This window comes from Aeromonas sp. CA23 (genome assembly GCF_002587065.1).
Lineage (GTDB): Bacteria > Pseudomonadota > Gammaproteobacteria > Enterobacterales > Aeromonadaceae > Aeromonas > Aeromonas bestiarum.
This window is the reverse complement of record NZ_CP023818.1, coordinates 865,001-912,500: the sequence shown is the minus strand read 5'-3', so window position 1 is coordinate 912,500 and position 47,500 is coordinate 865,001. Positions and strand designations below refer to the sequence as shown.

At 61.8% G+C, this 47,500-nt stretch carries 47 protein-coding genes and 2 rRNA genes (2 of these 49 cut by a window edge); 29 read left to right on the top strand and 20 right to left on the bottom strand.

What is annotated here, in order from left to right:
• Both CK910_RS04300 and rrf read left to right on the top strand, forming a co-directional pair.
• A 23S ribosomal RNA gene (locus CK910_RS04300) occupies nucleotides 1-1,966 on the top strand (it extends 924 nt beyond the left edge of the window).
• Nucleotides 1,967-2,089: 123 nt separating this feature from the next.
• Nucleotides 2,090-2,204 (top strand): 5S ribosomal RNA (gene rrf / locus CK910_RS04295).
• A gap of 89 nt (nucleotides 2,205-2,293) precedes the next feature.
• Here the strand turns inward: rrf and CK910_RS04290 are convergent.
• A complete protein-coding gene (locus CK910_RS04290; protein WP_098981109.1) occupies nucleotides 2,294-4,867 on the bottom strand; it encodes a bifunctional acetate--CoA ligase family protein/GNAT family N-acetyltransferase in 2,574 nt (857 codons plus the stop codon).
• Between the two features lie 72 nt (nucleotides 4,868-4,939).
• Nucleotides 4,940-5,131 carry a hypothetical protein gene (locus CK910_RS04285; RefSeq protein ID WP_098981107.1) on the bottom strand — a complete coding sequence of 64 codons (192 nt, stop codon included), beginning with the start codon at nucleotides 5,129-5,131 and terminating at the stop codon, nucleotides 4,940-4,942.
• A 170-nt stretch (nucleotides 5,132-5,301) separates the two neighbouring features.
• On the opposite strand from CK910_RS04285, the gene CK910_RS04280 reads away from it, so the two are divergent.
• The gene (locus CK910_RS04280) at nucleotides 5,302-6,174 is read left to right on the top strand and encodes a hypothetical protein (protein WP_098981104.1); all 873 of its coding nucleotides are present in this window, start codon (nucleotides 5,302-5,304) and stop codon (nucleotides 6,172-6,174) included.
• Here CK910_RS04280 and ilvY read toward each other — a convergent pair.
• Nucleotides 6,163-7,056, bottom strand: a complete 894-nt coding sequence (gene ilvY, locus CK910_RS04275) for an HTH-type transcriptional activator IlvY (protein ID WP_098981102.1) — start codon at nucleotides 7,054-7,056, stop codon at nucleotides 6,163-6,165. The genes CK910_RS04280 and ilvY overlap by 12 nt on opposite strands.
• A 187-nt stretch (nucleotides 7,057-7,243) precedes the next feature.
• Here ilvY and ilvC point away from each other — a divergent pair, with 187 nt between their 5' ends.
• A complete protein-coding gene (gene ilvC / locus CK910_RS04270) occupies nucleotides 7,244-8,725 on the top strand; it encodes a ketol-acid reductoisomerase (RefSeq protein ID WP_098981101.1) in 1,482 nt (493 codons plus the stop codon).
• 253 nt (nucleotides 8,726-8,978) lie between these two features.
• Here ilvC and pgi read toward each other — a convergent pair whose 3' ends face one another.
• Nucleotides 8,979-10,628, bottom strand: a complete 1,650-nt coding sequence (pgi, locus tag CK910_RS04265) for a glucose-6-phosphate isomerase (RefSeq protein WP_098981100.1) — start codon at nucleotides 10,626-10,628, stop codon at nucleotides 8,979-8,981.
• A 423-nt stretch (nucleotides 10,629-11,051) separates the two neighbouring features.
• Between pgi and CK910_RS04260 the strand changes: the two genes are divergently transcribed.
• Entirely contained in the window at nucleotides 11,052-11,240 is a 189-nt protein-coding gene (locus CK910_RS04260; protein ID WP_043139637.1) for a hypothetical protein, read from the top strand.
• Nucleotides 11,241-11,400: 160 nt separating this feature from the next.
• Here CK910_RS04260 and CK910_RS04255 read toward each other — a convergent pair whose 3' ends face one another.
• The 4 genes from CK910_RS04255 to coaBC form a co-directional block, all read right to left on the bottom strand.
• Nucleotides 11,401-12,237, bottom strand: coding sequence for a mechanosensitive ion channel domain-containing protein (locus tag CK910_RS04255; protein ID WP_042873341.1), 837 nt, complete (start codon nucleotides 12,235-12,237; stop codon nucleotides 11,401-11,403).
• Between the two features lie 199 nt (nucleotides 12,238-12,436).
• Nucleotides 12,437-13,033, bottom strand: coding sequence for a nucleoid occlusion factor SlmA (slmA, locus tag CK910_RS04250; protein WP_005321293.1), 597 nt, complete (start codon nucleotides 13,031-13,033; stop codon nucleotides 12,437-12,439).
• 68 nt (nucleotides 13,034-13,101) lie between these two features.
• Nucleotides 13,102-13,560, bottom strand: a complete 459-nt coding sequence (gene dut / locus CK910_RS04245) for a dUTP diphosphatase (RefSeq protein WP_043139630.1) — start codon at nucleotides 13,558-13,560, stop codon at nucleotides 13,102-13,104.
• 110 nt (nucleotides 13,561-13,670) lie between these two features.
• Nucleotides 13,671-14,873 carry a bifunctional phosphopantothenoylcysteine decarboxylase/phosphopantothenate--cysteine ligase CoaBC gene (gene coaBC, locus CK910_RS04240; protein WP_098981099.1) on the bottom strand — a complete coding sequence of 401 codons (1,203 nt, stop codon included), beginning with the start codon at nucleotides 14,871-14,873 and terminating at the stop codon, nucleotides 13,671-13,673.
• 147 nt (nucleotides 14,874-15,020) lie between these two features.
• Here coaBC and radC point away from each other — a divergent pair, with 147 nt between their 5' ends.
• The 6 genes from radC (at nucleotide 15,021) to CK910_RS04210 (ending at nucleotide 18,693) form a co-directional block, all read left to right on the top strand.
• Entirely contained in the window at nucleotides 15,021-15,695 is a 675-nt protein-coding gene (gene radC / locus CK910_RS04235; protein ID WP_043139626.1) for a RadC family protein, read from the top strand.
• Nucleotides 15,696-15,830: 135 nt separating this feature from the next.
• Nucleotides 15,831-16,067, top strand: a complete 237-nt coding sequence (rpmB, locus tag CK910_RS04230) for a 50S ribosomal protein L28 (RefSeq protein WP_005321271.1) — start codon at nucleotides 15,831-15,833, stop codon at nucleotides 16,065-16,067.
• Between the two features lie 11 nt (nucleotides 16,068-16,078).
• Entirely contained in the window at nucleotides 16,079-16,246 is a 168-nt protein-coding gene (gene rpmG, locus CK910_RS04225) for a 50S ribosomal protein L33 (RefSeq protein WP_005307500.1), read from the top strand.
• A gap of 94 nt (nucleotides 16,247-16,340) precedes the next feature.
• Complete coding sequence (locus tag CK910_RS04220) at nucleotides 16,341-16,796, top strand: hypothetical protein (protein ID WP_043139624.1); 456 nt, start codon at nucleotides 16,341-16,343, stop codon at nucleotides 16,794-16,796.
• Between the two features lie 24 nt (nucleotides 16,797-16,820).
• The gene (gene mutM / locus CK910_RS04215) at nucleotides 16,821-17,633 is read left to right on the top strand and encodes a bifunctional DNA-formamidopyrimidine glycosylase/DNA-(apurinic or apyrimidinic site) lyase (protein WP_098981098.1); all 813 of its coding nucleotides are present in this window, start codon (nucleotides 16,821-16,823) and stop codon (nucleotides 17,631-17,633) included.
• 178 nt (nucleotides 17,634-17,811) lie between these two features.
• Entirely contained in the window at nucleotides 17,812-18,693 is an 882-nt protein-coding gene (locus CK910_RS04210) for a VirK/YbjX family protein (RefSeq protein ID WP_043139617.1), read from the top strand.
• 52 nt (nucleotides 18,694-18,745) lie between these two features.
• Here CK910_RS04210 and coaD read toward each other — a convergent pair whose 3' ends face one another.
• Complete coding sequence (coaD, locus tag CK910_RS04205) at nucleotides 18,746-19,228, bottom strand: pantetheine-phosphate adenylyltransferase (protein WP_043555919.1); 483 nt, start codon at nucleotides 19,226-19,228, stop codon at nucleotides 18,746-18,748.
• Nucleotides 19,229-19,450: 222 nt separating this feature from the next.
• On the opposite strand from coaD, the gene CK910_RS04200 reads away from it, so the two are divergent.
• Nucleotides 19,451-20,494 (top strand): glycosyltransferase family 9 protein, encoded by a 1,044-nt coding sequence (locus tag CK910_RS04200; RefSeq protein ID WP_098981097.1) that lies wholly within the window; start codon nucleotides 19,451-19,453, stop codon nucleotides 20,492-20,494.
• A 61-nt stretch (nucleotides 20,495-20,555) separates the two neighbouring features.
• On the opposite strand, the gene CK910_RS04195 is transcribed toward CK910_RS04200, so the two are convergent.
• Nucleotides 20,556-21,344 (bottom strand): glycosyltransferase family 2 protein, encoded by a 789-nt coding sequence (locus CK910_RS04195; RefSeq protein WP_043139609.1) that lies wholly within the window; start codon nucleotides 21,342-21,344, stop codon nucleotides 20,556-20,558.
• A 241-nt stretch (nucleotides 21,345-21,585) separates the two neighbouring features.
• On the opposite strand from CK910_RS04195, the gene waaF reads away from it, so the two are divergent.
• Nucleotides 21,586-22,701, top strand: a complete 1,116-nt coding sequence (gene waaF, locus CK910_RS04190; RefSeq protein WP_098981096.1) for a lipopolysaccharide heptosyltransferase II — start codon at nucleotides 21,586-21,588, stop codon at nucleotides 22,699-22,701.
• A gap of 1 nt (nucleotide 22,702) precedes the next feature.
• A complete protein-coding gene (gene waaA, locus CK910_RS04185) occupies nucleotides 22,703-23,968 on the top strand; it encodes a lipid IV(A) 3-deoxy-D-manno-octulosonic acid transferase (RefSeq protein ID WP_098981095.1) in 1,266 nt (421 codons plus the stop codon).
• Nucleotides 23,969-24,037: 69 nt separating this feature from the next.
• Here waaA and CK910_RS04180 read toward each other — a convergent pair whose 3' ends face one another.
• Genes CK910_RS04180 through CK910_RS04170 form a run of 3 tightly spaced genes read right to left on the bottom strand, consistent with a single transcriptional unit; the run spans nucleotide 24,038 to nucleotide 26,118 of the window.
• Entirely contained in the window at nucleotides 24,038-25,294 is a 1,257-nt protein-coding gene (locus CK910_RS04180; RefSeq protein WP_043555924.1) for a PTS ascorbate transporter subunit IIC, read from the bottom strand.
• Nucleotides 25,295-25,354: 60 nt separating this feature from the next.
• Nucleotides 25,355-25,642, bottom strand: coding sequence for a PTS sugar transporter subunit IIB (locus tag CK910_RS04175; protein ID WP_043139596.1), 288 nt, complete (start codon nucleotides 25,640-25,642; stop codon nucleotides 25,355-25,357).
• A gap of 32 nt (nucleotides 25,643-25,674) precedes the next feature.
• The gene (locus CK910_RS04170) at nucleotides 25,675-26,118 is read right to left on the bottom strand and encodes a PTS sugar transporter subunit IIA (RefSeq protein WP_098981093.1); all 444 of its coding nucleotides are present in this window, start codon (nucleotides 26,116-26,118) and stop codon (nucleotides 25,675-25,677) included.
• A gap of 252 nt (nucleotides 26,119-26,370) precedes the next feature.
• Here CK910_RS04170 and CK910_RS04165 point away from each other — a divergent pair, with 252 nt between their 5' ends.
• From CK910_RS04165 to CK910_RS04150, 4 genes are all read left to right on the top strand, one after another.
• The gene (locus CK910_RS04165; RefSeq protein WP_098981092.1) at nucleotides 26,371-27,393 is read left to right on the top strand and encodes a LacI family DNA-binding transcriptional regulator; all 1,023 of its coding nucleotides are present in this window, start codon (nucleotides 26,371-26,373) and stop codon (nucleotides 27,391-27,393) included.
• A gap of 31 nt (nucleotides 27,394-27,424) precedes the next feature.
• Nucleotides 27,425-28,393: an acrylyl-CoA reductase (NADPH) gene (gene acuI, locus CK910_RS04160; RefSeq protein ID WP_098981091.1), complete on the top strand. Its 969-nt coding sequence runs from the start codon at nucleotides 27,425-27,427 to the stop codon at nucleotides 28,391-28,393.
• 74 nt (nucleotides 28,394-28,467) lie between these two features.
• Nucleotides 28,468-28,590, top strand: coding sequence for a hypothetical protein (locus CK910_RS24485; RefSeq protein WP_111589670.1), 123 nt, complete (start codon nucleotides 28,468-28,470; stop codon nucleotides 28,588-28,590).
• Nucleotides 28,591-28,726: 136 nt separating this feature from the next.
• The gene (locus CK910_RS04150; RefSeq protein ID WP_042873408.1) at nucleotides 28,727-29,062 is read left to right on the top strand and encodes a DUF2799 domain-containing protein; all 336 of its coding nucleotides are present in this window, start codon (nucleotides 28,727-28,729) and stop codon (nucleotides 29,060-29,062) included.
• Nucleotides 29,063-29,084: 22 nt separating this feature from the next.
• Here CK910_RS04150 and CK910_RS04145 read toward each other — a convergent pair whose 3' ends face one another.
• Entirely contained in the window at nucleotides 29,085-29,249 is a 165-nt protein-coding gene (locus CK910_RS04145) for a hypothetical protein (protein WP_021140706.1), read from the bottom strand.
• A gap of 103 nt (nucleotides 29,250-29,352) precedes the next feature.
• The gene (locus CK910_RS04140) at nucleotides 29,353-29,784 is read right to left on the bottom strand and encodes a flagellar basal body-associated FliL family protein (protein ID WP_098981088.1); all 432 of its coding nucleotides are present in this window, start codon (nucleotides 29,782-29,784) and stop codon (nucleotides 29,353-29,355) included.
• A 145-nt stretch (nucleotides 29,785-29,929) separates the two neighbouring features.
• On the opposite strand from CK910_RS04140, the gene CK910_RS04135 reads away from it, so the two are divergent.
• Nucleotides 29,930-30,466, top strand: coding sequence for a chorismate--pyruvate lyase family protein (locus CK910_RS04135; RefSeq protein ID WP_098981087.1), 537 nt, complete (start codon nucleotides 29,930-29,932; stop codon nucleotides 30,464-30,466).
• Entirely contained in the window at nucleotides 30,463-31,326 is an 864-nt protein-coding gene (ubiA, locus tag CK910_RS04130; protein WP_098981086.1) for a 4-hydroxybenzoate octaprenyltransferase, read from the top strand. The genes CK910_RS04135 and ubiA overlap by 4 nt, the downstream gene beginning before the upstream one ends.
• A 125-nt stretch (nucleotides 31,327-31,451) precedes the next feature.
• Here ubiA and plsB read toward each other — a convergent pair whose 3' ends face one another.
• Nucleotides 31,452-33,875 (bottom strand): glycerol-3-phosphate 1-O-acyltransferase PlsB, encoded by a 2,424-nt coding sequence (gene plsB / locus CK910_RS04125; RefSeq protein WP_098981085.1) that lies wholly within the window; start codon nucleotides 33,873-33,875, stop codon nucleotides 31,452-31,454.
• A gap of 204 nt (nucleotides 33,876-34,079) precedes the next feature.
• Here plsB and lexA point away from each other — a divergent pair, with 204 nt between their 5' ends.
• The 4 genes from lexA (at nucleotide 34,080) to CK910_RS04100 (ending at nucleotide 37,712) form a co-directional block, all read left to right on the top strand.
• Nucleotides 34,080-34,703 (top strand): transcriptional repressor LexA, encoded by a 624-nt coding sequence (lexA, locus tag CK910_RS04120; protein WP_042873420.1) that lies wholly within the window; start codon nucleotides 34,080-34,082, stop codon nucleotides 34,701-34,703.
• Nucleotides 34,704-35,168: 465 nt separating this feature from the next.
• Nucleotides 35,169-35,456, top strand: coding sequence for a hypothetical protein (locus CK910_RS04110; RefSeq protein WP_098981084.1), 288 nt, complete (start codon nucleotides 35,169-35,171; stop codon nucleotides 35,454-35,456).
• 221 nt (nucleotides 35,457-35,677) lie between these two features.
• On the top strand, nucleotides 35,678-36,304 hold the full coding sequence (locus tag CK910_RS04105) for an SCO family protein (protein WP_043139555.1): 627 nt from the start codon (nucleotides 35,678-35,680) through the stop codon (nucleotides 36,302-36,304).
• 22 nt (nucleotides 36,305-36,326) lie between these two features.
• Nucleotides 36,327-37,712, top strand: a complete 1,386-nt coding sequence (locus tag CK910_RS04100) for an MATE family efflux transporter (protein ID WP_098981083.1) — start codon at nucleotides 36,327-36,329, stop codon at nucleotides 37,710-37,712.
• 72 nt (nucleotides 37,713-37,784) lie between these two features.
• On the opposite strand, the gene trmL is transcribed toward CK910_RS04100, so the two are convergent.
• The 3 genes from trmL to CK910_RS04085 all read right to left on the bottom strand — a co-directional run bounded on the left by trmL (nucleotide 37,785) and on the right by CK910_RS04085 (nucleotide 40,378).
• Entirely contained in the window at nucleotides 37,785-38,249 is a 465-nt protein-coding gene (gene trmL / locus CK910_RS04095; RefSeq protein WP_098981082.1) for a tRNA (uridine(34)/cytosine(34)/5-carboxymethylaminomethyluridine(34)-2'-O)-methyltransferase TrmL, read from the bottom strand.
• Between the two features lie 81 nt (nucleotides 38,250-38,330).
• Nucleotides 38,331-39,686, bottom strand: coding sequence for an ATP-binding protein (locus tag CK910_RS04090; RefSeq protein ID WP_098981081.1), 1,356 nt, complete (start codon nucleotides 39,684-39,686; stop codon nucleotides 38,331-38,333).
• Entirely contained in the window at nucleotides 39,683-40,378 is a 696-nt protein-coding gene (locus CK910_RS04085; RefSeq protein ID WP_043139547.1) for a response regulator, read from the bottom strand. Before CK910_RS04085 ends, CK910_RS04090 begins: the two co-directional genes overlap by 4 nt.
• An 86-nt stretch (nucleotides 40,379-40,464) precedes the next feature.
• Between CK910_RS04085 and fieF the strand changes: the two genes are divergently transcribed.
• From fieF to CK910_RS24030, 4 genes are all read left to right on the top strand, one after another.
• Nucleotides 40,465-41,376, top strand: coding sequence for a cation efflux pump FieF (gene fieF / locus CK910_RS04080; protein WP_043139544.1), 912 nt, complete (start codon nucleotides 40,465-40,467; stop codon nucleotides 41,374-41,376).
• A gap of 8 nt (nucleotides 41,377-41,384) precedes the next feature.
• On the top strand, nucleotides 41,385-42,164 hold the full coding sequence (gene cysE, locus CK910_RS04075) for a serine O-acetyltransferase (RefSeq protein WP_042868480.1): 780 nt from the start codon (nucleotides 41,385-41,387) through the stop codon (nucleotides 42,162-42,164).
• 21 nt (nucleotides 42,165-42,185) lie between these two features.
• Nucleotides 42,186-43,466 carry a hypothetical protein gene (locus CK910_RS04070; protein WP_043555937.1) on the top strand — a complete coding sequence of 427 codons (1,281 nt, stop codon included), beginning with the start codon at nucleotides 42,186-42,188 and terminating at the stop codon, nucleotides 43,464-43,466.
• 337 nt (nucleotides 43,467-43,803) lie between these two features.
• Nucleotides 43,804-44,013, top strand: a complete 210-nt coding sequence (locus tag CK910_RS24030; protein ID WP_042037447.1) for a cell division protein ZapB — start codon at nucleotides 43,804-43,806, stop codon at nucleotides 44,011-44,013.
• Nucleotides 44,014-44,085: 72 nt separating this feature from the next.
• On the opposite strand, the gene elbB is transcribed toward CK910_RS24030, so the two are convergent.
• Nucleotides 44,086-44,736: an isoprenoid biosynthesis glyoxalase ElbB gene (gene elbB, locus CK910_RS04060; protein ID WP_098981079.1), complete on the bottom strand. Its 651-nt coding sequence runs from the start codon at nucleotides 44,734-44,736 to the stop codon at nucleotides 44,086-44,088.
• A 400-nt stretch (nucleotides 44,737-45,136) separates the two neighbouring features.
• Between elbB and polA the strand changes: the two genes are divergently transcribed.
• Nucleotides 45,137-47,500, top strand: the 5' portion of a protein-coding gene (gene polA, locus CK910_RS04050) for a DNA polymerase I (protein ID WP_098981077.1). It continues 393 nt past the right edge of the window; 2,364 of the gene's 2,757 nt are visible here — the first part of the coding sequence; the start codon lies at nucleotides 45,137-45,139; the stop codon falls past the right edge of the window.

The following is a 47,500-nucleotide window of genomic DNA, read 5'->3' as shown; positions in this document are numbered from 1 at the left end:
CGGGAGACACACGGCGGGTGCTAACGTCCGTCGTGAAGAGGGAAACAACCCAGACCGCCGGCTAAGGTCCCAAAGTTCTGGTTAAGTGGGAAACGATGTGGGAAGGCTCAGACAGCTAGGATGTTGGCTTAGAAGCAGCCATCATTTAAAGAAAGCGTAATAGCTCACTAGTCGAGTCGGCCTGCGCGGAAGATGTAACGGGGCTCAAACCAGGCACCGAAGCCGCGGATTCACACTTATGTGTGAGTGGTAGGGGAGCGTTCTGTAAGTCTGCGAAGGTGTATCGAGAGGTATGCTGGAGATATCAGAAGTGCGAATGCTGACGTAAGTAACGATAAAGGGGGTGAAAAGCCTCCTCGCCGGAAGACCAAGGGTTCCTGTCCAACGTTAATCGGGGCAGGGTGAGTCGACCCCTAAGGTGAGGCCGAAAGGCGTAATCGATGGGAAGCAGGTTAATATTCCTGCACGACTTGTAATTGCGATGGGGGGACGGAGAAGGCTAGGTGGGCCAGGCGACGGTTGTCCTGGTGAAAGTGCGTAGGTGGTGTTTCTAGGCAAATCCGGAGACACAACACTGAGACACGAGACGAAGCCACTACGGTGGTGAAGCCATTGATGCCCTGCTTCCAGGAAAAGCCTCTAAGCTTCAGATTACAAGTCATCGTACCCCAAACCGACACAGGTGGTCGGGTAGAGAATACCAAGGCGCTTGAGAGAACTCGGGTGAAGGAACTAGGCAAAATAGAACCGTAACTTCGGGAGAAGGTTCGCTCTTGACAGTGAAGTCCCTCGCGGATGGAGCAGTTGGGAGTCGCAGTGACCAGATGGCTGGGACTGTTTATCAAAAACACAGCACTCTGCAAACACGAAAGTGGACGTATAGGGTGTGACACCTGCCCGGTGCCGGAAGGTTAATTGATGGGGTTAGCGCAAGCGAAGCTCTTGATCGAAGCCCCGGTAAACGGCGGCCGTAACTATAACGGTCCTAAGGTAGCGAAATTCCTTGTCGGGTAAGTTCCGACCTGCACGAATGGTGTAACCATGGCCATGCTGTCTCCACCCGAGACTCAGTGAAATCGAATTCGCCGTGAAGATGCGGTGTACCCGCGGCTAGACGGAAAGACCCCGTGAACCTTTACTACAGCTTGGCACTGAACATTGAACCTACATGTGTAGGATAGGTGGGAGGCTTTGAAGGCGTGACGCCAGTTGCGCTGGAGCCGTCCTTGAAATACCACCCTTGTATGTTTGATGTTCTAACGCAGGTCCCTGAATCGGGATCGCGGACAGTGCCTGGTGGGTAGTTTGACTGGGGCGGTCTCCTCCCAAAGAGTAACGGAGGAGCACGAAGGTTGGCTAATCCTGGTCGGACATCAGGAGGTTAGTGCAATGGCATAAGCCAGCTTAACTGCGAGACGGACAGGTCGAGCAGGTACGAAAGTAGGTCATAGTGATCCGGTGGTTCTGAATGGAAGGGCCATCGCTCAACGGATAAAAGGTACTCCGGGGATAACAGGCTGATACCGCCCAAGAGTTCATATCGACGGCGGTGTTTGGCACCTCGATGTCGGCTCATCACATCCTGGGGCTGAAGTCGGTCCCAAGGGTATGGCTGTTCGCCATTTAAAGTGGTACGCGAGCTGGGTTCAGAACGTCGTGAGACAGTTCGGTCCCTATCTGCCGTGGGCGTTGGATGATTGAAGGGAGTTGCTCCTAGTACGAGAGGACCGGAGTGAACGAACCTCTGGTGTTCGGGTTGTCACGCCAGTGGCACTGCCCGGTAGCTAAGTTCGGAATCGATAACCGCTGAAAGCATCTAAGCGGGAAGCGAGCCCTGAGATGAGTCATCCCTGACCCCTTGAGGGTCCTAAAGGGCCGTTGGAGACCACAACGTTGATAGGTGGGGTGTGTAAGCGCGGCGACGTGTTGAGCTAACCCATACTAATTACCCGTGAGGCTTAACCATACAACACCCAAGAAGTGTTCTGGGCCTTGTAGCAAATCGAAGAACTACTTACAAATTCAGTGATAGCGACGAAGCCCAAGGCATCAGTCGTTACTCACGTCAGCTTTCTAGATTAAGATTTTGCCTGGCGGCCATAGCGCCGTGGAACCACCTGATCCCATGCCGAACTCAGAAGTGAAACGCGGTAGCGCCGATGGTAGTGTGGCATTCGCCATGCGAGAGTAGGACACTGCCAGGCACCCAACATTGAAAGCCCGCTCAGATGAGCGGGCTTTTTTATTGCCAGAAATCAGCCATTTATAAGCGATAAACAGCTGATCCCCTTCTTTATTGGCCCTGATTGGCACAGGGTAGCTCCATGTTGACCACCCCATCTTCCAGCTGGATGTCGATCTTGAAGCCAAGCCGCTTGGCCAGATTGATCATGCCGCGATTGCTGGGCATGGTCATGCCCGATAGCTGACCAATGCCCCGCTCTCTGGCGTAGCGCACTATCTTCTCCATCATCAGCTTGCCGAGCCCGAGTCCTTTCAGGTCGGAACGTACCAGAATGGCAAATTCCGCATCGGATAGGTCCGGGTTGGAAATGGCCCGCACCACCCCGAGGATCTGCTGACTGAAGGCCCCGTCCTGCCCGACGGCAACGAAGGCCATCTCCCGGTCGTAGTCAATCTGGGTCATGCGGGCCAGCTCTTCATGACCCAGCTCCCCTACGTCAGCGAAGAAGCGCTTGTACCTGTCTTCGTCCGATACCTTGAGTACAAACTGCTTGTGGGCGGGCTCATCCTCCGGCCGGATCGGGCGCAGCAGAACATGACTCTGATCCTTGAGCCAGGCCCCCTCTTCCAGCTCGGTGGGATAGGGGCGTATGGCCAGTGTATTGCGTCCCTGCACCACAGGCATCAGCGTCAGGCTGGCATCCAGAATGACCATCTCGGCCCCGCATGCCTGCAGCGGATGCAGGTCCATCTCCTGGATCTCGGGGAAGGCCAGCAGCAGTTCCGACAGCTGGCACAGCACCTGACCGAGAGCATCGATATCGAGTTTTTCGGGGGTGGCCTGCTCGCGGATCTTGCGACTCTTGAGGGCTCCTATGATCTGGTAGCGTGCCAGCGCCTGGTTCAACGGCGGAAGTGCGGCCACCATCTCTTGCGGCTCGGCCCCCGATTCGCCGAGCAGGATGACGGGACCGAAGACAGGATCCTGTTGCAGGCGGATCCTCAGCTCCAGCCCGCCGCTGCGGCGCGCCATCCGTTGTACCAGCAACCCCTCGATCCGTGCCCCCGGATCGTGTTGCCTCACCCTGTCGAGAATGGCATCCGCTGCCTGGGCGACTTCGGCTGAGGTACGCAGGTTCAGCATGACGCCGTGCACCGCAGACTTGTGGGCAATATCCGGTGAGCGCAGTTTGACCGCGACCGGATAGCCGATCTGCTCTGCGGTCAGGGTGGCCTCGATGGCATCGGAGACGATCCAGGTCGGCAACGTAGAGAGCCCGGCGGCCTGCAGTATGGGGTGCACCAGGTGGGTATCGAGCGTGAGCTGTTTGCGCTCCAGCGCTTGGCGGATCAACAGCTGACACAGCTCGGCGTTGAGCTTGTCCCCCTGCAGGGAGGCAGGGGTTTCCATCAGCTGCTTCTGGTTGCGGCGGTATTCCACCATGTGCATGAAGGCGGCGACGGCGCTCTCCGGAGTACGATAGGTCGGAAATCCGGCCTCGCTGAACAGACGACGCCCCTCTTGCGCCGAGTATTCTCCGGCCCAGTTGGTCAGGATATTGAAGCGCCTGGCCCTGGGATGTTGTTTGACGTAGTCGATCAGACTGCGGGCCAGTTCGGCTCCGCGCGCCGTGAGGGAGGGGGCGTGAATGAGCAGGATGGCGTCGGCTTCATCCCCTTGCAGCAAGGTCTCCAGCGCCTGCCGATAGGCGGCAATATCGGCATCACTGCCGATGTCCCGCGGTGGCATGGCCAGTTTGCCACCCCGCTCCAGCAGCACGTCGACCGCCATGTTGGCCAGTCCACGGCCATTGGAGATGATGGCCAATCTTTCCCCCTTGAGGGTCAGGGAGTGGCTCAGGGTCTCGACCGCGGCAAACAGCTCGTGGGTATCTCGCACCCGCAGCATGCCTGCGCGCCGAATGGCGGCATCGTAGACGTTGTCGAGGCCATTGGCCGGATCGTGGCGGCCGCTCTTGAGCACCAGGATCGGCTTGTTGCGTGAGGCTGCCCGTGCTGCCGAGAGGAAGTGGCGGGCGTCGTGCAGCTTGTCCATGTAGAGCAGGATGGCGCGAGTGGTGCCATCGCGGGAGAGTTGATCCAGCAACTGGCCGAAGTCGATGTCACAGTGATCGCCGAGGGAGATGAAGGCGGAGAAACCCAGCTCATGTTGCTTGGCCCAATCCAGGATGGTGGTGCTGACGGCGGCTGACTGGGAGAGAAACGCCACCTGGCCAGGTTTGGCCGCGATGGGGGAAAAGCTGGCGTTGATGCCCTGACCCGGCAACAGCATGCCCATGCTGTTGGGGCCGAGCAGGCGAATGTCGTATTGGCGGCTCAGCTGTTGGAGCTGCGCTCTCTCCGGCATGGAGAAGTCGGCAGCCAGTATGATGGCAGCTCCGGTGCCTTTCTTGCCCAACTCTTCGATGAGTGGCAGTACCCGTTCGCGTTTGGTACATATGATGGCGAGATCGGGGGAGAGCGGCAGGCTGCTGATATCGGAATAGGCCAGTACGCCGGCGATGGCCTTGTTGTGCGGGCTGACCGGCAGTATGGGGCCCTTGAACTGGCCTGCGAGCAGGTGCCTGATCACCACATGACCCGCTTTCTGCGGGTTGGTCGAGGCACCGATGACGGCGATTGACTGGGGTTTGAAGAGCCGATCCAGGCCGCTTGGTTTCATGGGCACTCCCGTGGGTGGCGGATGGTGCCAGTGTAATACGCTTTGACTGCCTGTTCTGTGACCGGTTGCGGATCACTGTTTGGTGAGGGCGCTGACTCGCAGATAAAACTTCATCTTGCCCTGGATCTGACGCACCGCCGCCAGATGGCGTTCCTGCAGATAGATATCCTGCTCCCGATCCAGCGGGGTTTGCGGTACGCCCAGGCTCTGCAGGTACTCTTCAAACAGCTGTGAGCTGTTGATTTCGATCAGATGACGCATCATGGCGAGGCTCCTTCCATTCAGGCTGAACGTAGAGTCTAGTCTGTGACTGCCATCTCGTTATGACCATTGTCAGATTTGACACGAAGCGGCTCACACATCTGCGGGGCCGGGCTCAGTAGCGGGCCCGCACGCATTATAGTGAGTGCATGAAACGCTGAGGGGCGAGGTACATGATCAGAGTCTGGCTGTGGTGCATCGCACTCTTTTCGGGGAGTGCTCTGGCTGCCGAGTCGCACATTCGGGCCTGGAACCTGCTGCTGGATCATCCCAATCCTGCCGTGGCAGGCTTGCTGCGGCTGTCGCTCGATCTGACCGTGCCCGAATACGGTCCCTACCGCCTGAGTGCCAGCCCGCCGATGGAGCAGGGACGAGCCGTCAAGGAGTTGCAGGGTGGCGAGCTGGTGCAGATCGGGGTATTCGCGCCCGATGAGGAGCGGGAACGTACCCTGCTGCCTATCCATATTCCGCTGGCGAAGGGGTTGCTGGGCTGGCGGGTCTGCCTCATCCGGCAGGGGGATGAGGGGCGGTTTGCCAGGATCTACTCCTTGGCTGACTGGCATCACTCCGGGCTCACCATAGGCCAGCACAGATCCTGGCCCGATACCCGTCTGCTCAAGACGAATGGTCTCAGGGTCGTGGTCGGCAGCCTGTATGAGGCCTTGTTCAACATGCTGCGCAAGCAGCGTTTCGACTGCTTCCTGCGCTCCGTCATCGAAATAGAAGATGAGCTCAAGTCACATCCGGATTTGGCCATAGAGCCTCATCTGGTGTTTCGTTATCCGTTGGCGCTGCTGTTTTTTGTCTCGCCAAAATATCCCGAGCTGGCACAACGCATCGAGCTGGGATTGCAGCGGGCGCGCCAGTCGAGTGCCTTCGATCGGGTCTTTGAGGAGGGGTTCGGCAGTACCATTCGTCGGTTGAAGCTGGATGAGCGGGTCATGCTGGAGTTGGATAACCCGGATCTGCCCGCCAGCAGCCGCGCCATGATGGCCGACCCGACCCTCATCTATGCACCGGTCGCTGTCAGCCCGTTAGCGCAGTGATCCCTGGCCGCGTGCCGTATCCCAGAAGGCGCGGATCAGCGGCTCTTCCAGCCGCTTCTTGAGCACGGCGATGCCGACATCGAATGGTTTGAGCGCCGGTCTGGGTTCGACGATGCGCACCTTCTCCCCCATGGGGCTGTGGTCGATCACGGCGGCAGGTACCAGCCCGACGCCAAAACCGAGCGCTACCATGGCGACTATGCCCTCGTTGCCCGCCACCTCGGCATAGATGTTGGGGGCTATGCCCTTGTTGCGAAACCACTGGTCACAGCGCTTTCGCGCCAGCCCCTGCTCGGAGAGGATCAGCGGCAGCCGCTCCCAGTCGGGCTCTCCCTGCAAGAACCACTGGTTGGGTTGAGGCGGGTTGCGTGGGGCGATGAACACCAACGGCACCTGTTGCAGGCTGGCAAACTCCAGCTTGGACGAGAGCGCATCCGGCCGCGCGGCTATGGCGAGATCGGCCTCGTCCGCCAGGATCTTGTCCACCGCCAGCGCCGGGTCGCCGGTCTCCAGCTTGATCTCCAGCTGGGGATAGCGGCGACGAAAGCGCTCCAGCACCTCGGGCAGCAGAAAGTAGCTGGCGGTGACCGAGCAGAACACCCGCAGCCGCCCTTGCAGCGGTTCGTCGCTGCGTTTGAGCTCCTGCTTGAGCTGACGCCACTCCTGCAACAGGCCGCCGCCGAACTCCCGCAGCTTCTCGCCAGCGGGGGTTAAGCGCACCGAGCGGTTGTCCCGATCGAACAGCACGCAGCCGGTCTCCTGCTCCAGTCGCTGGATGGCACGGCTCAGGGTGGAGGGGCTGACCGCCATGGCATCGGCGCTCTTGCCGAAGTGGAGTGAGTCGGCGAGGTGGAGAAACAGCTCGAGATTGCGAAGGTCCATCTTTCAATTCCTGCCGCGGCGCGCTTGCCGACCTGGGATGACACTGGGTGAGATTGCCAAGAATCATCTTTCAATTCTTGCAACATACTGTTTCGAATATATCAGTTCAGGCAATAAGTGTCCCGCGCTATAGTGGTTCAGACAACGCCGTCATCCGGCATGGAATCAATCTAACGGAGCAATCACCATGGCTAACTATTTCAACACCTTGAACCTGCGTCAGCAGTTGGCCCAGCTGGGCAAGTGTCGTTTCATGCAGCGGGCGGAATTCGCCGACGGTTGCGACGTGCTGAAGGGCAAGAAGGTGGTGATTGTGGGCTGTGGTGCCCAGGGTCTGAACCAGGGTCTGAACATGCGCGACTCCGGGCTGGATATCTCCTATGCCCTGCGCAAGGCCGCCATCACCGAGAAGCGTGCCTCCTGGCAGAAGGCCACCGACAACGGCTTTGCGGTCGGCACCTATGAAGAGCTGATCCCGAGCGCCGATCTGGTGCTGAACCTGACCCCGGACAAGCAACACTCCGATGTGGTGAAAACCGTGATGCCGCTGATGAAGCAAGGCGCTGCTCTGGGCTACTCCCACGGCTTCAACGTGGTGGAAGAGGGTCAGCAGATCCGCGCCGACATCACTGTTGTCATGGTAGCGCCCAAATGCCCGGGTACCGAGGTGCGTGAAGAGTACAAGCGTGGTTTCGGTGTGCCGACCCTGCTCGCCGTCCACCCGGAGAACGATCCCCAGGGTGAAGGCATGGCTATCGCCAAGGCGTGGGCTTCTGCCACCGGTGGTGACCGTGCCGGCGTACTGGAATCCTCCTTCGTGGCGGAAGTGAAATCTGACCTGATGGGCGAGCAGACCATCCTCTGCGGCATGCTGCAGGCCGGTTCCCTGCTTTGTTATGACAAGCTGGTTGCCGAAGGGACAGACCCGGCCTACGCCGGCAAGCTGATCCAGTTCGGTTGGGAGACTATCACCGAAGCCCTGAAGCAGGGTGGCATCAGCCTGATGATGGACAGGCTCTCCAACCCGGCCAAGCTGCGCGCCTTCGAGCTCTCCGAGCAACTGCGCACCCTGATGCGCCCGCTGTTCGAGAAGCACATGGATGACATCATCGCCGGTGAGTTCTCCCGCGGCATGATGGCCGACTGGGCCGAAGACGATGCCAAACTGTTCGGTTGGCGCGAAGAGACCGGCAAGTCCGCCTTCGAAAACGCCCCGGCGTTCGCGGGCAAGATTGCCGAGCAGGAGTATTTCGACAATGGCGTTGTGATGGTGGCTATGGTCAAGGCGGGTGTCGAGCTGGCGTTCGAGACCATGGTGGCTTCCGGCATCTACGAGGAGTCCGCCTACTACGAATCCCTGCACGAGCTGCCGCTGATCGCCAACACAGTCGCTCGCAAGCGTCTGTACGAGATGAACGTGGTCATCTCCGACACCGCCGAGTACGGCAACTACCTGTTCGCCAACGCCGCCGTGCCCTTGCTGCGTGAGCACTTCATGCCGACTCTGAAGGCCGGCGATCTGGGTGCCAGCAAGGCGGAAGGGCAGAGCGTCGATAACCTGGCGCTGCTGGCGGCCAATGAGGCGACTCGCAACCACCCCATCGAAGCGATCGGTCAGGTACTGCGCGGCTACATGAAGGACATGAAGCGTATCGCTGTTGGCGGTTAATCAGGCATGACCCGCAACCATGCCTGATGCGAGAAGATCGGTCAGGTGCTGCGCGGCTACATGAAGGATATGAAGCGTATCGCCGTCGGCGGTTAAGCCTGCATCGGGCAGGATGATGAAGGGGCGGGGATGACGATCCCCGTCGCCGGTCGGGCTGGACACCCGACCGGTCAGCCAGAAAAACCAGCCCGACCCGCCATAAAAAAGCCCCGCTCATCGAGCGGGGCTTTTGCATTCAGAAAGGCCGGATAAATCAGGCTTTCCACGCTTTCCAGGTGTTGATGAGGCCGTTGGTGGAGCCGTCGTGGCTGGTGACGGCCGCATCGGTGTTGAGCTCCGGCAGTATCTTGTTGGCCAGCTGTTTGCCCAGTTCCACGCCCCACTGATCGAAGCTGAAGATGTTCAGGATGGCGCCCTGCACGAAGATCTTGTGCTCGTACATGGCGATCAGGGAACCCAGCGTCTTCGGGGTCAGGCTCTTGAACAGTATGCTGTTGGTCGGGCGGTTGCCTTCGAACACCTTGAACGGCACCAGATCCTTGACCTGCTCCAGGGTTTTGCCGGCAGCCAGGAACTCGGCTTCGACCTGTTCCTTGCTCTTGCCGAAGGCCAGGGCCTCGGTCTGGGCGAAGAAGTTGGCCAGCAGTTTCGGATGGTGATCGCCGATCGGGTTGTGGCTGATGGCCGGCGCCAGGAAGTCACAGGGGATCAGCTTGGTGCCCTGGTGGATCAGCTGGTAGAAGGCGTGCTGGCCGTTGGTGCCCGGCTCACCCCAGATGATGGGGCCAGTCTGGTAGTCAACCGGCTTGCCGTTGCGATCCACCTGCTTGCCGTTGGATTCCATGTTGCCCTGCTGGAAATAGGCAGGGAAGCGGTGCATGTACTGATCGTACGGCAGAATGGCTTCGGACTCGGCACCGTGGAAGTTGTTGTACCAGAGGCCGATCAGCGCCAGCAGCACAGGCAGGTTCTGCTCATAGGAGGCAGTGGCGAAGTGCATGTCCATCTCGAAGGCGCCTTGCAGCAGGGCTTCGAAGTGCTCGAAACCGACGGACAGGGCGATGGGCATGCCGATGGCAGACCAGGAGGAGTAGCGGCCGCCAACCCAGTCCCAGAACTCGAACATGTTGTTGGTGTCGATGCCGAACTCGGCCACGGCCTTGCCATTGGTGGAGAGCGCGGCGAAGTGCTTGGCAACATGGGCCTTGTCACCGGCGATCTTGATGAACCAGTCGCGGGCGGTCAGGGCGTTGGTCATTGTCTCCTGAGTGGTGAAGGTCTTGGAGGCCACCAGGAACAGGGTGGTTTCCGGATCGATCTTCTTCAGGGTCTCGGCGATGTGGGTGCCATCGACGTTGGAGACGAAGTGCATCTGCAGGTGGTTTTTGTAGGGACGCAGTGCCTCTGTGATCATCACCGGGCCCAGATCGGAACCACCGATACCTATGTTGACCACGTGCTGGATCGCCTTGCCGGTGTAGCCTTTCCACTCGCCGGAGATGATCTTCTCGCAGAAGCCCTTCATCTTGGCCAGCACGGCGTTCACTTCCGGCATCACGTCCTTGCCGTCGCACTCGATGGGACGGTCGGAACGGTTGCGCAGGGCCACGTGCAGTACGGAGCGGCCTTCGGTCATGTTGATCTTGTCGCCGTTGAACATGGCATCGATTGCGCTGCGAAGATCGGTCTCTTTGGCCAGATCAACCAGCAACTTGAGGGTTTCCTCGGTGATCAGGTTCTTGGAGTAGTCGACCAGAATGTCGCCGCCAAAGGTGAGGGAGAACTTGTCGAAGCGCTTCGGGTCCTGCGCGAACAGATCCTTGAGTCGAGTCTCTTTGTTAGCTGCAAAATGGGCTTCCAGCGCCTGCCAGGCCTGGGTCTGGGTTGGATTGATATTTTTCATAGGATTACCGATCTTCCAAGTTGTGTTTGAACCTTGCAGGCAAGGCTCCCGCCAAACCTTATTATTCGAGCACTCTATCGGGCCCATTATACCGGGCTCATTGCGCGGCCCGTGTAACAGAGCTTTACCAATTGTCTGCCATCGAAGGAGTTTACAACCAAAACGCTGCGATTATGAGTCACTCATGGTCAGGGGATCTTGAGTTTGCTCATACTTCACCCGGCTTGAAAGGGCTTTCATCTATGGCCGGCCGCGGCTTGCTGCCTGGCAAGTTCGTGTTACAGCCAAAGGGGTATCTGACAGTCGCTTCTCGGCTCATTTTATGAGCAAGCGCAAGTTGTCGGGATGAGGCCTTGGCTAGCATATGAACCGAATGGACGAGATCTCCCAGGGATGGCCACTGTCTGGAATGAGGAGATCGATATGAAACACGTTTTATCCCTGTTTGCCCTGAGCCTGATCGCCACCGGCCTCATCGGCCTGTTGACCATGGTGCTGACCAGTGCGGCGCCAACTCTGGAGATACGGGTGCTGGCCGTGATCGGCGCCGTCCTGGGGGGCTATGTGCTGGTGCAGCCGTTGCTCAACCGGGTCGCTCGTCGGCTGGGGTAAGGGGTTCCGCCGCCTGTATGGATGGGCGTGCCGGGCCAGGATGACAGCTGAGCAATTTCCGGCCCCGGTGGCCGGATTTTTTATGCCTGTGGCGCGCACATTAGGCCCAGAAACGACCATGCCAGCACTAAGGCTGGCATGGTGGCACTCAGGTCCGGGTTCAGGCCTGGGGTTTTTGCATGTGCATGACCATCTGCGGGAAGGGGATCTCGACACCTTCGGCGTCGAAAGTCAGCTTCACCTTCTCGTGAAAGTCGAACCAGACACCCCAGTAATCGGCGGTCTTGACCCAGGGGCGTACCACTATATTGACCGAGGAGTCGGCCAGGGCGGCGACGGCGATAGTGGCGGCCGGATCCTTCAGGATGCGCGGCTCTTCATTCACCAGGCGTTCCAGGATCTGTTTGGCCTTGCGCAGGTCTGAGCCGTAGCCGATGCCGAAGGTCATGTCGACGCGACGGGTATCCATGCGCGAGTAGTTGACTATGGTGCCGTTGAGGATGGCGGAGTTGGGTACCACCACCATCTTGTTGTCACCCGAGGTGAGGGTGGTGGTAAACAGCTGAACGGACTGCACCACACCCGCAGTGCCCGCCACTTCGATGAACTCGCCCGCCTTGATGGGGCGGAAGATGATCAGCAGGAAGCCGGCGGCGAAGTTGGAGAGCGAGCCTTGCAGCGCCAGACCAATGGCCAGACCGGCGGCACCTATGATGGCGACGAAGGAGGCGGTCTGTACCCCGACCCGACCCAGGGCGGCGATCACCACGAACACCAAAATGGTGTACTTGAGGATGCTGCCGACGAAATGGGTGACTGTGATGTCCAGCTTGCGGGCCTGCATTACCTTGACCACTGCGCTGCTGAGGAGGTTGGCGGCGATGTAACCGATCAGCAGGGTGATCAGGGAGGCCGCGATGTTGACGGCATACTCGATCAGCAGGCCCTGGTTATTGACCAGCCAGGTCTGCGCTTCGGTAATGATTTCGGGTTCCATAGGATGTCCTGTCAGGCAGTAAAGGTTTATGACGCATGAATCTAACACTGGAATGCGACAATCCGGGTCGCATCTGGTGCTCATCCCCTCTTTTTTGCCACAAAAAACAAGGGAGGCCAAGGCCTCCCTGTTTGCACCAACCCGTCTGGACCAGCGTTGTTGCTGATGATTGCGGCTGAATAGCCGCTGGGCTGAGTGGTCAGCTTTGCAGCAGCTGGCTGCGGATGAACAGCCATTGATCCTCGAAGCCGGCGGTGGGCTTGAGTTTGAACTCGGAGCGAACAAACTGGCTTATCCGTCCCTCGGTATAGGCCAGCAGCAGATTGGCCAGCATGGTTTCGTCGAGCTGGAAGCCCTGGCCTTCCCGCAGCCGCTTTTCCCGCAATACCTGCTTGATCTGGGTCTCCAGCTTGTCGAACAGAATGCTGATGCGATCCCGCAGCCGATCGTGTTCGCCCAGCAGGGCGTCGCCGTTGAGGATACGGGTGATGCCGGGGTTGCGCTCGGCGAACACCAGCAGCAGCTGAAGGATGTGATGGCAGCGAGCCATGGTGTCCTTCTCTTCCGCCATGATCAGGTTGACCCGTGACAGCAGGGAATCCTCGATAAAGTCGATCAGCCCCTCGAACATTCGCGCCTTGCTGGGAAAATGTCGATAGAGGGCTGCCTCAGAGACACCCACCTCGGCCGCCAGACGTGCCGTGGTGATACGCTGGCCAGGACTGGTTTCCAGCATATGGGCGAGTGCTTGCAGGATCTGATCGCGCCGACTCTGTTTCTGATTACTGCTTGCCATGGATTCCCCTAAAAAAACAATGGCTTGATTCTATTATTAGGCACAGGCCCAAGGGCCCGTGTGGTCTGTTATTGGCGACCAGAAGAACCAAAACCGCCTTCACCCCGTTCACTCTGATTGAACTCATCGACCAGTTGGAAGCTGGCCTGAACCACCGGCATGATCACCAGCTGGGCGATGCGTTCGCCGGGCTGCATGGTGAAGCTGTCGTTGCCACGGTTCCAGACCGAGACCATCAGCTGGCCCTGGTAATCGGAATCGATGAGGCCCACCAGGTTGCCCAGCACTATGCCGTGCTTATGGCCGAGGCCGGAGCGGGGCAGAATGGTGGCACACAGGCCGGGATCCTGGATGTGGATGGCCAGACCGGTCGGTACCAGGGTGGTATCGCCCGGTGCCAGCGTGATGGGCGCATCCAGCAGGGCGCGCAGATCCATGCCGGCAGAGCCCGGTGTGGCGTAGGCGGGCAGCGGGTAGTCGGTGCCGATGCGGGCATCCAGAATCTTCAATTCAATTTGTGTTGTCATGGATAGTTCGTTTTTCAATGAGTGCTTGTGTGGACGCCCAGCATGGCCAGTGCAGTCTGTGTCGTCGTGAATCGTTCGCCTGCCGGGCGTACCGGCAGACGGGCCGGGTGTTAGCCCCGGTAGTGACGCGCAATCAGGGCGATGAGGTGACGGGCCAGCGTCAGCTTATCGGCCAGCGGCAGAGGGGCTTGACCCCCTTGCCAGAACACTGTCAGGGCGTTGTCGTCGGCGTTGAAGCCCTGGCCCGCGCGGGACACGTCGTTGGCGGCGATCATGTCCAGGCGCTTACGCTGCAGTTTGTCGAGGGCGTATTGTTCCACATCCACGGTTTCGGCGGCAAATCCGACGGTGAAGGGCTTGTCTGACAGCGCTCCCACGGCGGCTATGATGTCGGGATTCTTGACCAGCTTCACCACCATCTGGTCGTTGTCGACGGTCTTCTTGATCTTCTGGTTGGCGACCTGCTCGGGCCTATAGTCGGCCACAGCGGCGCAGCCAATGAAGAGATCGCAGTCGGCCACCCGGCTCATCACCGCCTGATGCATCTGCTCTGCGCTCTCCACATCGACTCTTACTACCCCACCCGGTGTCGGCAGGGCGACCGGGCCGCTCACCAGCGTCACCTCGGCACCCGCCTCACGGGCGGCGCGGGCGATGGCGTAACCCATCTTGCCGGAGCTGTGGTTGCTGATGTAGCGCACCGGATCCAGCGGCTCGCGGGTCGGCCCTGCGGTGAGCAGCAGCCTGACGCCAGCCAGCAGCGGCTCGGCGGCCAGTTGCTGGCAGCAACGCTCTACCAGTTCGAGGGGATCCAGCATCCGGCCCGGGCCCACGTCGCCGCAGGCCTGGCTGCCGGAATCCGGCCCCCACAGCAGGATGCCGCGACTGGCCAGGGTCTGAAGGTTGGCCTGGGTGGCGGCGTTGAGATACATCTGCTGGTTCATGGCCGGGGCCAGTGCCACCGGTGCCGGTGTCGCCAGACAGAGGGTGGTGAGCAGTTCGTCGGCCATGCCGGCAGCCATGCGGGCCATCAGATTGGCGCTGGCCGGAGCGATCAGCACCAGATCCGCCCACTTGGCCAGTTCAATGTGGCCCATGCCCGCCTCGGCGGCGGGATCCAGCAGGCTGTCTGCCACTGGATGGCCGGAGACGGCCTGCAGGGTCAGCGGGGTGATGAACTCCTTGGCGGAGCGGGTCATCACCACCCGTACCTCGGCTCCCTGATCTTTCAGGCGGCGTACCAGTTCGGCACTCTTGTAGGCGGCGATCCCGCCACTGACACCCAACAGGATGCGTTTATCGGCCAATCTCATCTGCTGCTTCTCTTCCGGCTCACTCTGACTGGTCGGCTAAGATACCACAGGCAAGGGATGACGACAGAGGCTGACATGGGGGACTTGTGGTCGGGCTCCCGCGATTTTTTGCTATGTTTTCTCTCAATAGGCATGAGGGAGAGACAAATGAGCATCAAGGAGTGGCCAGAGGATGAGCGTCCCCGAGAGAAGCTGTTGCGCCAGGGGCCCGGCGCCTTGTCCGATGCCGAATTGCTGGCCATCTTCCTGCGCACCGGTGTCAACGGGCTGAGCGCGGTGGATCTCTCACGCCAGCTGTTGCAGCAGTTCGGATCCTTGCGGGCACTGCTCGGCGCCGAGCAGTCGGCCTTCTGTGATGCTCATGGGCTGGGGCCGGCCAAATACGCCCAGCTACAGGCTGTACTGGAGATGGGCAAGCGTCATCTGGCCGAGCAGTTGCAGCGGGGTGATGCCCTCACCTCGCCCCAGTTGACCCGGGATTATCTGCAGGCCCAGTTGCGGGATCGGCCGCGAGAAGTGTTCGCCTTGTTGCTCCTGGACAACCAGCACAGAGTGATTCAATTCGTTGAACTTTTTTACGGAACCCTCGACTCGGCGAGCGTCTGGCCCAGAGAAATCGTGCAGATCGCGCTCAAACATAATGCAGCCGCCGTGATTCTGGCGCATAATCACCCGTCCGGCGTGGCCGAGCCCAGTCGGGCCGACCGCCAGATCACGGATCGGATCTTGGCCGCCTTGGCCCTGATCGATATCAGAGTGCTGGATCACTTGGTGATCGGTGATGGCATCACGGTTTCTTTTGCAGAGCGTGGTTGGTTGTAACTGGCTCTGGCACTGTATTAGTTGATCTTTGATCACGGATGCTGTATAAAATGCCGCCTTCTGTTTGCCCCGCAATCGAAGGCCAGCGGGGCAGATATTTGCTCGAGCAATGAAGTAAGATTTGGAGAGACTGACATGTCTAGAGTATGCCAAGTAACCGGCAAGCGCCCGGCAGTTGGTAACAACCGTTCGCACGCTAACAACGCTACCAAGCGTCGTTTCCTGCCGAACCTGCACACTCACCGTTTTTGGGTTGAGGGTGAAAAACGCTTCGTAAGTCTGCGCGTATCCGCAAAAGGCATGCGTATCATCGACAAGCGTGGCGTTGAAGTGGTTCTGGCTGAACTGCGCGCCAGCGGTGTTAAGGTATAAGGAATTAGATCATGGCTAAAGGTATTCGCGAGAAAATTCGTCTGAACTCCAGCGCCGGTACTGGTCACTTCTATACCACTACCAAGAACAAGCGCACCATGCCCGAAAAAATGGAGATCAAAAAGTTTGATCCCGTTGTTCGTCAGCATGTGATCTACAAGGAAGGCAAAATCAAGTAATTACTTGATGCTGCATTCCCAAAAAACCCGGCCTCGTGCCGGGTTTTTTTATGGCCGAAATTCAGTACACTGCCGGTTCGAAGGGAGGCTTGCCATGTTCAGATTGAGCCGCAAAGGCTGGAATAACGTGATCATAGTGGCCGTGCTGGCGGTGATCACCCTGCTGCACCGGCTGGAGATAGCCCAGCAGGAGAACAGCGCCCAGCGCGCCCGTCCCCTGTTGCCGGACAGCGCCGTCGTGCTTACCTGGCAGGGACCGAGCTGGCAGATCGAGCGCATCGGTCAGGGCTGGCGCAGCGGGCCGGATCTGGGGCTCAGCAGTGCCCAGCTGGCCGCTCACATAGAAGGCTGGCAGGGCTGGTTGTTGCCACCGGGTAGCGCCGTGCGGGGCACCCCGGTCACCCTCAAGATCTGGGTCGCCGGTCAGAGCGATCCGATTGAAGTGGGGCTCTATCAGGACAGTGGCAAGTTTGCCGCCCTGCTGCCCCCTTCGACCTGGCTCAGCCTGAGTCAGGAGCAGTACCGCAGCCTGCTGCGTCCCACCCCCTAATCCATTTTCGAGCGAGAGGACCCCATGCCTGAATTACCGGAAGTCGAAGTCAGCCGCCAGGGCATCTCTCCCTGGCTCACCGGCATCAAGGTCACTCGCGTCGTGGTGCGGGATGGCCGGCTGCGCTGGCCGGTGCCGGGCGAAATCCAGGAGCTGGTGGATCTCGTCATCCACAGGGTCAGCCGCCGCGCCAAGTACCTGCTGCTGGAGACCGACTTCGGCACCGCCATCCTGCATCTGGGCATGTCCGGCAGCCTGCGGGTGCTGAATATCGGCACCCCGGCCGAGAAACACGACCACGTGGATATAGAGCTCGCCAACGGCAAGCTGCTGCGGCTCAACGATCCGCGCCGCTTCGGTGCCCTGCTGTGGACCCGTGAGCCGGCCGAGGCGCACGCCCTGCTGGCCAAGCTGGGACCGGAGCCGCTCACCGACGCCTTCAGCGCCGACTACCTGCAGGGGCGCGCCAAGGGGCGCAGCACCCCCATCAAGACCTTCCTGATGGACAATCATGTGGTGGTCGGGGTGGGCAACATCTACGCCAACGAGGCGCTCTATGCTGCCGGCATTCATCCCAAGCGGGCGGCGGGCAACGTCAGCGCCGAGCGACTGGCCACCCTGGTAGCCGAGATCAAGCGGGTACTGGCCGAGGCCATCAAGCAGGGTGGCACCACCCTCAAGGATTTCACCAGCGCTGATGGCAAACCTGGCTATTTCGTGCAGCAGTTGCAGGTCTACGGGCGGGGTGGCCAGCCCTGTTTTCATTGCCACACCCTGCTCAGTGAAATCCGGCTGGGGCAGAGAACCACGGTGTTTTGCTCCCACTGCCAGCGCTGATTGGCCGTTATTTTGGCCAAAAACGGCCAAGTTGTAAGAGAGTATTTCCAGTCTGTTGAATATTTGCGCGCCCGTCACTAGTATCTCGACCGTTCAGGCAGTTTGAGAAAATAAAATGACAGCTAAATCAATAGACTGGGATCATTTATCCCGGCAGGGGCACTATTGTGCCCAAAAAATGGCCCGTTTCCTCTATCCCGATGACAGCGCCCGCAAGACCTTCAATCGCGCCAAGTTCGTGCTGCGCAGCCTGCTCTATCGGCAGCAGCTGAGCCGGGTATTCGAGCTGTTTCAGGCCGAACCCCTCAAGGCCCTGCCTGCCCACTATCCCGAGCTGCTCGACAAGCCGATGCGGCCCTACCGCTTTGCCGGCTCCACCGCGACCGAGCGGGCCGAGATGCTGGAGAACCACTACCGGCTGATGCTGGCCCGCTACCCGGATCTGATCGACCCGCTCTATCTGGGCGATGGCATCGAGCTCGGCCGCTATCCCGAGAGCGGCTGCCGCATCATATTGCGTCACGACGGTACCTTCCGCCGCGAGGCCGAGCTGGCCCTCTCCATCGTCGATCCGCAGGGCAAGCGGCTTTACAGCTGTGCCTTCTCGTTGGCCGGTACACCCAAGCGGCTGGCCGTGGTGATCGGCTCGGTACAGGGTCCGGAGCCCTGCATCGAGCAGGCGCAGGACAAGGTGCGTGCGCTGACCAAGGAGGGCCACGGTCTGAGACCCAAGTCGCTGGTGGTTATGCTGGTGATGCAGCTGGCCGAGGCGATGGAGGCCGAGCATATCTCGGCGGTGCGGATGAAGGCGCACATTTATCAGGCCAGGCGCTACAGCAAGAAGAAGAAAGCCTGTCTGCAGGCGGATTATGACGAGCTGTGGCAGGAGTTTGGCGCCATCGATCTGGATGACAACTTCGTGCGGTTGCAGCCTGCCCAGCGCAAGCCGCTGGAGGAGATAGCTTCCAAGAAGCGGGCCATGTACCGGCGCCGCTACGAGTGGCTTGACCAGCTGACCCTGGCGAGTCAGCAACAGCTGGGCCCGCGTCTGGCAGGTTGAGATGCACAGGCTGCAGTGGCAAACAGGCTACCCTCGGGTAGCCTGTTTTTGATCACTTGCCTTGCTTGGCGGCAATTGCCTTGGCGACGATCGGGTCGACAAACTGGCGGATATCGCCACCGTGCAGGGCGACCTCTTTCACCAGGGTCGAGGAGATGAAGGAGTTCTCCTCCGCCGGGGTGAGGAAGACGCTCTCCAGCTCCGGCATCAGGCGGCGGTTCATGTTGGCCAGCTGGAATTCGTACTCGAAGTCGGAGACGGCGCGCAGGCCACGGATCAGCACGTTGGCCTGCTGCTCTTTGGCGAAATCCACCAGCAGGCCGGAGAAGCCCACCACCTTGACGTTGGGCAGGTGGGCGGTCACTTGCTGGGCAAGCAGGACGCGTTCTGCCAGATCGAACAGCGGGCGCTTGCTCGGGCTGTTGGCGACGCCGACCACCACTTCATCAAACAGTCTGGCGGCCCGGCCAATGAGGTCGGTGTGGCCATTGGTGATGGGGTCGAAGGTGCCGGGATAAATTACCTTGTTGGTCATGTTGTTGATTCCTGCAACCTGGGAATTTGGTCGCATTATAGGGTCTGTTGGCGTTTTGTCGCGACCGGGATGGGGTGAGTGCCGGGGTGAGGCGCTAAGTTTGGTCGTTCAAATCGCTGTCGCCTGGCGTCTTCGCTTGAGAATAGCCCTGCATCAGGCAAGAATACCCGCACCGCGCATCAAGCCTCCTTGCATTGGTGACAGGGAGCAAAGGGATTTTTTATGAAACGTATTCTGGTAGTACGCAATGACAAGATTGGTGACTTCATGCTGGCCTGGCCGAGCTTTGCCATGCTCAAGCGCTCCATGGAGTGTCATGTGACTGCCCTGGTTCCTGCCTACACGGCGCCGTTGGCCCGCCTCTGTCCCTGGATCGACGAAATCATCCTGGATCCGGGTTCACGGGCCGACAAGGAACAGCAACGTGCCTTGCAGGCGCGCATCAAGGCCGCCGCCTTCGATGCCTCCATCTGCCTCTTCTCCAACTCTCGCAATGCCATGCTGGTGTGGAAGGCGCACATCCCTTACCGGCTGGCCCCTGCCACCAAGCTGGCCCAGGTGCTCTACAACCAGCGGCTGATCCAGCGTCGCTCCCGTTCCCAGAAGCCGGAGTACGAATACAACCTGGATCTGGTGCGCCGCTTCCTCGCCGACCAGCAGGTGAGCGTGGTCACACCGCAGGCGCCTTACCTCAGCTTCGATCCCCAGAGCCTGCAGCAGGTGCGCGAGCAGGTCGCCACCCGCTTGAAGCTGGATGCCAGCCGCCCCTGGCTGATGGTGCATGCCGGCAGCGGCGGCTCGGCCAACAACCTCTCCATCGAGCAGTACGCCCGCCTCATCATCAAGCTCAATCAGGCCTGCCCCGAGCTGCAGTGCATACTGACGGCGGGGCCGGGGGAGGAGAAGATCGCCGAACAGCTGGCGGCCGAGCTGCTGGCCCACGGCGGCAACGGCTGGATCTACCGCTCCGACGAGGGGCTGCCCAAGTTCTGTCAGGTGATGGCCAACGCCGCCCTGTTCGTGGCGGGCAGCACGGGGCCGCTGCACATTGCGGCGGCGCTGGATGTGCCCACCATAGGCTTCTTCCCGGCGCACCGCTCGGCCACCCCGCTGCGCTGGCGTCCGCTCAACAGCGAGGGGCGCCACCTGGCGTTCAGCCCGCCGGAAGACAGCGATCACCCGGAAGACATGAGCCAGCTCGATCCCAAGACAATGGCGGCGGCGATCGCCCGCTGGGCACCGCCTTTCTGGCGGACAGAGAGCTGATCGATACAAACAGGGCCCTTTCGGGCCCTGTTTCGTCATGCTGGTTTGAGCGGCTACGCAATTAGTGGCCGGTCTGATCCGGCGCCTGCGGCTGCTGGCGGATCCAGAGGTCGGCGTACTTCACGAAGGTGGAGTGGGCCGACAGTATGGCCAGCAGGAGCCCCTGCTTGCCATCGAGGAAGCCCGCCTTGAGCAGGTACATCTTGAGGAAGCAGCCCAGCGCATGCACCAGCCCCTGGCTGAGGGAGCCCTTCTTGCCACGGGCGGTGCGCTGATCGGCCCAGGCCCTGGCATAGCCGGCGGACTTCACCAGATAGTGCTCCAGATCCCGGTAGGTGAAGTGGAGCAGGTCGCCATGGATATTGACGATCTTCATGTTGGCACGCACCTCCACCTTCTCGTGCACCAGCACCTCGTTGTAGCTGGTGAGCGCTTTGGGGTAGAGGCGCAGCACCCGGTCCGGATACCAGCCGCTGTGACGGATGAAGCGGCCAAACACCCAGGAGAGGCGCGGGATCGAGTAGATGGTATCGCTGGCCGGGTTGGCCATGACGGTGGCGATGGCCGCTTTCAGCTCGGGAGTGAGCCGCTCGTCGGCATCCAGCCACAGCACCCACTCTGACTGGACATGGGACTGGGCGAGGCGGCGCTGGCGACCGAAGCCCGGCCATACCGGGTTGACGAAGAAGCGGGCGCCGAATTCGGCGGCGATGGCAGGGGTTTCGTCCTGGCTGCCTGAGTCCATGATGACGATCTCGTCCACCAGGCCATCGAGGGAGGCGAGGCAGGCTCTCAGGTTTTCGGCTTCATTCTTGACGATCAGGACGGCCGCCAGGGTCGGTTTTTTCACGGATTAAGGGCTCTTGTTGGCGCCCGGCTGGCGGGCCATGCTCGAATTGGCGCCCATTCTAGCCTAAAACGGCAGGCGGGGCATGGTTCCGGCGCCTATGGTGCGTCAGTTTCAAATGGCTTCTTTTTTGGCATGAGAGCGGGTGGTACGGGGATCTTCTGTTATTTCTCGGGCCATTCTTGGGGCATAATCTCGGCCAGCAACGATTAACCGCAGGGCTTGGCCCCAAGAGACGCGTGAGATGAAGATATTGGTGATCGGCCCCTCCTGGGTCGGCGACATGGTGATGTCCCAGAGCCTCTACAAGGCGATCAAGGCCAATCACCCCGACAGCGAGCTGCATGTGATGGCGCCCGCCTGGTGTGGCGCCCTGCTGGAGCGGATGCCCGAGGTGGACAAAGCCATCCCCATGCCGCTTGGCCACGGTGACTTCAAGCTGAGCGCCCGTCGTCGGCTCGGCAAGCAGCTGGCTGCGGAGAAGTACGATCAGGCCATCATACAGCCGAACTCCATGAAGTCGGCGCTGATCCCCTGGTTTGCCAGGATCCCGGTACGCACCGGCTGGAAGGGGGAACACCGCTTCGGCCTGCTCAACGACATGCGCAGCAACAAGTCCGCTTTCCCGCTGATGGTGGAAGCCTACCTGGCGCTGGCCTATCCCAAGGCGCAGATGAAGAGCCGGGCCGACATTCCCGTCATTCCCCATCCGTCGCTCAATGTCGATCTCATCAATCAGGGCAAGGCGCTGGACCGGCTCGGTCTGGATCGCGCCCGCCCCGTGCTGGTGCTCTGCCCGGGGGCCGAGTTCGGCCCGGCCAAGCGCTGGCCGGAAGGGCACTACGCCGTGGTGGCGCAGAAGCACCTGGATGAGGGCTGGCAGGTGTGGATCTTCGGCTCCGGCAAGGATGTGCCCGTGGCCAACACCATTCGCGACCGGATCAATCCCCTGTCGCGCCCCAATTGCCACGTACTGGCGGGCAAGACCAGCCTGTATGAGGCGATCGACCTGATGGCGCTGGCCGGGCGGGTCATCTCCAACGATTCCGGCCTGATGCACATAGCCGCCGCCCTCAACCGGCCGCTGATCGGGGTCTATGGCTCCACTTCGCCGCTCTACACGCCGCCGCTGGCGGACAGGGTCGAGATCGTCCACACCGACATAGAGTGCCGCCCCTGCTTCAAGCGCACCTGCAAGTTCGGTCACCTCAAGTGCCTGATCGAGCTGATGCCGGAGCAGGTGATAGAGGCGGGCAGGCGACTGGAGTGCGGCGAGTCGCCGGCTCAGCCGATCGCGCTGCAAGTGGGCGAGCCACCGCGCTTCGTCTCCGACCCAGGCAAGCGATCGGAGCCAAAATAGCATGGGCTATCGGCTGCTCTACAACCTGCTGATCCACCTGGGCTTGCCGCTGGCACTGCTGGCGCTCTACAAGCCGAAGAAGGGCAAGCCCGGCTTTGGCAAGCGCTGGGCCGAGCATCTGGGACGGACGCCCGCCACCGGGCAGGAGGCGCCGCTCTGGATCCATGCGGTGAGTGTCGGCGAGACGCTGGCCATCAGCCCCTTCATTCGCGCCCTCAAGGCCGAGCGGCCGGACCTGCCGATCCTGCTCACCACCACCACCCGCACCGGCGCCGAACAGGCGGCCAAGCTGGGCGATCTGGTGGTGCATCGCTACGCGCCGCTAGACTACCCCTGGGCGGTGGCCGCCTTCCTCAAGCGCATCAAGCCGCGCGCCCTCTGGGTGATGGAGACAGAGCTGTGGCCGAACTGGCTGGCGGCCTGCGAGACGCGCCACCTGCCGGTGACCATCATCAATGCCCGCCTCTCGGAGCGATCCTGCCAGCGCTATGCCCGCTTCCAGGGGGCGTTCGACGCCTTGAGCCGGCCGCTGACCCATCTGCTCTGCCAGCATCAGGACGACGCCGACCGGTTCCATCGACTTGGCATAGGCCGCGAGCGGCTGGCGGTGACCGGTTCCATCAAGTTCGACATCCAGCTGGGGGACGAGGTGCAGGCCAGAGGCCGTGCCCTGCGCCAGCAGCTGGGACAGGACAGGCCTGTCTGGATCGCTGCCAGCACCCATCAGGGTGAGGACGAGCAGGTATTGGCGGCGTTTGACCGGGTGCTGCACAGCCACCCGCAGGCCCTGCTGATCCTGGTGCCGCGCCACCCCGAACGGTTCGATCGGGTGGCCGAGTTGTGCGCCCCTTATGGCTGTGCGCGCCGTACCGGCGACGCCCCACTCCGCGAGACGGACAAGGTCTATCTCGGCGATACCATGGGTGAGCTGCCGCTGATGCTGGCGGCGGCGGATCTGGCCTTCGTTGGCGGCAGTCTGGTGAGGGTGGGCGGGCACAACCTGCTGGAACCGGCGGCGCTGGGCAAGCCTTGTCTGACTGGCCCCGCCTACTTCAACTTCAGCGACATCACCCGCCAGCTGGTGGCTCAGGGGGGGGCCGCTCTGGTGGCCGATGCCGCCGCGCTGGGGGAGACGGTGAGCGAGCTGCTGGCCGACGGGGGCGAGCGCCGCCAGATGGGCGAACAGGCGCGCGCCGTGGTGCTGCGCAATCAGGGGGCGCTGGCACGCACCCTGTCCCACTGCCTCGCCAGCCTGGAAAACGACTGAATCCAGGCGAATGGACATAAAAAAACGGAGCGCATGGCGCTCCGTTTTTGTTTGTCGTGGGGCTCTTGGTCAGCGCACTATCAGGCCAAGCAGTATGCCTACCACGCCGAAGTCGGCATCGCTGAAGGTGGTGTTGGCAAAGCCGAGATCCCCCAGCACCGGCAACAGGAACACCGGCAGGAAGGTGATCAGCAGGCCGTTGGCGAAGGCGCCAAGCAGGGCACCGCGACGACCGCCGGTAGCGTTGCCGAACACCCCGGCCGCCGCGCCGACGAAGAAGTGCGGCACCACGCCCGGGATGATGACGGTCAGTCCCAGCAGGTAGAGCAGCACCATGCCCGCCAGACCGGCGGTGAAGCTCGACAGGAAGCCGATCAGCACAGCATTGGGGGCGTAGGGGAAGACGATGGGGCAGTCGAGCGCCGGTTTGGCGTTCGGCACCAGCTTGTCGGAGATCCCCTTGAAGGCCGGTACGATTTCGGCGATGACCATGCGCACCCCCTGCAGGATGACGTAGACGCCGGCGGCGAAGGTGATGGACTGCATCAGGGAGAACATGAACCAGTGCTTGCCCTTGGCGACGCTGGCGACGAACTCGGGGCCGGCGAAGGCGGAGGTGATGAGGAAGATGATGCCCATGGTGAAGGAGATGGCCACCGGGGTATCGCGCAGGAACAGCAGGCTCTTGGGCACCTGCACCTCTTCACTGCTGTGGGCCTTGTTGCCGAACTTGGCGCCGATCCAGCCGGCCAGCACGTAGGAGATGGTGGAGAAGTGGCCGAGCGCCACCTCGTCGGAGCCGGTGATCTGCTTCATGTAGGGGTGGGCGAGGGCCGGGAACAGCACCATGGTCACGCCGACCACCAGGCTGCCGACCGCGATCAGGGGAATGCCGCTCATGCCGCCGGCGGAGAGGATGGCCGCCACCATCATGGACATGAAGAGGGTGTGGTGGCCGGTCAGGAAGATGAATTTCCACGGGGTGAGGCGGGCGATCAGTATGTTCACCAGCATGGCGAAGAACATGATCATCGCCATCTCCTTGCCGAACGACTGCTGGGCGATGGAGACGATGGCCTCGTTGTTGGGAACCACCCCCTTGATGCCGAAGGCGTGCTGGAAGATGGTGGCAAAATCGCCGAGGGAGTTCACCACCAGGGTGGCACCGGCCCCCAGGATGACGAAGCCCATGATGGTCTTGACCGTGCCCTTGATGCACTCGGTCACGGGTTTCTTCTGGGCGATCAAACCGATAAGGGCGATTAGGCCGACCAGCACGGCCGGCTCCGACAGCACGTCAAACATCAGAAAATTGAAAAATTCCATGGTCAGCTCCAAGCAGATGGAAGCGGCGGCTCACCGGCCGCCCAGACAGTCGCAAAGGGGTTAGAGTGCGCCCAGTTCGCGCAGGGCGATGGAGAGCTTCTCTTTCATGGCGGCCTTGTCGACCATGTTGTCCAGCGACACCAGCCGGCCGTTGACCCCCATGCTGACGAGCTGCTCGGCGATGTCGCGGGTGGCCACGAACATCTCGGCGGTTTCACTGCCGGCGGAGGCGAGATCCCTGTGATCCACCTCGGCGGTCACATTCAGCTCCTTGAGGATGCTCTTGATGCTCATCTCCATCATCAGGCTGGTGCCCAGGCCGTGTCCGCATACAACCAGAATTTTCATCGTCTCTTCCTCTGTCGGGCGCAGGGCGCCGCTCAGTAACGCGCCAGGATGCGCAAAATGTCGCTTTTGGTGTCGGCCGCCATGATGGCCGCCACGTCTTCTTCATTCATGAACAGCTCGGCCAGCTGGGCGATTGTCTCCACGTGGGAGTTGCTGTCGCTGGCGGCAAGGGTTACCAGCAGCCGGACCGGGTCGTTGCCCTCGGAGCCGAAGTTGACCCCGGTTTTCAGCACTGTCAGCCCCAGGCCGAGGCGGTTGACCCCGTCTTCCGGGCGAGCGTGGGGCATGGCCAGGCCCGGGCCCAGCACGTAGTAGGGGCCGAGTTCTTCGTGGGAGCGAAACAGCGCCGCCACATAGGAGGGCTCTATGGTGCCGTTGGCCAGCAGGGGGGCGGTGGCGAGCTCGATGGCATGACGCCAGTCGCGGGCACCCGCTTCGATGGAAATGACCTCTTCGGTCAGCAATTGAGTCAGCATGGCAATGTCCGGGCTGGATGAGATGGCGCCAATCTAGCGATCTTGCTCCGCGATAACTGTGAGCGCGATCTCGAAAGTTAGCGCTACCAGATAGCGCTAACATCGAATTGTGATAGCGCTATCATTTCTATCATGGGAGGGATTCATCTTGCCCCGTCACTTGCTCAAAGGGGGTAAAATCCGGCTTGAGCAAATAGTCAGTGCCGCACTTTTGCCTTAAAGTGAGCACCCGTATGTCGAGGAAGGGAAGGGATGTCAGAAGCGAAGAAGCGCCGTAGCACGGGTCGGGTGACCCTCAACGATGTGGCCCAGCTGGCCGGAGTGGGGGCCATGACGGTGTCCCGTGCCCTGCGCACCCCCGAGCTGGTGTCAGACAAGATGCGCGAACGCATCGACGCCGCCGTGGATGAACTCGGCTACATTCCCAACCGGGCCGCGGGTGCGCTTGCCTCCGCCACCTCCCAGACCATAGTGGTGATAGTGCCCAGCCTGACCGAGCGCGGTTGCGGCGACATGATCGCCGGGCTGCAGCAGACCCTGCTCGATGAGGGCTACCAGATCATGCTGGGTGATGCCCAGCACCTGAAGCTGCAGGAGGAGAGCCTGCTGACCAGCTTCTTGCAGCACAACCCGGCTGCCGTGGTGCTGTTTGGCGGCGATCCCGGCGAGACCATCCGCACCCGGCTGCAGGCAGCCCGCCTGCCGGTGGTGGAGGTGGGGGCCATGGCGCGCCAGCCCATCGACATGAATGTCGGCGTCTCCAACTTCGATGCCGGCTATCAGCTGACCCGCCATCTCATTGAGCGCGGTTATCGCAACATAGGCTTTCTCTGCGCCCGCCAGGAGCAGTGGATGCTGCAACAGCGCATGCAGGGCTGGCAGAAGGCGCTGCTGGACAACTACCTCTCCCCCGATGCCATCATCAACACCTCTGAGCTGCCGAGTTTCAGCACGGGCGCGGCCATGCTGGGGGAGTTTTTGTTGCGCTGGCCCGAGCTGGATGCACTGGTGTGCGTCAACGATGAGCTGGCGGCCGGGGTGCTGTTCGAATGTCAGCGTCGTCACCTGAGCGTGCCTGGCAAGCTCGCCATCGCCGGCTTCGACGATCTGGACGTGGCGCGCGCCTGTTATCCGGCGCTCACCTCGGTCCGGATCCCCTATCGCCAAATGGGGCAGGAGGCGGCCGAGCTTATCTTGCGCCAGCTGGCTGGTGACCCCGTCATGGGCACGGCCCTGACCCTGGATTTTCAACTGCAGAAGCGTCAAAGCAGCTGATCCCGTTTCACACTCATCTAAAGAGGCAACCATGTTCAAGGCTCTGTTACTGGAAAACCAAGACGGCAAGGCCACAGCGACCCTGACCCAGCTGGCCGAGAGCCAGTTGCCGGCAGGGGAGGTGCGGGTGGCGGTGAGCCACAGCTCCATCAACTACAAGGACGGGCTGGCCATCACCGGCAAGGGCAAGATAGTGCGTCAGTGGCCGCTGGTGCCCGGCATCGACTTCGCCGGTACAGTGCTGGAATCGACCGATAGCCGCTATCAGATCGGTGACAAGGTGGTGCTGACCGGCTGGGGTGTGGGGGAGGGCCACTGGGGCGGTATGGCCGAGCAGGCGCGGGTCAAGGCCGACTGGCTGGTGCCGCTGCCGGCCGGACTGGATGAACGCCAGGCCATGTGCATCGGCACCGCCGGCCTCACCGCCATGCTCTGCGTGCTGGCACTGGAAGAAGCGGGCGTCACCCCACAGAGCGGCGAGATCCTGGTGACGGGAGCCGCCGGTGGGGTGGGCTCCACCGCCGTGGCCCTGCTGGCTGCGCTGGGTTATCAAGTGGCGGCTCTGACCGGCCGTCCCGAGGAGCAGGGAGCCATGCTGACCGCCCTCGGGGCCAGTCGCATAGTACCGCGCAGCGAGCTGCTGGAGCCTGCCAAGCCGCTGGAGAAGCAGCTGTGGGCCGGGGCGATCGACACAGTCGGCAGCCAGGTGCTGGCCCAGATGAACTACGGCGGCGCCGTGGCCGCCTGCGGGCTGGCGGGCGGCTTCGATCTGCCGACCAGCGTCATGCCCTTCATACTGCGCAACGTGCGGTTGCAGGGGGTCGATTCGGTGATGTGCCCGCTGGCGCGCCGTCAACTGGCGTGGCAGCGGCTGGCGCGGGATCTGCCCGCCCGTTTCTTCGCGCAGGCGGTGACCGAGATAGAGCTGGAGCAGGTGGTGGAAGCCGCCGAAGCCATCACGCAAGGCCGGATCGCGGGGCGCACCCTGGTCAAACTTTGATCCTGCCTTGACTGGCGAGCCCCATTTTTCTGGATAGACTTTGAGTGCGGGTGCACTATCCAAGGAGAATGAGCATGGGTGGACACAAGCCGGATTACGATCTCGATGATGAATGGGAACCGGAATCCTGGGAAGAAGAGCTGGATGAATGGGAAGACGAGAGCTGGCAGGACGATGACCCTCTCGACGACCAGTAGTCCACACATTGAGCACACAGGCGGGCCTTGGGGCCCGCCTGTTTTTTTGTGCGGCTCACAGGAATGGGGACGAGCGCTTGGTCGGCGGCATCAGGCTGGCTAGAATGAACTGCCCAAACGACACTCAAGGATGATTATGCGACTCTCTGTCATAGTGTTTGCCGCCCTGCTGGGGGGCTGTGCCTCCCACTCGGATGATCCGTGCGAGAAGGTGTGGAGCGAGGTGGGGGAGGCGGATGGCAAGCTGGGCTTCACCACTGAGCGGGTCGAGTTTCACCAGACCCAGTGCGGCAAGAAGGTGGATGCCGAGTTGTGGAAGCAGGGACACCAGAAAGGACTGGCCTGGTATTGCCGGCCGGAGCACCTCTATCTGGCGGGCCGATCCGGTGGCGAATATCGCGGCGTCTGTCCCAACGACACACAGGCGCGCAGACTGTTCGAACAGGGGCGCCAGGGCTGGACCGATCAATAGCCGGCCGCGCGGATAACCTGTCTTACTCTTCTTTCAACCGCAGCGGCTGACACAGATAGCTCTTGTCATTGGCGCTGCGGGCGCACTTGCCACAGACAAACTTGGGTTTGCGCACTATCTTGCGCAGGGTCTTGAGATCGGCCGGGATCTCGCTGCGACGCCATTCACACAGGGTCTTGTTGCCCATACCGACTACCTCGACAGCTCAGTGGGGCCTAGTGTAATCAATTTTCATTTCGAACACAGCAATACGGCCACCCCTGGGTGGCCGTATTGCTTGCCTGTGTCGGTTACTGGTAGAGGAACTTGGTGAAGATAAGCTCGCGCACCGCCTTCTTGCCGGTTTCCTTCACCAGCAGCTCGTTGGCCCGGGTCTGGCACTCCTTGCGCAGCTCCTCACGGTTCACCAGCGACTTGATCTGTTCGCCGGTCTTGCTGCCCATCAGGCGTATGATGGCGTCGCGGATCAGCGGGTCGTGCTGCTCCAGCAGCTTGAGATCGGCCTCGTTCTCGGCCATCAGCTCCACAGTGACCCGGATATAGCCGAGGGTTTTGCCATCGCTCAGGTAGTTGGTGATGATGTCGGGATCCAGCAGGTGATAGAGGAAACCCGGCTTGGCGGCTTCGGCCCCTTCGGCGGGCGGCTCCTCCCCGGACGAGGCCTGCACGTGCAGGGCGCCACAGCTCAGTAACAACACCAGCAGAATTTTGAAGATCTTCATATAGATGGCTCATCAGCGGCAGATACCCCATTTTTGATGTTGCCATCGGGGCCGTCAAGCACGGATGTTCTTACAATTCTCGATTGATTTACGGATAATAAACCGGATTTTAACCTGATAACGGAAATCTCCGGATGGTGAAGCTGTGAAGTCCGAGTTGACTGTTCCCCTCGTCCAGCTCGTCCCGTGGCGGGCTCCCGCAGAGTGCGAGCCGCCAGAGGCACTGCGGCCCTGGTTGCTGGAGGCCGACTCCATGACCCGGCGCCTGCGTCGCCACAATCGCCACTTCTCGCTGCAACTGCTCGGCAATCGCAGCGTTGCCCTTGGCGCCGACGAGCAGCGGCTGGTGGCCGCCGAGCAGGCCCAGGGCCTGTGCCGCGAGGTGATACTGCACGGCGATGGGGGGCCGGCTGTGCTGGGCTGGACCCTGTTTGCCGAAGCCGCCTTGCAAGAGAGCGGGCTGCGCGAGCTGGGTGAACAGCCTTTGGGCGAGCGTATCTTCGGTGACGAGCCCGCCCGGCGCGATCACCTGCAACTGGCCTGTTTCGAGATTGCGAGCAATCCCTGGTGCCCGGCCGCCACCGTCTGGGGACGCCGTTCCCGTCTGTTTCTGGGGCAATGGCCACTGCTGGTCCATGAACTCTTCTTGCCCTCGCTGTCATCGAATAAGGAGCCGGAGTGAAGCTGTTAACCAAGGAGCGGGGACTGGCCTATGTGCAGTTGGCCCGCATCGACAAGCCCATCGGCACCCTGCTGCTGCTGTGGCCGACCCTGTGGGCACTCTGGCTGGCGGCCGATGGCCTGCCGGATCTCTGGACCCTGCTGGTGTTCGTGGTGGGGGTATTTCTGATGCGCTCCGCCGGCTGCGTCATCAACGACTATGCGGATCGCAACTTCGATGGCCATGTGAAGCGCACCGCCGGTCGACCCCTGCCCATGGGCAAGGTCAGGCCGCGTGAGGTGCTGACGCTGTTCGCCGTGCTGGCGCTCATCTCGTTCGGTCTGGTGCTGACCATGAACCCGCTCACCATAGGCCTGTCGTTTGCGGCCCTGCTGCTGGCGGTCTGCTACCCCTTCATGAAGCGCTACATTCCGATCCCGCAGCTGGTGCTCGGCATGGCCTTCTCCTGGTCCATTCCCATGGCCTATGCGGCCCAGGCCAACGCCTTGCCACTGGTGGCCTGGCTGGTATTTCTCGCCAACCTGCTGTGGACCATCGCCTATGACACCCAGTACGCCATGGTAGACAGGGACGATGACCTCAGGCTCGGCCTCAAGTCCAGCGCCATCCTGTTCGGTCGCCACGACAAGCGGATCATCGGTATGCTGCAACTGGCCACCCTGCTGATCCTGCTGGCTGTGGGTCAACTGAGCGGGCTGGGCTCCAGCTATTACTGGTCGCTGCTGGCGGCGGCGGCGCTGTTTGTCTACCAGCAGCGGCTGATCCGGGAGCGGCAGCGGGAGGCCTGCTTCCAGGCCTTCCTCAACAACAACTATGTGGGGGCCCTGGTGTTTGCCGGGGTCGCGCTCAACTACCTGTGAGCCAGCCGCGCTGACGCGGGCTGTCCGGGACGCTCACTATTCGAGAGGCGGGGGTCACCCTGCTTCCATGAAAAAGGCCGCATGCTGCGGCCTTTTTATTGCTCTGTATCTGGCTCTTCTTGAGGTCAGAGCCGGTTGCCCGCCTGTATGGTGCGCCGGATCTTGTTGCTCAGCAGCGGCACTATGTTGTCGGCCAGCGCCTGGAAGCGGCCCAGATCCGGTTTGCACTCGGGGGAGAGGTAGCCCTCCTTGCGCAGGGTGTGGATCAGGGTGCTGAACAGCTTCTGGTCGAAGAACTCGGGGGCGTTGATGCCGTGCAGGGTGCCGAGGCGCTCCGCCATCATCAGGCCGTCCGCCTCCAGCTGTTCCGCCTCGACATGGGGCTGGGCCAGCACCCGGGTCAGCACTATGGCGTAGCGTTGCAGCGTCTCCTGAATGCTCTCGGCCAGCAGCAGCAGGCGCATCTGGTTGCCCGGATTGACCCAATGGCCGCCATCGCGCGCCTCGACCAGTTGCTGGCGTTGCAGCTCGGCCAGCAGGGCATCGACCAGCTCCGGCAGCTCATCCTCTTCGTAGCGCAGGAACAGTTCCGTCTTGAGCAGCGGGTAGATGTCGACGCAACGGGCGACTATCTCGCCGCGGGAGATCCCCTCGCAACGCTCGATCAGCGCCGCCACCAGGGAGGGCAGGGCGAACAGATGGAGTATGTTGTTGCGGTAGTAGGTCAGCAGGATCGCCTGATAGCGGTCCAGGCTGATGATCTGGCCCAGCTTGTCCTCGCTCACCTCGAACTTGTTGAGCTCCATCGCCTGATCCAGCAGTGTCTTGGCATCCTCATCCGGGATTGTGCTCTGCGGGCTGTAGGGCACCTGCTTGAGCAGATCCAGATAGGTGTTGAGCTGGGCCTGCAGCTCGTCCCGGGTCAGGGCGTGGCGCTCGGCGGCCAGCAGCGCCAGGGCGCTCAGGGTCAGACCGTTGACGGCGGCGGCCCCGTTGATGCGGGTCATCAGCAGCTCGGCCAGCTGGTTGACGGTGGGCGCCATCCACTCGGGGCGCTCCTCCTGGCCTATGTCGGCCTTCCAGGCCGGCACATGTTCATTGAGGTAGCTGTTGAGGGTCAGCGGCTCGCCGAAGTTGACGAAGCCCCGGCCATAGTTGCGCAGCTTGCGCAGTATGCCGAGCACCTGCAGGAAACTCTCCTTCTCCTTGCGGCTGCCCTTGAGCTCGTTGTGGTAGGTGTTTACCTCCATCACGTGCTCGTAGCCCAGATAGACGGGCACCAGGGTGACAGGTCTGTCCAGCCCGCGCATCATGGCCTGCAGCGTCATGGCCAGCATGCCGGTCTTGGGCGGCAGCAGGCGGCCGGTACGCGAACGCCCGCCTTCGGTGAAGAACTCCACCGAGTAGCCCTTGGCAAACAGCAGGTTCAGGTATTCACGAAAGACGGTGCTGTAGAGCGGATTGCCCTTGAAGGTGCGGCGGATGAAGAAGGCACCGCCGTGACGAAAGAGCGGGCCTGCCGGCCAGAAGTTGAGATTGATGCCCGCCGCTATGTGGGGCGGCACCATGCCCTGGTGATAGATGACGTAGGAGAGCAGCAGGTAGTCCATGTGGCTGCGATGGCAGGGTACATAGACGATCTCGTGCCCTTCCTGCGCCAGCTGGCGTACCTTCTCGGCGCCGTTGACCGACAGGCCGCGGTAGAGCTTGTTCCACAGCCAGCCGAGGAAGCTCTCGCCGAGCCGGATCAACCGGTAGGAGAAGTCGGAGGCGATCTCGTCCATGTAGCCGTGGGCGCGTTTCTGCGCCTTCTCTAGGCTGATGCCGTCGCGCTGCGCCTCTTCCTCGATCGCCTGCTGGATCACGCTCGAATCCAGCAGCTGCCTGAACAGCAGGTTGCGGTTCGGCAGTTTGGGGCCGGTGGCCGCCAGCTGCTGGCGACTGAAGTGGGTGCGCGCCACCCGCGCCAGCTTGTGGGCGATCGCCTCGTCGGTGCCGTGCTTGTCGGCCATGTGGCGCAGGGAGAGCGGCGGGGAGAAGCGCACCAGATTCTCGCGACCCTTGAGGATCACGATCAGCGCCTTCTTGAGGCGGTTCGGTGCCAGGCTGCTGATGATGTTCCAGCCGGAGGCTTCCTCGCCTTCCCGGCCGGGGGCGCGGCCCCAGAACAGGGTGACGGGCACCACCTGGATATCCAGCGCCGGATCCTGCTTGTGCAGATCCAGCAGCTGGTGGAACTCCTGCAGGAAGGGCAACGGCTTGCTGCGCTTGCCAAACAGGGGAGGCGGACGGTCCAGACAGACGTAGCGCGGCAGCAACTGGCCGTTCAGCTCCAGCGGCGTGAAGGGGCCGGGCAGGCCGAGATCCTCGCAGCACTGTTGCAGCGTCATCAGGTCGGTGATCGAGCTGGTTTTCAGGGCATAGACAATGGGTCTGGCCGGATCCAGCTTGAGCTCGGTGATGGGATTTTCCGGCAGGCTCTTGTGATTGACCAAGCCACTGACCGGCCATTGCAAGATGGCTCTGGAAATCTTCTGTCCAAGGGACATGTGCGTCTGCTCTCCGAAAAAATGCGGCGTGAGCATAGCAAATCACCGGCGCCTTGTCGCCGAGAGGTACGATGAGTCGGCTGCGCAGGATCAAAACAACGGTAAATGAGCGCCAGGCCATGACAAATGTCAGCTGTGCCTTGCCTTGGCCCCAGCACTGTATATACTGCCAGTGTGCTGTATAAAAAGACAGGTGCCAATGTTATGAAACCTCTTACCCCCCGCCAGGCCGAAGTGCTGGAGCTGATCAAGGTGAACATGAGCGAGACCGGCATGCCGCCGACTCGCGCCGAGATTGCCCAGAAGCTTGGTTTCAAGTCGGCCAATGCGGCCGAGGAACATCTGAAGGCCCTGGCCAAGAAAGGGGTCATCGAGATCATGCCGGGGACTTCCCGCGGTATCCGTCTGCTGATCGAAGAGGAAGAGGTGCTGGAAGAGACAGGCCTGCCCCTGATCGGCAAGGTCGCGGCCGGTGAACCTATCCTGGCGCAGGAGCACATCGAGAGCCACTACCAGGTGGATCCTGCCCTCTTCCACCCCCGGGCGGATTTTTTGCTGCGGGTGCAGGGCATGAGCATGAAAAACATCGGCATTCTGGATGGCGACCTGCTGGCGGTCCACAAGACCCAGGAGGTGCGCAACGGCCAGGTGGTGGTGGCGCGCCTCGATGAGGATGTCACCGTCAAGCGCTTCCAGCGCAAGGGCAGCCAGGTGTGGCTGCTGCCGGAAAACGAGGATCTGGAGCCCATAGCGGTGGATCTCTCCAGCCAGCAGCTCACCATAGAAGGGCTGGCCGTCGGCGTGATCCGCAACGCCGACTGGATGTAATCACCCTCGCCATGACACGGCCTCCTGCGGGAGGCCGTGTCGTTTTTGTGTTCCTTTCCCCATGATTTCAATCAGATCCTGATATCTGCCATTTTGTCTGCGGCGAACGGCCGCAGGTGACGCATTTCAGATATATCATTTGGTAAGGCAGTGGACTCGTTGCACTGTCCCCCGAATGCTCGACAAGACGCTCTTTACCCACGTCGCAGGAACCCAGGGGCAGCAGGGATGCATGACAACAGCCTCATGTGAGCTGGACAGCAATGGCATGTGGCCGGCTCACCACAGAGAGAGGCGATATCGCGGGATAAGAAGGGAGGGTGGCCAGCATGGCGCCGACGGCAACGACCGTCCGGGTAATGAGGGCACACTCGCGCAGTCGACACGCGGCAGTCACAGGATCTGGCCACCTAGCGGTAGCAGACGATGCCGGTCGGCGTGACCTCTTGGTCAAGGAGGACAGGTATGGCTTCAAGCTCGCCATGGGATCCGGGTCTGGCATCGCCCGTTTCTTCCATCACACGGTTCATCAAGGGCAACCGGATGACCCGTTTCTATGCGCTCTGGGTGCATCACAAGGGCGCCTGCTGGACCATCTGGCTGGGCTGTCCCAAGGACAAGATAGTCCGCCTGGTCCGTCTGTTTCACAGCCATCACGACAGGGGACCGGCGGAGGCTCCCTGGACGGCCCCCGTCATACCGCTCCGCGCCCTGGCCCGTCGCCCCCATGAGCGGCGCAGGCTGCAACCCTGATAGCCCCGCGTGCTGCTGACAGCCCCACCCTGACGGTGGGGCTGCTGTTTTCTGGCCTTGTTCGCCCGGCGGCCTGCCCATAGCGTCATCCCCTGACCGAAGTTGGATGCCGAATCGGCATCCGGTAGATGGGATGGTCCGGTCCGGGATTGGCTGGGTTACAATGGGTCATCCATTCGGGCCCGGTCTGCGGGCATGTCGAAGTGAAAGGGTCTGTTGTTATGGTTAAACCGCGTTACCCCTTGCTGTTTCTGCTGCTGGTCGGGGGCATGATGGCCGCATTCTACTGGAACCAGCCCTCCCTGCCCGAGCAGGCCGACTACTACCCGGCGGGGCGGGACATCAACCCGTTTGCCTTCACCGACGAGGACGGTCAGCCCTTCGTCCCAGCCAGTCTGGTGGGGCACTGGACCTTCCTGTTTGTCGGTTATACCTTCTGCCCGGATATATGCCCGACCACGCTGGCGGATCTGCGCTCCGTCTACCCGGCGCTGAAGAAGATCGCACCCGAGAGCCAGGTGGTGTTCATCTCGGCGGATCCGCAGCGGGATGACGTGGCTCGCCTCAAGACCTACACCGCCTTCTTTCACCCCGAGTTCAAGGCGGCAACCGGCTCCCATGACAAGCTGTTCCCGTTTGTGCGCAATCTGGGCCTCATCTACTCCATCGCCGATCAGGGGGAGAAGGAGTACCTGATAGACCACTCCGCCTCCATAGTGCTGATCAACCCGGAAGGCAAGCTGGAGGCCGTGTTCCGTCCCCAGATGAGCGAGGGGCAGGTGCCCCATGTGGTCATGGCGACCCTGGTCTCCGATTTCGCCAGAATCGTGCGACTGGAAGGCGAGTGATGCCGGACGAGCGTCGGTTGCCATGCTGATCCCGCCCTGGTTGAAAGATGGCCGGCGCCATGGCGCCGTGTTTGCCCTGGCCTTGCCCATGGTGCTCTCCAATATCACCACCCCCTTGCTGGGGCTGGTGGACACCTGGGTGATCGGTCATCTCGGCCAGGCCTGGTTCCTCGGCGGCGTCTCGGTCGGGGCTACCCTCATCAATCTCATCTTCTGGCTGCTGGGTTTCCTGCGCATGTCCACCACTGGGTTGACCGCCCAGGCCCATGGCGCCGGCAGCCCGCACAGCCAGCTCGACACCCTGGCACGGGCGCTCGGCCTCGCCGTCGGACTGGGGCTGGCCCTGCTACTGCTGTTGCTGCCCTTCCTGCCTTCGCTCATTGCACTCGGTGGCGGCTCTGCCGAGGTACAGGGCTATGCCGGCGAATATGTGTCGGTACGGATCTGGAGCGCGCCGGCGGCACTCTGCAATCTGGTGATCATGGGCTGGCTGCTGGGCATGCAGGATGCTCGCAGCCCCATGCTGCTGCTGATCTTCACCAACCTGGTCAACATGGCGCTGGATACCTGGTTCGTGCTGGGGCTGGGCTGGCAGGTGAAAGGAGTGGCCGCCGCCTCGCTGCTGGCAGATTACAGCGCCCTGGGGGTCGGGCTCTGGCTGGTGAGCCGTCATCTGCGCCGCCTCTCGCCCGCGGTGTGGCAGGGGGCCTGGCAGCGCTGGCGTCAGTGGCCGGCCTTGCTGAGACTGCTCAGTCTGAACCGGGACATCTTTGTCCGCTCCCTCTGTCTGCAGCTCTGTTTCGCCTTCATGACCTTGCAGGGGGCGCGGCTGGGCGACGTGGCGGTGGCCGCCAATGCGGTGCTGCTCAATTTCCTGATGCTCATCTCCTACGGGCTGGACGGCTTTGCCTATGCGGTGGAGGCCATGGTGGGCCGCGCCATAGGCCGGCGGGATCGGCAGGGGCTGCGCGAGGCCATAGTGCTGAACCTGGGGTGGGCGTTATTCATAGCAATGGGTTTCAGTCTGCTGTTTGCGGCGGGTGGCAGTCGGCTCATCGCCCATATCACCGACATTCCGGCGGTGATCGCCGAGGCGAATCGCCAGCTGCCCTGGCTGATCGTCATGCCCTTGCTGGCGGTCTGGTGTTTCCTGCTGGATGGGGTCTTCATAGGCGCGACCCGGGCCCGCGAGATGCGCAACAGCATGCTGGTGGCGGTACTGTGCGGCTTCTTCCCCATCTGGTGGCTCTGTCAGGGCTGGGGTGTGGCCGCCTTGTGGGCCGCCATGGGGGCGCTGATGGCGGGGCGGGGTCTGACGCTGGGGTGGCTGTGTTGGCAACTGGAGCGCGATGGTCGCCTGTTGCTCTCACCCCACGGCATGGAACAGGCCGAGGGCGAGCCGTCATAGCCTGGCAGGCATGATCCTGTTGTGAGGGCTGACCCATCACAGGGACGGCATCACCCGGTGGCGGCCAAGAGCCTAGAGGGATCCCTCATAGCCCAGCTGGCGCCAGCTCTCATACACGAATACCGCCACCGCATTGGCGAGGTTCATGCTGCGGCTCTGGGGCAGCATGGGGATGCGCAGCCGCTGCTCGAACGGCAGACTCTCGATGAGATCCGCAGGCAGGCCACGGCTCTCCGGGCCGAACAGCATGGCGTCGCCGGGGGCAAACTGCACGGCCGAATGGGCGGTTCTTCCCTTGGTGGTGCAGGCGAATACCCGCCTGGGCGCCACCTCGGCCAGAAAGACGTCATAGTCAGGCCAGCGCTTCACCTCGGCAAACTCGTGATAATCGAGCCCGGCCCGCTTCACCCGCTTGTCATCCCACTCGAAACCCAGCGGCTCTATCAGGTGCAGCCGGTAGCCGGTGTTGGCGCAGAGACGGATGATGTTGCCTGTGTTGGGCGGGATTTCCGGTTGGTAGAGCACTATGTCGAGCATGGCGGGATCCTGATGGGGGCCGAGATTGGGGCGAAAGGGGCGCCAGCATACCCAGCGCCCGGGTGGATGAAAAGAGGCGACTCAGCCGATGGGCAGGCGGATGGTGATGGTCAGCCCGGCTGGCTGGTTGCTGCTGGCGCGTATGGTGCCACCGTGGCGCTGGATCGCCTCCGAGGCGATGGCCAGCCCCAGCCCGGTGCCGCCTGTCTTGGCGTTGCGGGCATCATCCACCCGAAAGAAGGGCAGGAACAGCTGGGCCTGCTGCTCCACAGGCACGCCGGGGCCATCGTCGCGTATGGTCATCACCCACTCCCGTCCCTCCCGATACCAGTCCACCTTGATGAACTCGCGGGCGTATTTGAGCGCGTTGCGCAGCGGATTCTCCAGCGCCCGCGCCAGCAGCTCGGGCCACATCCGGATCGACTCGGTCGGCAGGGGCGGCAGCCGCAACTGCTTGCCGCTCTGGTTTGCCTCGAACATGGCGTCGTCCAGCATGGGCTCCAGCAGATCCGCCAGCGGCATCACCACGGGCGCCTCCACGTGTTGCTGCACCCGTGACAGGTCGAGCAGGTCGCCGATCAGCTTGTCGAGCCGGCCTATCTCTGACTCTATCCGTGCCAGCTCGCTGCTGTCCCCCTGCTTGCGCCGGATCAGCGCCTGCGCCAGCTGGATGCGGGTAAGCGGGCTGCGCAGCTCGTGGGAGATGTCGGACAACAGCTGCTTCTGCTTCTGGATCATGTTCTTGAGGGTATCGACCATGTGGCTGACGTGATCCGCCAGCTGGCCGATCTCGTCGCGCCGCCCCAGGTTGGGGATCTGCATCTCCAGGTTGCCCTCCGCCAGCTGGGAGACAGACCGCTGCAACTGCAGTATGGGGCGGGTCAGGCGCCAGGCCAGCAGCAGGCAGAGCGGGGTGCTGACCAGCATAGCGATGCCCAGGATCTGGATCGGGTGATCCAGGATCTGGATGAACAGAAATAGGTAGGAGTTTTCGACATTGAGGCCGAAGTAGACGTGATAGATCTGGCCGCGATGCTCCATCTGGAAGGGGCCGGCGATGGCCCGCTTGTGCTCGCTGCCCAGCATGGGCTTGGCCGGGTTGTCCGAATCGAGCATGAAGCGGACCACGAACTTGCTCAGGCGAGTGGTGGACTGCATCTGGCCTTTCTCATCGCGCAGATAGATGTTGTCCACCGGCAGCAGGCCCGCCGCATCTATGGCCTGCACCAGATCGAAGTCATGATCGGGATCCGCCCCCTTCTGCAACGCCTTCAGGTTGTTGTTCATCCTGGTCATCTCGTGCGCCGGCAAGGGGATGATGTTGCGGGGATCCAGGGTCGGCAGTATCACCACGGCCGCCAGCACCACCAGCAGCATGAGCCAGAACCAGAGGAAGATCTGGGTGGAGAGGCCATTGAAGGTGCGGGCCGTGCTCATGCCTGTTCCAGCCACAGGTAGCCGCGGCCGCGCACCGTCTTGAAGCGGGGCTGGCCATCGGTGCGCTCCGGCAGCTTCTTGCGCAGGTTGCTCAGGTGCATGTCGATGGCGCGATCGAAGGGCTCCAGCTTCTTGCCGAGCACCTGCTCGGAGAGATGACTCTTGCTGATGATCTGGCCTGGGTTGCGCAGCAGGCACTCCAGCAGCCCGAATTCGGTGGCGGTGAGCTCCAGCAGCTGATCGCCGCTGCTGGCCTGTTGCAGGCCGGGTTGCAGCACCAGATCCATGAAGCGAAGCTCTTCGGATGTGCCGCCGCGCTGGGGCTGGGCACTCTGGGTCCGGCGCAGTATGGCGCGCACCCGGGCCAGCAGCTCCCTGTCATCAAATGGTTTGGCGAGATAGTCGTCGGCACCGGCTTCCAGCCCGTTGACCCTGTCCTGGCTGTCGCCACGGGCAGTCAGCATCAGCACCGGGGTATCGTGGGTCTTGCGCAGCCTGGTCAGCATGGCGAAGCCGTTGAGCCTGGGCATCATCACGTCCAGCAGCACCAGGTTGAAGTCCTGCTCGGCCAGTCGCAGCAACCCCTCTTCGCCATCCTCGGCGACTGTGACCTGGAAGCCTTCCAGAGTCAGAATTTCGGTGAGCAGCTGGGTCAGCTCGAGATCGTCGTCGACCAGGAGTATTTTGTGCATCTGAAGTCATTCCGCTGATTTTTCGCGCCAAGCCGGCGCAGGGGTCAGGGTATAATAGATTTTTAACCGCAAGAGGAAAGCCGGTTTTGAGCCATCAACAATATTCCCGCTGGGTGACGCTGGCCAGCATGGCCGCCGTCACCACGGCTACCCTGCTGATCACCGGCAAGCTGATCGCCTGGCTCATGACGGATTCATCGAGTCTGCTGGCGTCGCTCACCGACTCCTTCATGGATGTCAGCGCCTCCATCATCAACCTGCTGGCCATTCGCTATGCGCTGGCGCCGGCCGATGACGAGCACCGCTTCGGCCACGGCAAGGCGGAGTCGCTGGCGGGCCTCATCCAGTCCGCGTTTATTTCGGGCTCGGCCCTGCTGCTGGTGATGCACGGCATCTCCTCCCTGCTCAACCAGGCGCCCATACTGCGGCTCGAAGCGGGTCTCTGGGTCAGCGGCGGCTCCATAGTGCTGACCCTGCTGCTGGTCAGTTTCCAGGGCTTTGTCATCCGCAAGACCAACAGCGTGGCCATCAAGGCCGACATGCTGCACTACCGTTCCGACCTGCTGCTCAACGGCGGCGTCCTGCTGGCGCTGGTGCTGGCGGGGCGGGGCTGGTTCTGGGCCGATGGCCTGTTTGCCATCCTGATCGGCCTGTTCCTGCTGTGGGGCGCCATCCATATCGGCTATGAGTCGGTGCAGGCGCTGCTCGATCGTCAGTTGCCAGCCGAAGAACAAGCGAGAATAATGGCTCTCTGCTGTGACGTCGAAGGTGTCCACGGGGTGCATGATCTGCGTACCCGTCAATCCGGTCCGACCCGCTTCGTGCAGTTGCATCTGGAGCTGGATGACCAGCTCCCTCTGGTCAAGGCCCATCAGATCGCCGATGAAGCCGAACTGGCGGTGCGTCAGGAATTCGAGCGCATGGATGTCATCATTCATATGGACCCCATCTCTGTGGTGCACAAGGAACAGCAAGGCACTCCATCAGAACAACAGTAGGCTGCAACATGGATGATCTGGTTGCCAAAACCTGGCAAAAAATTGAGCGAGAAGCGGCATGCATGGTGACCGAAGAGCCCATGCTGGCCAGCTTCTTTCATTCCACCATTCTCAATCACAAGAACCTGCGCTCGGCCCTCAGCTTCCAGCTGGCCAACAAACTCGACAGCGCCACCATGCCTGCCATCGCCCTGCGCGAGGTGATCGAGCTGGCCCTGCGCAGCGAGCCCGAGTTGCTGGCGGCAGTGGCGGCCGATATCTGCGCCGTGCAGGAGCGTGACCCTGCGGTCGATCTCTTCTCCACCCCGCTGCTCTACCTCAAGGGCTTTCATGCCCTGCAAGGCTATCGGGTTGCCAACTGGCTGTGGCGCCAGGGGCGTCGCTCGCTGGCACTCTACCTGCAAAACCAGATCTCGGTGGTGTTCGGGGTCGATGTGCATCCGGCGGCGCGGATCGGCAAGGGCATCATGTTTGACCATGCCACCGGCATAGTGGTCGGCGAGACGGCGGTGATCGAGGACGATGTCTCCATCCTGCAGAGCGTGACCCTGGGCGGTACCGGCAAGGAGAGCGGCGATCGCCACCCCAAGATCCGCGAAGGGGTCATGATAGGGGCGGGCGCCAAGGTGCTCGGCAATATCGAAGTGGGGATGGGCGCCAAGATAGGTGCCGGCAGCGTGGTGATCAACCCGGTGCCGCCGCACACCACAGTGGCGGGCGTACCGGCCAAGATAGTGGGCCGCCCGGAGTGCGACAAGCCTTCGCTGGATATGGATCAGTGCCTCTGATCCCCTGACCGAGACGATTCGATGGCCAAGCGCTGGTCAGGTTATCTGATCCTGGGGATGTGGCTGCTCAACCTGCTGCACCTCTATCTGGGATTCTCCCCCTGGCCTGCGGCCATCGCCGCCTGGGCCGCCTCCCTGCTCACCTGGCCCTGGCTGGTGGGGGCGGCCAAACGGCAGGCCCTGGCCCTGTACGGGGCCGCGCTTGCGCTGCTGATCTTCTCCTGGTGGCGGGGCGCCAGCCTCAACCCGGGCGACTGGCTGCTGCCCAACATCAACATGCTCACCATGTTTGCCGCCGTGAGCACCCTCAACCTGGCGACGTCAGGCCTGCTGACCGGGACTGCCTCCTGGTCCGGCCGCAAGGGGCTGTGGAGCACCATGGCCAGCCTCAACCTGCTGGGTGCCGTCATCAACCTCTCCGTGCTGTTCATCATCGGCGATCGGCTGGAGCGGGGCGGCACCCTGGAGCGGCGTCAGGTGATGGTGCTGAGCCGGATCTTCTGTGCCGCCGCCTTCTGGTCCCCCTTCTTCGTCGCCATGGCGGTGGCGCTCACCTATGCCCCAGGTCTGCAACTGTCGAGCATACTGCCGTTTGGCGTGGTCGCCGCGCTGCTGGCGATGGGACTGACCGCCTGGCAGGTGGAGCGACTCGGGGTCGAGGACTTTGCCGGCTACCCGCTGCGGTTGCAGACCCTGGGGCTGCCGGTGGCCTTGGCGCTGCTGGTGCTGCTGATCAAGCAGATCTGGCCAGCGCTCGGCATTTTGGCGGTGATCGCCCTGGTGGCACCGCTGCTGGCGCTGCTGTTCATGCCCAGAGCCGGGCGAGGCGCTGCCCTCAAGCGGCAGGTGGTGGAGCGTTTCCCCGCCATCGGCGGTCAGCTGGTGCTGTTTCTGGGGGCCGGTTTGCTGGCCGCCGGCATCAACAGTGCGCTGTCGGTGCTCGAACTCGGGGGCGAACACGGGCTGCCGTTGTTCAACCATTTCGGCTGGCTGGAGTCATCCCTGACTCTGCTGCTGATCCTGCTGGTGGCCATCGTCGGCGTGCATCCGCTCATCAGCATCTCCGGGCTGGCGCCGCTGCTCTGGCCGCTGGCGCCGGATCCCAGCCTGCTCGGCATGTGTTTTCTGCTGGGGTGGGGGCTGGCGACCGGCACCAGTCCGCTCTCTGGCTCCAACCTGGCGCTGGCGTCCCGCTACAACCTGAGTGCCGGCTTGATCCTGCGCTGGAACCTGCTCTACGGCCTGTTGATGTACGGGGTCGCCTGCCTGTTGCTGGGGGCTTATATCACGCTGCACAGCTGACGGGGTAATCTGGCGGCGCGGTATGGATTCGAGATTGGATGCCTGTTGCCGGGGGCTTGAATCACGCCGCATGGCTGACGGGATAATCTGGAAACCGGGTTCGACGACATGCCCGTGGTCACTGCCTCGACGAAGGGTTGTCTGTTGGTTGTCAGGGTCTTGTCGCGGTCCGGGCGCAGGATGCGAGAAAAACAGACGCATATTTAGGCAATACATCTATGGAAGGCGCATTTTACAGCGCACTGGCTTGTTTGTGCCGATGCCCTCAGGGTATGCTGGCTTCACGCGCTTGAATCGCCCTCTGTGGGGCATCGCAATTGAACATACAGGTATGCATATGTCACTAGAAGTCCTTGAGCAACTCGAATCCAAAGTACAATCCGCCGTCGACAACATCTCTCTGCTGAAGATGGAGCTGGACGAGCTGAAAGAGCAAAACGGCAAGCTGCAAGACGAAAACCATCAGCTGCGCAACGAACACGTTGCCTGGCAGGAACGTCTGCGCGCCCTGCTGGGCAAGATGGATCAGATGGGCGAAACCATCTAGTCTGCTGCCGGTTGGCAACATTGAAAACGGGCCGCTCCATGAGCGGCCCGTTTGTTTGTGACGGGTAGGGGATCAGAGGGTCAGCAGCTGTTTGACCGTCTTCTCGATGCCGTCCGCCGCTTCGACTATGTTGTTGGCCAGCATGTAGGCGGGGGTGGAGATCACCTTGCGCTCCTGATCCACTACGAACTCGTTGACCGGGCAGTTGAGATGGCTGCCGCCCATCGCCTCTATGGCGTTGGCGGTGCCTTCGTCATGGCCTATGGTGGCCAGGGTGCCGGCGCCGTAGATGAGCGGTATCATGGCCGGCGCGATGCAGATGTAGGCTGCTGGCTTGCGGGCATTGGCAAAGCTTTGACACGCTTTCAGCACATCCGGCTGGATCTGGCACCCGGCGCCCTTGGTGGCGAAGTCGCACAGGTTCTTGGCCGCCCCAAAGCCGCCGGGCACCAGCAGGGCGTCGTAATCGGCCGCATCCAGCTCGGCCACATCCTTGATCTGGCCACGGCAGATGCGCGCCGCCTCGACCAGCACGTTGCGGCTCTCCCCCTCGCTGACGTCACCCGTTAGGTGGTTGACCACATGCAACTGCGCCACGTTCGGGGCGAAGCATTGGGTGGTGGCGCCATGGCGGGCCAGCGCCAGCAGGCTGATGACGGCTTCATGGATCTCGGCCCCGTCAAACACGCCACAGCCACTCAAAATCACGGCCACTTTTTTCATGGCAAACTCCTCGTTGTTGAAAATGTGAGCCAGGATAGATTGTTGTACTTTTGTATGGTTATCGCTCGCCATCCGCTGGTCAAGTCATCTCGCTGTGCTAGGATTGTTTCGTTTTGGATCCTGCCGTACTTACTCCCTTAAATCTTTTTCCACATTGATCAAGATCATTCCAACAGTCTCATGATCGGTTTTTACGATCTCAATGTGCTGTTTTATATGGATTTTATATTTTTTGTGCACAGTTTTATCACTGTGGCTCATACTGCGCCCCATTTTTGAACACAGACTTATCCACAGCTTGAGTCCCCTTGGCTGCCCGCTTAGGGGGCTGCTGCACCCCTTGGTGTGAGGGGGGCCCTGTGGCATCCTAGCGGCTGTTTATCTCTGGCAGGACGATTTCATGGCCCCTAGCAACCCCCTTATTCTGGTCGACGGCTCTTCTTATCTTTACCGCGCCTTCTTCGCCTCCCAGCAGGCCGATCTGCGCACTTCGACCGGTTTGCCGAGCGGCGCCGTCCGTGTCATGGCCAACATGATGCGCAGCCTGCGCAAGCAATACCCTGACTGCCATGTGGCCGTGGTGTTTGACGCCAAGGGCAAGACCTTCCGCGACGACATCTATCCCGAGTACAAGGCGACCCGTGCCAGCATGCCGGACGATCTGCGCAGCCAGGTCGCCCCCATCCACCAGATGATCAAGGCGATGGGCTTCCCCTTCTTGATGGTCGAAGGCGTCGAGGCCGACGATGTGATCGGCACGCTCGCCCGCCAGGCGACCGAGAAGCAACTGCCTGTGCTGATCAGTACCGGTGACAAGGACATGGCGCAGCTGGTCTCAGATCACGTCACCCTGATCGACACCATGAAAGATGTTAAGACCGACAGGGAAGGGGTGATCGAGAAGTTTGGCGTGCCGCCGGAGCTCATCATCGACTATCTGGCCCTGATGGGTGACAAGGTCGACAACATCCCCGGCATGACAGGCGTCGGCGAGAAGACGGCGCTGGCCCTGTTGCAGGGGATCGGCAGCATAGACGAGATCGCCGCCAATCTGGACAAGGTGGCGGCCCTCGGCTTCCGCGGTTCCAAGGCGTTCGCCGACAAGTTCCGCGAGCAGGAGGAGCAGGTGCGCCTCTCTTATCTCCTGGCGACCATCAAAACCGATGTCGAGCTGGAACAGAGCCTGGAACAGCTGTTGCTCAAACCGGTCGACAAGGAGTCCCTGCTGGCCGTCTATCGCGAATATGAGCTGCGCAACCTGATCAAGGAACTGGAGTCCGGTGGCGAAGAGGGTGCCGGTCCGGAAGAGGGGAGCGATGATACGGCTGCCCCCGTTGCCGCCATCGAAACCGACTACCGCTGCATTCTGGACGAGGCCGAGTTTGACGACTGGCTGGCGCAGTTGCAGGCGGCGCCGCTGTTCGCCTTCGATACCGAAACTACCAGCCTCGACTACATGGAGGCGCGCATCGTCGGGGTCTCCTTCGCCGTCGAAGCGGGCAAGGCCGCCTATGTGCCCTTTGGTCACGACTATCTGGGGGCACCGGTGCAGTTGACCGAAGCCGTGGTGCTGGGCAAGCTCAAGCCGTTGCTGGAAGATCCGACCCGTCTCAAGGTGGGTCAGAACCTCAAGTACGATCGCAACGTGCTGCTCAACCACGACATCGACCTGCAGGGTATCGCCTACGACACCATGCTCGAGTCCTATGTGCTCAACTCCACCGCCAGCCGTCACGATATGGACTCGCTGGCCAAACGCTATCTCGGGGTCGAAACCACCTCGTTTGAAGATATCGCGGGCAAAGGGGTCAAGCAGCTCACCTTCAACCAGATCGAGCTGGAGCAGGCCGCCCCCTATGCGGCGGAAGATGCCGATATCACCCTGCGTCTGCACCAGACTCTGTGGGGACAGCTGGAAGCCGTGCCTGGCCTGTGCCAGGTATTCAGCGACATCGAGCTGCCGTTGCTGCCGGTGCTGGCGCGGATGGAGCTGCTCGGGACCACCATAGATCCCAAGCTGCTGCATCAGCAGAGCCAGGAGATAGAGCTGCGTCTGGCCGAACTGGAGCGTCAGGCCCACGAGCTGGCCGGGCAGGAGTTCAACCTCTCCTCACCCAAACAGCTGGGGGAGATCCTCTTCACCAAGCTGGGGCTGCCGATCATCAAGAAGACCCCCAAAGGAGCGCCGTCCACCGCGGAAGAGGTGCTGGCCGAGCTGGCCGAGACCTACGAGCTGCCGCGTCTGCTGATGGAACACCGCACGCTGGCCAAGCTCAAGTCCACCTATACCGACAAGCTGCCGCTGATGATCAAGCCCCAGACCGGGCGGGTACACACCTCCTATCATCAGGCGGTGGCGGCCACCGGCCGTTTGTCCTCCTCTGACCCCAACTTGCAGAACATCCCGGTGCGCAACGAGCAGGGGCGCCGGATCCGCCAGGCCTTTATTCCTAGCGCCGGTTACAAGCTGGTGGCGGCTGACTACTCCCAGATCGAGCTGCGCATCATGGCGCACCTCTCCGGTGACAAGGGGCTGCTGACCGCGTTTGCCGAGGGTAAGGACATCCACAAGGCAACGGCTGCCGAGGTGTTCGGGGTGGCGCTCGATGCGGTTACCACCGACATGCGCCGCAGCGCCAAGGCGATCAACTTCGGCCTCATCTATGGCATGAGCGCCTTCGGTCTGGCCAAACAGCTGGGGATAGGTCGCGCCGAGGCGCAGAAGTACATGGATCTCTACTTCGAACGCTACCCGGGCGTGCTG

What these genes read in the sequence shown, in the direction of transcription:
- CK910_RS04290 (WP_098981109.1), bottom strand. Translation starts at nt 4,867, where the DNA reads ATGAAACCAAGCGGCCTGGATCGGCTCTTCAAACCCCAGTCAATCGCC.
- CK910_RS04285 (WP_098981107.1), bottom strand. Translation starts at nt 5,131, where the DNA reads ATGATGCGTCATCTGATCGAAATCAACAGCTCACAGCTGTTTGAAGAG.
- CK910_RS04280 (WP_098981104.1), top strand. Translation starts at nt 5,302, where the DNA reads ATGATCAGAGTCTGGCTGTGGTGCATCGCACTCTTTTCGGGGAGTGCT.
- ilvY (WP_098981102.1), bottom strand. Translation starts at nt 7,056, where the DNA reads ATGGACCTTCGCAATCTCGAGCTGTTTCTCCACCTCGCCGACTCACTC.
- ilvC (WP_098981101.1), top strand. Translation starts at nt 7,244, where the DNA reads ATGGCTAACTATTTCAACACCTTGAACCTGCGTCAGCAGTTGGCCCAG.
- pgi (WP_098981100.1), bottom strand. Translation starts at nt 10,628, where the DNA reads ATGAAAAATATCAATCCAACCCAGACCCAGGCCTGGCAGGCGCTGGAA.
- CK910_RS04260 (WP_043139637.1), top strand. Translation starts at nt 11,052, where the DNA reads ATGAAACACGTTTTATCCCTGTTTGCCCTGAGCCTGATCGCCACCGGC.
- CK910_RS04255 (WP_042873341.1), bottom strand. Translation starts at nt 12,237, where the DNA reads ATGGAACCCGAAATCATTACCGAAGCGCAGACCTGGCTGGTCAATAAC.
- slmA (WP_005321293.1), bottom strand. Translation starts at nt 13,033, where the DNA reads ATGGCAAGCAGTAATCAGAAACAGAGTCGGCGCGATCAGATCCTGCAA.
- dut (WP_043139630.1), bottom strand. Translation starts at nt 13,560, where the DNA reads ATGACAACACAAATTGAATTGAAGATTCTGGATGCCCGCATCGGCACC.
- coaBC (WP_098981099.1), bottom strand. Translation starts at nt 14,873, where the DNA reads ATGAGATTGGCCGATAAACGCATCCTGTTGGGTGTCAGTGGCGGGATC.
- radC (WP_043139626.1), top strand. Translation starts at nt 15,021, where the DNA reads ATGAGCATCAAGGAGTGGCCAGAGGATGAGCGTCCCCGAGAGAAGCTG.
- rpmB (WP_005321271.1), top strand. Translation starts at nt 15,831, where the DNA reads ATGTCTAGAGTATGCCAAGTAACCGGCAAGCGCCCGGCAGTTGGTAAC.
- rpmG (WP_005307500.1), top strand. Translation starts at nt 16,079, where the DNA reads ATGGCTAAAGGTATTCGCGAGAAAATTCGTCTGAACTCCAGCGCCGGT.
- CK910_RS04220 (WP_043139624.1), top strand. Translation starts at nt 16,341, where the DNA reads ATGTTCAGATTGAGCCGCAAAGGCTGGAATAACGTGATCATAGTGGCC.
- mutM (WP_098981098.1), top strand. Translation starts at nt 16,821, where the DNA reads ATGCCTGAATTACCGGAAGTCGAAGTCAGCCGCCAGGGCATCTCTCCC.
- CK910_RS04210 (WP_043139617.1), top strand. Translation starts at nt 17,812, where the DNA reads ATGGCCCGTTTCCTCTATCCCGATGACAGCGCCCGCAAGACCTTCAAT.
- coaD (WP_043555919.1), bottom strand. Translation starts at nt 19,228, where the DNA reads ATGACCAACAAGGTAATTTATCCCGGCACCTTCGACCCCATCACCAAT.
- CK910_RS04200 (WP_098981097.1), top strand. Translation starts at nt 19,451, where the DNA reads ATGAAACGTATTCTGGTAGTACGCAATGACAAGATTGGTGACTTCATG.
- waaF (WP_098981096.1), top strand. Translation starts at nt 21,586, where the DNA reads ATGAAGATATTGGTGATCGGCCCCTCCTGGGTCGGCGACATGGTGATG.
- waaA (WP_098981095.1), top strand. Translation starts at nt 22,703, where the DNA reads ATGGGCTATCGGCTGCTCTACAACCTGCTGATCCACCTGGGCTTGCCG.
- CK910_RS04180 (WP_043555924.1), bottom strand. Translation starts at nt 25,294, where the DNA reads ATGGAATTTTTCAATTTTCTGATGTTTGACGTGCTGTCGGAGCCGGCC.
- CK910_RS04175 (WP_043139596.1), bottom strand. Translation starts at nt 25,642, where the DNA reads ATGAAAATTCTGGTTGTATGCGGACACGGCCTGGGCACCAGCCTGATG.
- CK910_RS04170 (WP_098981093.1), bottom strand. Translation starts at nt 26,118, where the DNA reads ATGCTGACTCAATTGCTGACCGAAGAGGTCATTTCCATCGAAGCGGGT.
- CK910_RS04165 (WP_098981092.1), top strand. Translation starts at nt 26,371, where the DNA reads ATGTCAGAAGCGAAGAAGCGCCGTAGCACGGGTCGGGTGACCCTCAAC.
- acuI (WP_098981091.1), top strand. Translation starts at nt 27,425, where the DNA reads ATGTTCAAGGCTCTGTTACTGGAAAACCAAGACGGCAAGGCCACAGCG.
- CK910_RS24485 (WP_111589670.1), top strand. Translation starts at nt 28,468, where the DNA reads ATGGGTGGACACAAGCCGGATTACGATCTCGATGATGAATGGGAACCG.
- CK910_RS04150 (WP_042873408.1), top strand. Translation starts at nt 28,727, where the DNA reads ATGCGACTCTCTGTCATAGTGTTTGCCGCCCTGCTGGGGGGCTGTGCC.
- CK910_RS04145 (WP_021140706.1), bottom strand. Translation starts at nt 29,249, where the DNA reads ATGGGCAACAAGACCCTGTGTGAATGGCGTCGCAGCGAGATCCCGGCC.
- CK910_RS04140 (WP_098981088.1), bottom strand. Translation starts at nt 29,784, where the DNA reads ATGAAGATCTTCAAAATTCTGCTGGTGTTGTTACTGAGCTGTGGCGCC.
- plsB (WP_098981085.1), bottom strand. Translation starts at nt 33,875, where the DNA reads ATGTCCCTTGGACAGAAGATTTCCAGAGCCATCTTGCAATGGCCGGTC.
- lexA (WP_042873420.1), top strand. Translation starts at nt 34,080, where the DNA reads ATGAAACCTCTTACCCCCCGCCAGGCCGAAGTGCTGGAGCTGATCAAG.
- CK910_RS04110 (WP_098981084.1), top strand. Translation starts at nt 35,169, where the DNA reads ATGGCTTCAAGCTCGCCATGGGATCCGGGTCTGGCATCGCCCGTTTCT.
- CK910_RS04105 (WP_043139555.1), top strand. Translation starts at nt 35,678, where the DNA reads ATGGTTAAACCGCGTTACCCCTTGCTGTTTCTGCTGCTGGTCGGGGGC.
- CK910_RS04100 (WP_098981083.1), top strand. Translation starts at nt 36,327, where the DNA reads ATGCTGATCCCGCCCTGGTTGAAAGATGGCCGGCGCCATGGCGCCGTG.
- trmL (WP_098981082.1), bottom strand. Translation starts at nt 38,249, where the DNA reads ATGCTCGACATAGTGCTCTACCAACCGGAAATCCCGCCCAACACAGGC.
- CK910_RS04090 (WP_098981081.1), bottom strand. Translation starts at nt 39,686, where the DNA reads ATGAGCACGGCCCGCACCTTCAATGGCCTCTCCACCCAGATCTTCCTC.
- CK910_RS04085 (WP_043139547.1), bottom strand. Translation starts at nt 40,378, where the DNA reads ATGCACAAAATACTCCTGGTCGACGACGATCTCGAGCTGACCCAGCTG.
- cysE (WP_042868480.1), top strand. Translation starts at nt 41,385, where the DNA reads ATGGATGATCTGGTTGCCAAAACCTGGCAAAAAATTGAGCGAGAAGCG.
- CK910_RS04070 (WP_043555937.1), top strand. Translation starts at nt 42,186, where the DNA reads ATGGCCAAGCGCTGGTCAGGTTATCTGATCCTGGGGATGTGGCTGCTC.
- CK910_RS24030 (WP_042037447.1), top strand. Translation starts at nt 43,804, where the DNA reads ATGTCACTAGAAGTCCTTGAGCAACTCGAATCCAAAGTACAATCCGCC.
- elbB (WP_098981079.1), bottom strand. Translation starts at nt 44,736, where the DNA reads ATGAAAAAAGTGGCCGTGATTTTGAGTGGCTGTGGCGTGTTTGACGGG.